This is a genomic window from Halalkalibacter hemicellulosilyticusJCM 9152, from assembly GCF_000513115.1.
GTDB classification, from domain to species: domain Bacteria; phylum Bacillota; class Bacilli; order Bacillales; family Bacillaceae_D; genus Halalkalibacter; species Halalkalibacter hemicellulosilyticus.
Window position 1 is genome coordinate 1 of sequence record NZ_BAUU01000022.1, and the last position, 56,696, is coordinate 56,696.

64 protein-coding genes and 3 pseudogenes (1 of these 67 running past the window's edge) are annotated in these 56,696 nt (G+C 37.0%); 41 read left to right on the forward strand and 26 right to left on the reverse strand.

Annotated elements, in window-relative coordinates:
- Positions 1-236 precede the first annotated feature (236 nt).
- The 4 genes from JCM9152_RS14065 to JCM9152_RS14080 all read left to right on the forward strand — a co-directional run bounded on the left by JCM9152_RS14065 (position 237) and on the right by JCM9152_RS14080 (position 2,537).
- Positions 237-656 (forward strand): hypothetical protein, encoded by a 420-nt coding sequence (locus JCM9152_RS14065; RefSeq protein ID WP_035345577.1) that lies wholly within the window; start codon positions 237-239, stop codon positions 654-656.
- Positions 657-810: 154 nt separating this feature from the next.
- Positions 811-1,029, forward strand: a complete 219-nt coding sequence (locus JCM9152_RS14070; RefSeq protein WP_035345579.1) for a hypothetical protein — start codon at positions 811-813, stop codon at positions 1,027-1,029.
- A 120-nt stretch (positions 1,030-1,149) separates the two neighbouring features.
- Positions 1,150-1,599: a GNAT family N-acetyltransferase gene (locus JCM9152_RS14075; RefSeq protein ID WP_035345581.1), complete on the forward strand. Its 450-nt coding sequence runs from the start codon at positions 1,150-1,152 to the stop codon at positions 1,597-1,599.
- Between the two features lie 440 nt (positions 1,600-2,039).
- Entirely contained in the window at positions 2,040-2,537 is a 498-nt protein-coding gene (locus tag JCM9152_RS14080) for a GNAT family N-acetyltransferase (protein WP_035345583.1), read from the forward strand.
- Positions 2,538-2,712: 175 nt separating this feature from the next.
- Here JCM9152_RS14080 and JCM9152_RS14085 read toward each other — a convergent pair whose 3' ends face one another.
- Positions 2,713-3,078: a DUF4180 domain-containing protein gene (locus tag JCM9152_RS14085; protein WP_035345585.1), complete on the reverse strand. Its 366-nt coding sequence runs from the start codon at positions 3,076-3,078 to the stop codon at positions 2,713-2,715.
- A 303-nt stretch (positions 3,079-3,381) separates the two neighbouring features.
- Here JCM9152_RS14085 and JCM9152_RS14090 point away from each other — a divergent pair, with 303 nt between their 5' ends.
- Positions 3,382-3,588: a hypothetical protein gene (locus tag JCM9152_RS14090; protein WP_035345587.1), complete on the forward strand. Its 207-nt coding sequence runs from the start codon at positions 3,382-3,384 to the stop codon at positions 3,586-3,588.
- Between the two features lie 179 nt (positions 3,589-3,767).
- On the opposite strand, the gene JCM9152_RS14095 is transcribed toward JCM9152_RS14090, so the two are convergent.
- Complete coding sequence (locus JCM9152_RS14095) at positions 3,768-4,406, reverse strand: nitroreductase family protein (RefSeq protein ID WP_035345589.1); 639 nt, start codon at positions 4,404-4,406, stop codon at positions 3,768-3,770.
- A gap of 115 nt (positions 4,407-4,521) precedes the next feature.
- On the opposite strand from JCM9152_RS14095, the gene JCM9152_RS14100 reads away from it, so the two are divergent.
- The 5 genes and pseudogenes from JCM9152_RS14100 to JCM9152_RS14120 all read left to right on the forward strand — a co-directional run bounded on the left by JCM9152_RS14100 (position 4,522) and on the right by JCM9152_RS14120 (position 8,014).
- Entirely contained in the window at positions 4,522-4,881 is a 360-nt protein-coding gene (locus tag JCM9152_RS14100) for a MerR family transcriptional regulator (RefSeq protein WP_035345591.1), read from the forward strand.
- 162 nt (positions 4,882-5,043) lie between these two features.
- Positions 5,044-5,366, forward strand: a pseudogene (locus JCM9152_RS14105) (ArsR/SmtB family transcription factor).
- A gap of 89 nt (positions 5,367-5,455) precedes the next feature.
- Positions 5,456-6,319: a permease gene (locus tag JCM9152_RS14110; RefSeq protein ID WP_035345593.1), complete on the forward strand. Its 864-nt coding sequence runs from the start codon at positions 5,456-5,458 to the stop codon at positions 6,317-6,319.
- A 609-nt stretch (positions 6,320-6,928) separates the two neighbouring features.
- Positions 6,929-7,393, forward strand: coding sequence for a MarR family winged helix-turn-helix transcriptional regulator (locus tag JCM9152_RS14115; protein WP_035345595.1), 465 nt, complete (start codon positions 6,929-6,931; stop codon positions 7,391-7,393).
- Between the two features lie 69 nt (positions 7,394-7,462).
- Complete coding sequence (locus JCM9152_RS14120) at positions 7,463-8,014, forward strand: DUF2703 domain-containing protein (protein ID WP_035345597.1); 552 nt, start codon at positions 7,463-7,465, stop codon at positions 8,012-8,014.
- A gap of 342 nt (positions 8,015-8,356) precedes the next feature.
- Here JCM9152_RS14120 and JCM9152_RS14125 read toward each other — a convergent pair whose 3' ends face one another.
- On the reverse strand, positions 8,357-9,154 hold the full coding sequence (locus JCM9152_RS14125) for an ABC transporter permease subunit (RefSeq protein WP_035345599.1): 798 nt from the start codon (positions 9,152-9,154) through the stop codon (positions 8,357-8,359).
- A gap of 1 nt (position 9,155) precedes the next feature.
- The gene (locus JCM9152_RS14130) at positions 9,156-10,037 is read right to left on the reverse strand and encodes an ABC transporter ATP-binding protein (RefSeq protein WP_035345601.1); all 882 of its coding nucleotides are present in this window, start codon (positions 10,035-10,037) and stop codon (positions 9,156-9,158) included.
- 152 nt (positions 10,038-10,189) lie between these two features.
- Here JCM9152_RS14130 and JCM9152_RS14135 point away from each other — a divergent pair, with 152 nt between their 5' ends.
- From JCM9152_RS14135 to JCM9152_RS14160, 6 genes are all read left to right on the forward strand, one after another.
- Entirely contained in the window at positions 10,190-10,777 is a 588-nt protein-coding gene (locus JCM9152_RS14135; protein ID WP_035345603.1) for a TetR/AcrR family transcriptional regulator, read from the forward strand.
- Between the two features lie 316 nt (positions 10,778-11,093).
- The gene (locus tag JCM9152_RS14140) at positions 11,094-11,672 is read left to right on the forward strand and encodes a TetR/AcrR family transcriptional regulator (protein ID WP_268870742.1); all 579 of its coding nucleotides are present in this window, start codon (positions 11,094-11,096) and stop codon (positions 11,670-11,672) included.
- A complete protein-coding gene (locus JCM9152_RS14145) occupies positions 11,669-12,592 on the forward strand; it encodes an ABC transporter ATP-binding protein (protein ID WP_235715721.1) in 924 nt (307 codons plus the stop codon). Before JCM9152_RS14140 ends, JCM9152_RS14145 begins: the two co-directional genes overlap by 4 nt.
- Positions 12,585-14,192: an ABC transporter permease gene (locus JCM9152_RS14150; protein ID WP_035345607.1), complete on the forward strand. Its 1,608-nt coding sequence runs from the start codon at positions 12,585-12,587 to the stop codon at positions 14,190-14,192. Before JCM9152_RS14145 ends, JCM9152_RS14150 begins: the two co-directional genes overlap by 8 nt.
- Positions 14,193-14,552: 360 nt before the next feature.
- Positions 14,553-15,545: a DUF3231 family protein gene (locus JCM9152_RS14155; protein ID WP_035345609.1), complete on the forward strand. Its 993-nt coding sequence runs from the start codon at positions 14,553-14,555 to the stop codon at positions 15,543-15,545.
- Positions 15,546-16,165: 620 nt separating this feature from the next.
- On the forward strand, positions 16,166-17,110 hold the full coding sequence (locus JCM9152_RS14160) for a sigma-70 family RNA polymerase sigma factor (protein ID WP_052015970.1): 945 nt from the start codon (positions 16,166-16,168) through the stop codon (positions 17,108-17,110).
- 145 nt (positions 17,111-17,255) lie between these two features.
- On the opposite strand, the gene JCM9152_RS14165 is transcribed toward JCM9152_RS14160, so the two are convergent.
- From JCM9152_RS14165 to pssA, 9 genes and pseudogenes are all read right to left on the reverse strand, one after another.
- On the reverse strand, positions 17,256-17,681 hold the full coding sequence (locus JCM9152_RS14165; RefSeq protein ID WP_052015971.1) for a DUF6944 family repetitive protein: 426 nt from the start codon (positions 17,679-17,681) through the stop codon (positions 17,256-17,258).
- 11 nt (positions 17,682-17,692) lie between these two features.
- The gene (locus tag JCM9152_RS23750; RefSeq protein WP_268870741.1) at positions 17,693-17,815 is read right to left on the reverse strand and encodes a hypothetical protein; all 123 of its coding nucleotides are present in this window, start codon (positions 17,813-17,815) and stop codon (positions 17,693-17,695) included.
- 199 nt (positions 17,816-18,014) lie between these two features.
- On the reverse strand, positions 18,015-18,380 hold the full coding sequence (locus JCM9152_RS14170; RefSeq protein ID WP_035345612.1) for a hypothetical protein: 366 nt from the start codon (positions 18,378-18,380) through the stop codon (positions 18,015-18,017).
- A 97-nt stretch (positions 18,381-18,477) separates the two neighbouring features.
- A complete protein-coding gene (locus JCM9152_RS23380; protein WP_235715722.1) occupies positions 18,478-19,284 on the reverse strand; it encodes a hypothetical protein in 807 nt (268 codons plus the stop codon).
- 77 nt (positions 19,285-19,361) lie between these two features.
- Positions 19,362-20,339, reverse strand: coding sequence for a glycosyltransferase family 4 protein (locus JCM9152_RS23385; protein ID WP_235715723.1), 978 nt, complete (start codon positions 20,337-20,339; stop codon positions 19,362-19,364).
- A complete protein-coding gene (locus JCM9152_RS14180; protein ID WP_035345614.1) occupies positions 20,336-21,436 on the reverse strand; it encodes a CotS family spore coat protein in 1,101 nt (366 codons plus the stop codon). Before JCM9152_RS14180 ends, JCM9152_RS23385 begins: the two co-directional genes overlap by 4 nt.
- 428 nt (positions 21,437-21,864) lie before the next feature.
- Positions 21,865-22,727: pseudogene (locus tag JCM9152_RS14185) on the reverse strand (SDR family oxidoreductase).
- 201 nt (positions 22,728-22,928) lie between these two features.
- Positions 22,929-23,204, reverse strand: a complete 276-nt coding sequence (hbs, locus tag JCM9152_RS14190) for a non-specific DNA-binding protein Hbs (RefSeq protein ID WP_035345616.1) — start codon at positions 23,202-23,204, stop codon at positions 22,929-22,931.
- 277 nt (positions 23,205-23,481) lie between these two features.
- Positions 23,482-24,021, reverse strand: a complete 540-nt coding sequence (gene pssA / locus JCM9152_RS14195) for a CDP-diacylglycerol--serine O-phosphatidyltransferase (protein WP_035345618.1) — start codon at positions 24,019-24,021, stop codon at positions 23,482-23,484.
- A gap of 107 nt (positions 24,022-24,128) precedes the next feature.
- Between pssA and JCM9152_RS14200 the strand changes: the two genes are divergently transcribed.
- Positions 24,129-24,920: a phosphatidylserine decarboxylase gene (locus tag JCM9152_RS14200; RefSeq protein ID WP_035345620.1), complete on the forward strand. Its 792-nt coding sequence runs from the start codon at positions 24,129-24,131 to the stop codon at positions 24,918-24,920.
- Position 24,921: 1 nt separating this feature from the next.
- Entirely contained in the window at positions 24,922-25,452 is a 531-nt protein-coding gene (locus JCM9152_RS21455) for a hypothetical protein (protein ID WP_052015974.1), read from the forward strand.
- A 185-nt stretch (positions 25,453-25,637) separates the two neighbouring features.
- Here the strand turns inward: JCM9152_RS21455 and mnhG are convergent, their stop codons facing one another.
- From mnhG to JCM9152_RS14240, 7 genes and pseudogenes are all read right to left on the reverse strand, one after another.
- Positions 25,638-25,985, reverse strand: coding sequence for a monovalent cation/H(+) antiporter subunit G (mnhG, locus tag JCM9152_RS14210; protein ID WP_035345622.1), 348 nt, complete (start codon positions 25,983-25,985; stop codon positions 25,638-25,640).
- Positions 25,972-26,247, reverse strand: a complete 276-nt coding sequence (locus JCM9152_RS14215; RefSeq protein ID WP_035345624.1) for a Na(+)/H(+) antiporter subunit F1 — start codon at positions 26,245-26,247, stop codon at positions 25,972-25,974. The genes mnhG and JCM9152_RS14215 overlap by 14 nt, the downstream gene beginning before the upstream one ends.
- Positions 26,247-26,723 carry a Na+/H+ antiporter subunit E gene (locus JCM9152_RS14220; RefSeq protein ID WP_035345626.1) on the reverse strand — a complete coding sequence of 159 codons (477 nt, stop codon included), beginning with the start codon at positions 26,721-26,723 and terminating at the stop codon, positions 26,247-26,249. The genes JCM9152_RS14215 and JCM9152_RS14220 overlap by 1 nt, the downstream gene beginning before the upstream one ends.
- Positions 26,724-26,728: 5 nt before the next feature.
- Positions 26,729-28,209: pseudogene (locus tag JCM9152_RS14225) on the reverse strand (Na+/H+ antiporter subunit D).
- Positions 28,202-28,540 carry a Na(+)/H(+) antiporter subunit C gene (locus tag JCM9152_RS14230; RefSeq protein WP_035345628.1) on the reverse strand — a complete coding sequence of 113 codons (339 nt, stop codon included), beginning with the start codon at positions 28,538-28,540 and terminating at the stop codon, positions 28,202-28,204. The pseudogene JCM9152_RS14225 and the gene JCM9152_RS14230 overlap by 8 nt, the downstream one beginning before the upstream one ends.
- Positions 28,540-28,980 (reverse strand): Na(+)/H(+) antiporter subunit B, encoded by a 441-nt coding sequence (locus JCM9152_RS14235; RefSeq protein WP_035345630.1) that lies wholly within the window; start codon positions 28,978-28,980, stop codon positions 28,540-28,542. Before JCM9152_RS14235 ends, JCM9152_RS14230 begins: the two co-directional genes overlap by 1 nt.
- Complete coding sequence (locus JCM9152_RS14240; RefSeq protein ID WP_035345632.1) at positions 28,977-31,391, reverse strand: Na+/H+ antiporter subunit A; 2,415 nt, start codon at positions 31,389-31,391, stop codon at positions 28,977-28,979. The genes JCM9152_RS14235 and JCM9152_RS14240 overlap by 4 nt, the downstream gene beginning before the upstream one ends.
- Before the next feature lie 340 nt (positions 31,392-31,731).
- On the opposite strand from JCM9152_RS14240, the gene JCM9152_RS14245 reads away from it, so the two are divergent.
- A complete protein-coding gene (locus JCM9152_RS14245; RefSeq protein ID WP_035345634.1) occupies positions 31,732-31,941 on the forward strand; it encodes a hypothetical protein in 210 nt (69 codons plus the stop codon).
- Positions 31,942-32,156: 215 nt separating this feature from the next.
- Here JCM9152_RS14245 and JCM9152_RS14250 read toward each other — a convergent pair whose 3' ends face one another.
- Complete coding sequence (locus JCM9152_RS14250; protein ID WP_035345636.1) at positions 32,157-32,297, reverse strand: sporulation histidine kinase inhibitor Sda; 141 nt, start codon at positions 32,295-32,297, stop codon at positions 32,157-32,159.
- Positions 32,298-32,735: 438 nt separating this feature from the next.
- Between JCM9152_RS14250 and JCM9152_RS14255 the strand changes: the two genes are divergently transcribed.
- The 10 genes from JCM9152_RS14255 to JCM9152_RS14300 all read left to right on the forward strand — a co-directional run bounded on the left by JCM9152_RS14255 (position 32,736) and on the right by JCM9152_RS14300 (position 39,557).
- Positions 32,736-33,272, forward strand: coding sequence for a YqeG family HAD IIIA-type phosphatase (locus JCM9152_RS14255; RefSeq protein WP_035345638.1), 537 nt, complete (start codon positions 32,736-32,738; stop codon positions 33,270-33,272).
- A 3-nt stretch (positions 33,273-33,275) separates the two neighbouring features.
- Positions 33,276-34,385, forward strand: coding sequence for a ribosome biogenesis GTPase YqeH (gene yqeH / locus JCM9152_RS14260; protein WP_035345640.1), 1,110 nt, complete (start codon positions 33,276-33,278; stop codon positions 34,383-34,385).
- A 13-nt stretch (positions 34,386-34,398) separates the two neighbouring features.
- Positions 34,399-35,241: a shikimate dehydrogenase gene (gene aroE, locus JCM9152_RS14265; RefSeq protein WP_035345642.1), complete on the forward strand. Its 843-nt coding sequence runs from the start codon at positions 34,399-34,401 to the stop codon at positions 35,239-35,241.
- A complete protein-coding gene (gene yhbY, locus JCM9152_RS14270) occupies positions 35,235-35,525 on the forward strand; it encodes a ribosome assembly RNA-binding protein YhbY (protein ID WP_035345644.1) in 291 nt (96 codons plus the stop codon). Before aroE ends, yhbY begins: the two co-directional genes overlap by 7 nt.
- Positions 35,526-35,572: 47 nt before the next feature.
- A complete protein-coding gene (locus JCM9152_RS14275) occupies positions 35,573-36,148 on the forward strand; it encodes a nicotinate-nucleotide adenylyltransferase (RefSeq protein WP_035345647.1) in 576 nt (191 codons plus the stop codon).
- Complete coding sequence (gene yqeK / locus JCM9152_RS14280) at positions 36,138-36,710, forward strand: bis(5'-nucleosyl)-tetraphosphatase (symmetrical) YqeK (RefSeq protein WP_035345649.1); 573 nt, start codon at positions 36,138-36,140, stop codon at positions 36,708-36,710. The genes JCM9152_RS14275 and yqeK overlap by 11 nt, the downstream gene beginning before the upstream one ends.
- Positions 36,711-36,717: 7 nt before the next feature.
- Complete coding sequence (gene rsfS, locus JCM9152_RS14285; protein WP_035345651.1) at positions 36,718-37,068, forward strand: ribosome silencing factor; 351 nt, start codon at positions 36,718-36,720, stop codon at positions 37,066-37,068.
- A complete protein-coding gene (locus tag JCM9152_RS14290; protein ID WP_035345653.1) occupies positions 37,068-37,925 on the forward strand; it encodes a CvfB family protein in 858 nt (285 codons plus the stop codon). Before rsfS ends, JCM9152_RS14290 begins: the two co-directional genes overlap by 1 nt.
- 14 nt (positions 37,926-37,939) lie before the next feature.
- Positions 37,940-38,686 (forward strand): class I SAM-dependent DNA methyltransferase, encoded by a 747-nt coding sequence (locus tag JCM9152_RS14295; protein WP_035345655.1) that lies wholly within the window; start codon positions 37,940-37,942, stop codon positions 38,684-38,686.
- 85 nt (positions 38,687-38,771) lie between these two features.
- Complete coding sequence (locus JCM9152_RS14300; RefSeq protein WP_035345657.1) at positions 38,772-39,557, forward strand: SDR family oxidoreductase; 786 nt, start codon at positions 38,772-38,774, stop codon at positions 39,555-39,557.
- 122 nt (positions 39,558-39,679) lie between these two features.
- On the opposite strand, the gene comER is transcribed toward JCM9152_RS14300, so the two are convergent.
- Positions 39,680-40,516, reverse strand: a complete 837-nt coding sequence (comER, locus tag JCM9152_RS14305; RefSeq protein ID WP_035345659.1) for a late competence protein ComER — start codon at positions 40,514-40,516, stop codon at positions 39,680-39,682.
- A 92-nt stretch (positions 40,517-40,608) separates the two neighbouring features.
- A complete protein-coding gene (locus JCM9152_RS14310) occupies positions 40,609-40,860 on the reverse strand; it encodes a DUF2533 family protein (protein ID WP_035345661.1) in 252 nt (83 codons plus the stop codon).
- A gap of 63 nt (positions 40,861-40,923) precedes the next feature.
- On the opposite strand from JCM9152_RS14310, the gene JCM9152_RS14315 reads away from it, so the two are divergent.
- The 3 genes from JCM9152_RS14315 to JCM9152_RS14325 all read left to right on the forward strand — a co-directional run bounded on the left by JCM9152_RS14315 (position 40,924) and on the right by JCM9152_RS14325 (position 44,638).
- Positions 40,924-41,538 (forward strand): helix-hairpin-helix domain-containing protein, encoded by a 615-nt coding sequence (locus JCM9152_RS14315; protein WP_052015976.1) that lies wholly within the window; start codon positions 40,924-40,926, stop codon positions 41,536-41,538.
- 213 nt (positions 41,539-41,751) lie between these two features.
- Positions 41,752-42,330: a ComE operon protein 2 gene (locus JCM9152_RS14320; protein ID WP_035345663.1), complete on the forward strand. Its 579-nt coding sequence runs from the start codon at positions 41,752-41,754 to the stop codon at positions 42,328-42,330.
- Between the two features lie 4 nt (positions 42,331-42,334).
- Entirely contained in the window at positions 42,335-44,638 is a 2,304-nt protein-coding gene (locus JCM9152_RS14325) for a DNA internalization-related competence protein ComEC/Rec2 (protein ID WP_052015978.1), read from the forward strand.
- 63 nt (positions 44,639-44,701) lie between these two features.
- Here JCM9152_RS14325 and JCM9152_RS21975 read toward each other — a convergent pair whose 3' ends face one another.
- Positions 44,702-44,839: a YqzM family protein gene (locus JCM9152_RS21975; protein WP_035345665.1), complete on the reverse strand. Its 138-nt coding sequence runs from the start codon at positions 44,837-44,839 to the stop codon at positions 44,702-44,704.
- Between the two features lie 443 nt (positions 44,840-45,282).
- Here JCM9152_RS21975 and holA point away from each other — a divergent pair, with 443 nt between their 5' ends.
- Positions 45,283-46,302 (forward strand): DNA polymerase III subunit delta, encoded by a 1,020-nt coding sequence (gene holA / locus JCM9152_RS14335; RefSeq protein ID WP_035345714.1) that lies wholly within the window; start codon positions 45,283-45,285, stop codon positions 46,300-46,302.
- A gap of 47 nt (positions 46,303-46,349) precedes the next feature.
- Here the strand turns inward: holA and rpsT are convergent, their stop codons facing one another.
- Entirely contained in the window at positions 46,350-46,616 is a 267-nt protein-coding gene (gene rpsT, locus JCM9152_RS14340; protein WP_035345668.1) for a 30S ribosomal protein S20, read from the reverse strand.
- 183 nt (positions 46,617-46,799) lie between these two features.
- On the opposite strand from rpsT, the gene gpr reads away from it, so the two are divergent.
- From gpr to lepA, 4 genes are all read left to right on the forward strand, one after another.
- Entirely contained in the window at positions 46,800-47,912 is a 1,113-nt protein-coding gene (gene gpr / locus JCM9152_RS14345; RefSeq protein ID WP_035345670.1) for a GPR endopeptidase, read from the forward strand.
- Positions 47,913-48,131: 219 nt separating this feature from the next.
- Complete coding sequence (spoIIP, locus tag JCM9152_RS14350) at positions 48,132-49,301, forward strand: stage II sporulation protein P (RefSeq protein ID WP_035345672.1); 1,170 nt, start codon at positions 48,132-48,134, stop codon at positions 49,299-49,301.
- 10 nt (positions 49,302-49,311) lie between these two features.
- Positions 49,312-49,635 (forward strand): DUF3679 domain-containing protein, encoded by a 324-nt coding sequence (locus JCM9152_RS14355; RefSeq protein WP_035345674.1) that lies wholly within the window; start codon positions 49,312-49,314, stop codon positions 49,633-49,635.
- A 337-nt stretch (positions 49,636-49,972) separates the two neighbouring features.
- The gene (gene lepA / locus JCM9152_RS14360) at positions 49,973-51,793 is read left to right on the forward strand and encodes a translation elongation factor 4 (RefSeq protein ID WP_439644209.1); all 1,821 of its coding nucleotides are present in this window, start codon (positions 49,973-49,975) and stop codon (positions 51,791-51,793) included.
- 217 nt (positions 51,794-52,010) lie between these two features.
- Here the strand turns inward: lepA and JCM9152_RS14365 are convergent, their stop codons facing one another.
- A complete protein-coding gene (locus JCM9152_RS14365; RefSeq protein WP_035345678.1) occupies positions 52,011-53,006 on the reverse strand; it encodes a DUF3231 family protein in 996 nt (331 codons plus the stop codon).
- Positions 53,007-53,365: 359 nt separating this feature from the next.
- Between JCM9152_RS14365 and hemW the strand changes: the two genes are divergently transcribed.
- From hemW to dnaK, 4 genes are all read left to right on the forward strand, one after another.
- The gene (gene hemW / locus JCM9152_RS14370; protein ID WP_304503403.1) at positions 53,366-54,517 is read left to right on the forward strand and encodes a radical SAM family heme chaperone HemW; all 1,152 of its coding nucleotides are present in this window, start codon (positions 53,366-53,368) and stop codon (positions 54,515-54,517) included.
- 91 nt (positions 54,518-54,608) lie between these two features.
- A complete protein-coding gene (gene hrcA, locus JCM9152_RS14375) occupies positions 54,609-55,634 on the forward strand; it encodes a heat-inducible transcriptional repressor HrcA (protein WP_035345680.1) in 1,026 nt (341 codons plus the stop codon).
- Between the two features lie 119 nt (positions 55,635-55,753).
- Positions 55,754-56,314, forward strand: coding sequence for a nucleotide exchange factor GrpE (gene grpE / locus JCM9152_RS14380; RefSeq protein WP_035345682.1), 561 nt, complete (start codon positions 55,754-55,756; stop codon positions 56,312-56,314).
- 41 nt (positions 56,315-56,355) lie between these two features.
- Positions 56,356-56,696, forward strand: partial view of a molecular chaperone DnaK gene (gene dnaK / locus JCM9152_RS14385; RefSeq protein WP_035345684.1) — the 5' end (the start) only. 1,492 nt of this gene lie beyond the right edge of the window; the window shows 341 of its 1,833 coding nt (coding positions 1-341); its start codon is at positions 56,356-56,358; its stop codon lies off the right edge, out of view.

Sequence of the window (56,696 nt, forward strand, 5' to 3'; positions counted from 1 at the left end):
TAACCATTGACGACAATGCATCAATTGTGGAAGACGCAGGATCTCCATTATAATCTTTAGATACACGAGTTGATAAGGATGATAAGAAAGAATAAATAAGAATTGGTAGAAGGCGCATTTCTTTACCTTATTGGGTATGCGCTTCTTTTCGTGTATCTGGAAGACGCAATTCTGGTTAAGGAAAAAAGTGAAACCTTTAAATAAAAGTTATCGTCCAATCTTAGGGGGGAGAATTAATGATGAAAAACAAGATGTTCTTTGCTATAACAATCCTAATTGGAATGATTGCTTTGTTTGGTTGTAGTGATAATCAACAGGAAGAAAAACAAGTCCAAGAAGCTTCATTAGTGGAAGCTAGGGAAATAACAGTTGAAGAGCGTACCGTTGACGGATATAAAACCACTAAAGTGATTGATAACAAGGATGAATTAAAATCGGTTGAAAAAATTCTGGTAGATGCAGATTGGGAGGGAAATATAGAAGTTTCTATGGATTTACCACCTGAGTACCGTTTTAGTTTGAACTCATCGAACTATGCAATATGGGTGACACCTAATGGCGATAGACTTGAGATAGTTATCGAAGGTGAAACAAAGTATATAAATCTACCCGAAAACGAGTCAGAAACTTTATTTGAATTAATTACTGGTAATTAGGTAAATTAAGATAGCTGTTATTGAGCTAGCGGAAGCGTTCTCGAAAAAGGAACGTATTTTTTATGTTAATAAAAAGGAAATTAATGTTAAAATAAAGAGACAGGATAGTAAAGAAGATTGAAAGAAGTAATCCACAAAAAAAGAAGTATAAAAGGTGGACTTATTGCTCTGGATAACTATTGGTTTCATAATAATCGGATTTTCTATGAAAAAAGGTATGGAAAGTAAGCTCGCTTTTATAAAAGCGAATACGGAAGACGAGGAAAGTTCAACAAAAGCTAAGTCCATAATTTGGTGGATAGTAAGTGTCACAGCTTGGGGAATAGTGAGTATGATTCTTATTGTTTGGTGGTTTCATTATCATTTTGGATAACTGTTGGTTTCAAATGTACTTAAACAAATGGATGCGATGCTTTAATAAAGCATCGCTTGCCTGATTGTGCTAACGAAGCAGGTTTGTGGAAGATGACAATAATTGAATGGGAGGGTTCCCTTGATAAAAATAATTGATATTAATAATAGCAAATACGCAGAAGATGTTTTAAATGTTCAAATACTATCATATAGAGTTGAGGCAGAAATAATTGGTTCATATGAAATACCACCATTAAAGGATACAGTTTATACATTACAACATTGCGATGAAACTTTCTTTGGTTATTATGAAAATAAAGAACTATGCGGAGCAATTTCTTTAAAAGTAGTTGACGATGAAATTGATATTCATAGGTTAATCGTACATCCGAACCATTTTAGGAAAGGGATTGCACAATTGCTATTAAATTTTATTGAAAGTAAGTACGAGGTTAAAAAGATAAAAGTAGCAACAGGTTCTAAAAATTCACCAGCAGTTAGATTTTATAAAAAGAATGGATTTCAAGATATTAAAGAAATCATGGTGAATGAGCAAATATCCTTAACCTTTTTTGAAAAGAAATTATAAATTTTTAATGAAGTAACGAGTGCGGAAACAGCGTACTTTCTTTATTGTTCTTTCAAATGCACCTACGGAAATACGCTACACAATCTTAGAAAAATTAGAATTTGATTTGGAAAAAGGACAGTGGAAAAAGAAGTATGGTCGGTATTAAGCAGAGTATTTCTATGAAGGTAGCTATCGCTTCTTGGTCACAGTAAAATTGAAACAATTTTTAAATTTTTAATGTTCCAATCATATCGATTGGGACATTTTCTTGTTCAACAAAACGAGGTACGTTTCTTGTAACAAGAAACGCATTTTTTATGTCAATAAAAAGGAAATTAATGTTAAACTAAAGGGGAGGTTAGTACTATAAATTAAAATGTTTTGTTTTATTCTGATGAGCAGTCTATCTATAGAAGATATATGATTTAATTATTTAGCCACATGGTAGGGGGAATACTATGACTATAAGAGAAATTAGAGTAACTGATGCAAAGAACTTTTTAGAATTACGCAAAAATTTGGATACAGAATCTAAGTTTATGATGTTGGAACCTAATGAAAGAAAAACAACAATAGAATTGGAGGCGAAGTATATTGAAGATGTCTTAAAAAATAAACTTTCCTTAATATTAGTTTCTGAAATAGGTAATGAATTAGTAGGGTATTTATCTGCTAATAGAGAAAACTTCATGCGAATGCGCCATAGTGCGTATATAGTGACTGGAATCGTGAAAAATTATATAGGTCATGGGATTGGAACAAAATTATTTGTTGAACTTGAAAACTGGTGCAAGTTAAACGATATTCATAGGCTCGAACTGACAGTGATGTGTCACAATTTTGTTGCTGTTGCACTCTATAAAAAAATGGGGTTTGAAATTGAAGGAATAAAAAAACATTCTTTGCTCATTGATGGACAATATGTTGACGAATATTATATGGCTAAACTTCTATGAGATTTTTTCATTAACCTATTTAATTTATGCTATTTTGAGAAGGGGAATTGTGTTGAAGAAATCATCTGAATTCATATTAGACATTTCCGAGAGGGAGACATGATGCTGCTGGAGGATCTATACTGAGGGGGCTCACTTTTGCTTTGCACCCTCCAGTAATCTACGTATATGTCATCTAGACTAAACTTAATTTATCAATTGCTTGCTTCTCATTAGGAAAGAAAAATATATCTTTCCCGCTATTGCTTTCATAGATAAAGTCTTTCAAACTCTTACTTGAATATACAGAAAAGTCCCCTATAATAGCTATTTTCACATGATAATTGATAAACTTTTGTAATATTTCCCCTGCGAGTTTTGTACTTAAATGAAAAAAGCCCTCACATAATGCTGATTTATTCAAAATGATACGGTTACAGCCTGTTTCATAAGCCACTGTCGCCATAAAATCCAATGCCGATTGAACATCTTTTATTAGTATCTCACTGCTAGTTACAACAGCAATTTCAATATTATTCTGATTAACGGTATTTATTTTCATAATAGTCCTCCGTTCGACAAATAAGATTGTAGTACATTCATTCATTTTAACACGTTATGGAACCTTTGAGGTGGAAAGTCCAGAGAAGAAGTAGCAACTATGTTAAAGATGAGGTTAAGTGCATTGCAACTGTAGAGGTGCAATCAAAATTAGAATTGTTAAAAATACGGTGTTTTTTTCAAGATATTTTTTATGATGAGCCGTACGACTAGTGTTGTTGAATTGTAGTAAACACTGTCCAAGGGTGGATTTAATATGGCAGTCCTAATGATATTAGAGCATATACTGTCTTGAGGTGATTCGATGACAGAACAAAATTATGATGCCACCTACAAGCTTGGGAAAACGGTTGTTCATGTGATTAGTCCTGGAGAATTGACCCCAGAAGAACTTCAAAAAAGAATAAAGGATTATCATCTTGCGGGATGGTCAGCATGGAACTCGCTAACACCTGAACAACAGAAAGCACTTAACAAAGAGGCGCAGGACGAAAGCGAAGACTCTTCATGAGTCTTGGCATATCGGACAACCTTTATAGCTTATATTAAGGTTTAATTTTTTCTAAGTTTGGCATATTACGTTATTCCTTCTGATAGCATGACATCGTTTCTAACAAAAGTGGCACTCACTAATCATCGTGAATACCACCTTTGTTCATTACTAGGTTGTTCCAATCTCTTAAATTTAATTTATCTCCAAAAAGTGATTTTATCTGAACTTAAACGAATCGATTCATAACCTTCTTCTTTCGCTTTACCTATTGATAAAATCATTACTGGTACATACCGGCTTTTATCTATTTCAAAAGTTTCAGCTAATTGGTCGTGTTCAAAACCGCCTATTGGGTTCGTATCATATCCATGTGCACGAGCTATTAGCATAAGTTGCATTGCAAAGAGACTGCTGTCAATTTTAGCAATTTCAATCCTCATTTCTCTTGGGAGACTTGGAAAAAAATCCATAATCTGTTTCAGCTGTTTATCTCGTACATCGGCAGGCATTTTTCCTTGTCTAACAGCTTCATTATAGATATCTTCAACATTTAAATAGCTTTCTGTATCACCAAAAATCAATAGCATTGCTGAGGATGTATCGTTCTGTAAAGTATTGAATTGAACAAGTGGTTTTAGCTTTTCTTTTCCTTCCGGAGTATCAACAACAACTATACGCCAAGGCTGCATGTTTGCGGAAGATGGAGCTGAGCTGGCTTCTGATATCATTTCCCTTAGTTCATCTCTTGAAATTTTAATGTTTTCATCGTAATTTCGTACAGAACGGCGTCCTCCTACAATATTGGCAAAATCATTATTTTGTAGCTTGGTTAACATGTAATCTCTCCTTTTTGATAACATTAGTTTTTTGACATTATTCATGCCCTTCGTTATCATATTCCTAATATGAACTATGAACTTAGGTTTATAGCAAGTGAAAAGAGGTCATATTATGAAAATAAATGATGTTTCCCAAAAAACAGGTTTGCCAATCTCTACAATAAGGTTTTATGAACGAAAAAATTTAATACCAGATACGTTATTAACAAGAGATGTGAATAATTATCGTATTTTTAATGAAAAGGTCGTCGATTATCTAGAAGATGTGAAAACACTTTTGTCAATTGGATTTACTCTTAATGATTTAAGTACTTTAAATAATCAAGATTGTCCCTTAGCATACGAGGAAAAGGTGAAATTTGTTGAGAACAAACTAAAAGAGATTGAAAACAAGCAAAAAAAATTAGAGGAGTCAAAAAAAATCTTATCTGAAATACTAGTAGGTAAAGCCCATTTCAAAACAAAGTGTTGATTATTTTCTATTTTTAACGTATCTACTTCGTTTTGATTTAATGTACGATTAGACAAGTATCATATATTAAATCAAAAAAAATCGATATAATACTTGCGGGTAGTGAAAATTGGATGTATTATAGAATTACATCAAAAAAAATTGATTAAGGAAGGGGCTAATATGATTAAGACAATTCCCTTAAATTCTACTCTAGAAGTGACAGACTTTGCGGCCTATGAAAAAAGGTTTAAGGCATTGGCAGATCAAAAACGCCTACATCTACTAGCCATATTGTGTAAGGAAGGGTCAGCGTGTGTTTGTGATTTAACTGATCTATTGGATATTCCCCAGTCTAAGCTTTCATATCATTTGAAAATTTTATTAGATGCAGATATTATTATGAAACAAAAAAGGGTACATGGAACTACTACAAGATAAATAACAAAGTGATCGACCATCTCTTATCTGAAGAACTTTGTTGTTTATTTCGCCCAGCTCACTGAAGCTGGGAATTATTTTAGATATTACATCAAAAAAAATTGATTTATTAAGTGGTTAAAATCAAAAAAAGTTGATATACGGAGGGGATTTTATGTTTGAGACATTTAAGAGCTTTTTGATCATTGCTGCACAGTTAACTATTTTGTTTGTAGGGGTTTCATTTCTTCTGAATTTAATTCAGGCGTATATACCTTACGATAAAGTTAAAAAACACCTAAAGAATTCAAATCCAGTAGTCGGAGGGGTCATTGCATTATTATTTGCCTTTATTACACCCTTTTGTTCTTGTTCAACCATTCCAGTTATCTTAAATCTGCTTAAAAACCATGTGAGGTTTGGGGTTGTAATGGTGTTTTTATTTGCCTCGCCTGTACTAGATCCTACGATTCTAACTATTATGACGGTCATTATGGGATGGAAAGTAACCATCTTATACATAATTATTACTGCTTCGCTTTCTTTAATAATTGGATTACTTTTGGAGAAATTCGGATTTGAAAAGTCATTAAAAAATGTAGTAATGAGTGGGTATGAACATACATCAAAGACGTTTTCTTGGAGAAATGCATGGAAAGAAACTTGGGATCTTATGAAGTCAGTTTACCCTTATTTACTGATAGGTGCAGCCATCGGTGCAATCATTCATGGACTTGTGCCAGCGGAATTTATTAGTACCTATTTCGGCAGTGATGTATGGTGGTTGATTCCACTGGCTGCAATAGTAGGGATACCGCTATACATTCGTTTATCAAGCATGATTCCGATATCTCAAATTCTAATTGTAAATGGAATGGCACTAGGGCCCGTAATGGCGATGATGATTAGTTCAGCGGGAGCAAGTTTACCAGAGTTAGTATTGTTAAAAGCAATTTTCAAAAAAGAGTTAATTGTTATGTTTGTGATATCTGTTTTAAGTATGTCAACAATATCTGGTTTCATCTTCTATTTTATTTAAGGGAGGAATTTAAATGTTTTTGAAGTTTGTCAATAGTTTGAAATTTAAAGACCCTAAGGTAAGAAAATGTTGCGATAGATGGAGTAAGCATACGAAACAACTCCTTATTGATAACAAAGTAGGTCAACGGAAACAGGAAATTGAAATGAAATATTACCTAAATGGTTAGATTGGGTAAACAATGATTTGAAAGGGGGTGGAAGTATGCTGAAAAACTTATTGAGTAAACTTAAAGAGAAAGAAAATAAGGAGTCGTCTTGCTGTAAGGTTGTGATTAAAGAAGTTCAACAACCATCTGGTAATTCAGATAAGTAGAGCTCTCGATATTGAGAGCTTTTTTTAAGATCTTTAAAAAAATGTTAGAAATAAAAGAGTTATAGTTGGTTTTTTACATTTGTCAAATGAATATCGGGTTGATGTATTGGTAAATCAAACTTAATAAAATTTCCACAAAATTAGGGCAAACTAGATGAAATCACAATAAGTTTTATGGAAATGTTTAGTGTACTAACAAAAGATCAATTTTGGTGAGTTATATATTGACATCCAATCGATAAAAGTATACTATTTGATTAAGTCAACTATATTATGAAATTTGGTGATCAGATAATGAATGTTCAAAATCAATCAAAAGAGCTTACTGAGCTTCTATACTCAATCAGTGATCGTTTCCATATGCGTGAGCAAGAACATCTATGTTGTTATGACCTGTCAGCCTCCGAGTGCCGCACTCTAAGTTATCTTAAACGCGACTCTGAACGTACAATAACGATGAACGAACTTGCAAAACAATTAAACATAACTCGTGGTGGAGCAACTCGTGTAATCGATAAACTGATTGATAAAGGATACGTGTTACGTAAAACACATCCCGAAGATGGTCGCGTTTGTTGTATTGTGTTATCTTCACAAGGGTCAGAACTGATTGATCGTATAGAAGTAGAGGTAGCGCTAAGGAATGAAAATATTCTAAAAAAACTTGATCCTGCAATGTGCCAGGTCGTTATGACTTCATTACAGGCATTAAATAGTGCAATGCAGCAGGTTCAACTCGGGGAAGAGGGGGATGAATGATTAGCATATCCTAAATTTTTTTGAGAATATAGTTGACTTAATCAATTAAATATTCAAGGAGGTTATGATGTGAACGAACAAAACAAGGTTGAATGTAAATGTGACCAATCCTCATCAAGAGCTTCTAATAATGATAAACGTAGAATTACTGTACACTTTTTAGAGCTAGATATGACCCGTGTTGGAGCATCGAGTTGCAGTACTTGCACAAGCGTAGAAGAGCAGGTGAGTCAGGTAATCGATGAGTTGAAACCGATATTGGAACAGGTAGATACGGTAATCGAGTTTAAGAAAACACTCATTCAAAGTTTAGAACAGACTAAGTCGTTACACTTTAAAGCATCGCCTACTATAAGGATAGCTGAAATGGAAATAATTCCAACAAAGGGAGACGTCCACGGCTTAGAAGATAGATATTGGGAGTGGAACGGAAATGATTATTCAACTCCTCCATCTGGTTTAATAATCGATGCTGTATTACGAGCCTATGTAGAAGATAAAAAAGTTTCAGATTTGGAAACTGAAGCTTTTCAAGTACCCGACTCCTTAAAAGTATATTTTGCTAAGCAATCTCCCGAAGAATTGGCTTCAGAAAAAGCTAATGATTGCGGTTGCCCATAATATCAAAATTTTTTTATGAAGGAGAGTATGGGGGAGATTCAGGTAGCAGGGAAAGCAGAAGGGCTTATTACAATGAAACAAAAAACATTATAAGTTATAAATATGGATACTGTACAGTAAGACAAAATGAAGAGGGTTGTTAAGTACAAAGACTTGACACTCAACTTTTAGGTGAAAAAATATTAAGAATTTGATCAATGGGTGCAAGGTGAAACAGCAAAAGTGTTTGTTTTGCACGTTACATGGTTTGCAGAAAGAATCTCACTTTCAGCCAACCTTATTTCATGTTGGGTCTGTTATAATTATGGTTAATCAGCACGCATGATAAGACTAAAACAGCTATTATAACGGCAAGTCACGCTTTTTAAATAGTATGATTGCACTAGCATAAAGGATACTGGCAAGTACACCTAAAACGACCATTGCAATATAGGCAAAAGCATCACCAGCAAATAATCGATCTGGGTTAAACAGAGCATATAGAGATAAGTTTCCAATCCAACTCATGTTCTCTGCTGAATTACCAAGCATATCTAACATAATAAATGCAATCGGAAGACCTGCGCCAAGGCCAAAACTAAATCTTGTTTCATTAGAAATAGCTGAAGCAAAAAAACATATCCCACTGATTGCGTAATAGAGAATTAATGCATAAACATTTAGCAACATAAATTTCCCAACTTCTAACTCGCCTGGGAACATAGAAGATGCAACACTCATTTGTACACCGGTAATCACTGCAAACAATAACGTAATTGAAAGCAGACTAAAAATTGCTTGTGTTACAGCAATTTTCCCACGGGAATTTGAGGTAGAAAGTAAATAGGCCATGCTACCTTTGTCTATGTGACTTGCTAAAAGACGATGGTTAACAATGATCGTTATAATTAATGGAAATAAATATAAGAGCATTGAATATAAAGAGCCTGATATGTGAGTTAACAATGTCGTCCCTACTTTAAACCCGATAGCATCAAGGAACTCTTTCGGCATCATTTCCATCATTTCTGCCATTGCCTCTGTATTTTCAGGATCAAACATGGAAGCAATCATGATAGCATAAAACGAATATATGATCGTGATGAGCAACCAAATAAAGCGGTTCGCTTTTAAGTCTGCTTTAAATAATGTGAATGACATATTATTTTCCCTCCTTGCTATAATAGCGCATAAAGATTTCCTCTAATGTTTGTGTTGAAGTATCAATACTTACTAAGCTACAATTTGCTAACGTTTTGACCATTTCGTTATAGTTCCCAGTAACAACGATCTCGACTTTGGTTTCGTCTTTGATTTCATAGTTCAAACCACTTGCCTTAATTTTTGCAATATCGGTGGTTGTAGCAAATGTAATATAAAACCTTTTTTCTAACGATGATTTTAATGTAGTAATATCTTCAACTGCGACCAGCCTTCCATCCCTGATGATTGCTACTCTTTCACAAGTACTATCTATTTCACCAAAAATATGGGAAGACATAAGAATGGTTTTACCACGACTTCTTTCTTCCTGGATAAGCTCGACAAACTTTTTCTGCATGAGTGGATCTAGCCCACTCGTTGGTTCATCAAGAATGACCACCTCTGGGTCGTGCATAAATGCCGCAATTAAACCAACCTTTTGTTTCATTCCTTTTGACATCCTGCGAATTTTTCTATCAGCTTCTAATTCGAAACGTTCTATGAGACTGTCTTGTCGTTTGTTATTGTGAGCACCTCGCATCCCTGCAATAAACTTGAGAAATTGTTTTCCTGTCATGTTATCAAAAAATGCAATTTCTCCAGGGACATATCCTAGTTTTTTTTGTATCTCAGAAGCCTGCGTCCGACAATCCAAACCTGCAATTGATGCGCTACCACTTGTTGGATTTACAAACCCCATTAAATGACGCATTGTTGTTGTTTTTCCAGCTCCATTTGGACCAAGAAACCCAAAAATCTCACCTTTTTTAACTTGAAAGCTTACATCGAAAATCCCTTTTCCATTGGAATATTTTTTAGTCAATGATTTTACTTGAATCATTTAAAGTTCCCTCCACCCCTAAAGTTATATAACAAAATGACACTTCCGTTACATAATATCATTTGGAATCTTTTCTGTCTATATTTTTTGTAACGAATAATTTGTCTTGTTATATAATTTTGTTTTAGAATACTATAGAGGTGGTTAGAAGAATGAATGGCTTTGAAAAAAGACGAAACGAGAAAAAAAAGCAAATTATAGATGCACTAACAGATCTTGTTGGAACTCGAAACCTAAGGGAAATTGGTGTGCGAGAAATTGCAGAACGAGCTGATGTCTCGCCAGCATCGATCTATAATTTTTTTGGAAGTAAAGAAGAACTTACGAAACAAGTTTTCTATCAAGTGACAGAAGAAGTTTTCGGGGAGTTTCAGAAGCTTGTTGATGATAGGGAAATGCCTTATAAAGAAAAAATTAAGACATTTCTATCGATATCAACTAAAAATCAAGAAATGCTAAATAACGAAGGTTTAAAGAATTTCATGTTTGAAGATCCTGATGTCAAAAAATATATAGAAGAGTTTTCGGTAAAAAGAGTTCTTCCTTTGTTTTTGAAGGTAATTGAGCAAGGAAAAGAAGAGGGATATATGACACACGAAATTTCTGCACGAGCGATTATGATGTACATGAATTCTTTATCTTCAATCATGAATAACCCTGAGGTAAGAGAAAACCTCGACGTCGAACTACGAAAAGAAATAACACATTTATTTTTGTACGGCTTATTTGGGAGTGAATGATGATAACCTATTGTCTTTTCATTTTGGTTTATACTCCGTAGCTAATATAACTTTGATGGTTTTTTATAAATGAGCACAAAATAGAAGAAACTATATATTCTGAATCCCCCTTATGGAAAAAGTTTTACTACTGCAATATTGTAAAAACATTTTGTTTGAGGGGGGTTAATTTTTTGTGTGAAAATTTATATTGACCATTATGGTCAATGGTGGTAAATTAATTATGACCAAAGTGGTCACTTATCTACATGCATAGGAGGGATAGACCATTTATTCAAAATTTTTAAGTCTTCCATTAGAAAAACAGAATCGAATTATCAATGCGGCGATGCAAGAATTTGTCAAAAGTGGGTTTGACAAAGCTTCTACCAATGAAATTGTCAAAGAGGCCGGTATATCAAAAGGCTCCCTGTTTAATTACTTTAATAATAAAAAAGAGCTCTATTTGTTTTTAATCGGTTATGGAAATAAGGTAATCGAACAAATTTATAAAGAAATAGATATGTCTCAAACCGACTTGTTTAAACGAATAGGGCAAATTGGGTTAATTAAGTTTAGAATTCAAAAAAAATCACCTAAAGTGTTTGATTTCCTGACATCGATAAATAACGAAGAGTCTGTTGAAGTCAAAACAGAAATTATAAAAAATAAAGAGCTTGCTCTTAAAAAAGGGTATGGGAAAATTTATGAAAATATTGATTTTTCAAAATTTCAAAAGGATATTGATATTAAAAAAGCAATGAACATCCTTAATTGGACGATGCTCGGATTCGCTGAAGAAGCGCAGAAAAAAATAAAGTCGTATGATGAAATCGATATGGAGATGCTTAAACAATGGGAGAGTTATTCAGACATATTGAAACGATCATTTTATAAAGAAGGGGATGAAGAATGATGACGAGCTTATTAGAGGCAACAAATCTGATGAAGAGGTTTGGTAAATTTACCGCTTTGGATGGGGTCAACCTTAAAGTGAACAGTGGGGAAGTCATTGGGTTTATTGGACCGAACGGAGCGGGTAAATCAACAACAATACGAATACTACTCGGTATCTTAAAGGCTACAAAAGGGGAAGTGAAAATATTCGGAAAGGATGCATGGGATGAGGCAGTGGAAATACACAAACGCATAGCCTACGTACCTGGGGATGTAAACTTATGGCCTAATTTAACTGGTGGAGAAGTCATCGATCTTTTTGTAAAACTTAAGGGCACAAATCATCAAAGCAAAAGAGAAGAATTGATCCAAAGGTTTGATTTAGATCCATCGAAAAAATGTCGTACGTATTCAAAAGGGAACAGACAAAAGGTTGCTTTAATTGCGGCTTTTTCCTCTGATGCTGATTTATATATTCTCGATGAACCAACCTCAGGCCTTGACCCGTTGATGGAAAAGGTATTCCAGGATTGTGTAGAGGAGGTAAAAAAGCAAGGGAAAAGCGTACTCCTTTCAAGCCATATCCTATCTGAAGTGGAAAGACTATGTGATAAGGTAGCTATTATTCGACAAGGAAAAATGATTGAAACTGGTACTCTGAAAGAATTGCGTCATTTAACGAGAACACAAATTCTTGCCGAAACAAAACATCCGATGAAGGGGATAAAAGAACTGAAAGGTGTTCATGAATGGGAGGAAACCGAACATGGTGTAACCTTCCAAGCTGACACAGAGGAACTTGATAACGTGATGAAGCATCTTAGTCAATTTGGAATTCTCAAACTGGAGAGTGCACCACCAACGTTAGAGGATTTATTTATGAGTCATTACGAAGGTCATGATAAGTCTATCGTGACACGAGGAGGTACGAATGGCTAAAAACTTATTTGCCAAAACCGTTCCGTTAGCGCTGTTTATTCTTCGCTTAGATCGTATTCGGATTCCATTATGGCTTGTTGGATTATCTTTTTTTACAATAATAATGCCTGTAGCATTTCAAAACTTGTACGGGGATGCCAAGGAAGACATTGCCGGAATGACAGAAACTATGAAAAACCCTGCTATGACAGCTATGCTGGGACCTGGAAATTTAGAAAACTATACAATAGGGGCGATGACGGCCCATCAGATGCTATTAATGACAGCGGTCATTGTCGGACTCATGGGGATCTTACTTGTTGCCAAGCATACTCGGGCAGATGAAGAAGATGGTCGTCTCGAAATGATTCGTTCCTTGCCGTCTGGAAAGCTTTCCTACCTTAGTGCTACCTTACTCGTGACTATTGGAACAAGTGTCGTTTTAGCATTAGTCAATGGAATCGGTTTATATGCTCTAGGGATAGAAACGATGAATCTGGAGGGATCTTTACTTTATGGAGCAGCATTAGGAGCAACCCTCTTATTTTTTGGAGGTATGACGGCCGTATTTGCCCAACTCTCAGAAAGTTCAAGAGGAACAATGGGTCTATCCATTGCTGTGTTACTGATCAGTTACCTTGTACGCGGAATGACAGATGTAAGCAATGAAGCGTTATCATGGATTTCCCCTCTTGGTTTGGTGACAAAAGCGGAAGTTTATTGGAACAACAACTGGGGTCCAATTCTCCTTATGGTAGGTGCTTCGTTCCTCTTATTCATCTTAGCAAATGTTTTGAATGCAGTTAGAGACTTGGAAAGTGGGTTTATACCTGCAAAACCAGGCAGAAAATATGCCTCTGCCTTTTTACAGAATCCCATTGGTCTTTCACTGCGGCTACAACGTACTGGAATCATTTCCTGGGCGGTGGGGATGTATGTGCTAGGGGCTTCCTACGGTTCTGTTTTAGGAGATATTGAAGCGTTTATCGGTGACAATGAACTGTATTCCCAAATATTGGTTTCGGTAGATGGGTTTTCTCTTATGGAGCAGTTTTTACCAATGCTTGTTATTGTCATCACTTTAATTGGAGTGATTCCTCCTATTATGGCGATCAATAAAGTTCGGGCGGAAGAGAAAAAAGGTCGATTGGAACATTTATTAAGTAGGGCGGTTTCCAGGATGCGGTTACTTGGAGGATATATCACTATCTCTGTGATGACTGGCTTTGTTATGAGCTCACTCGGAGCCATTGGTCTTTGGTCTGCTGGAACAGCCGTACTTGAGGAAGGACTAAGCTTTAGAATGATTTACGGAGCATTTATGAGTTATTTTCCAGCTATGCTCGTTATGATAGGAGTTTCATCACTACTCATCGCCTATTTGCCAAAACTGACTAGTCTCATATGGGTTTATGTATTTTATGGATTTATCGTCATCTATTTCGGTAGCATTTTTCAAATTCCTAATTGGGCAGCGAAATTATCACCTTTTGGACATGTTCCCCAAGCACCAATTGAAGATGTGACATTCCTTCCGATTTTCCTATTAAGCGTGTTTGCAGTATTACTTCTTACGATTGGATTACTAGGGTATAAAAAACGTGATATGGAATATCAATAAACTTAATGGTTCCAAGTTAACTCGTGATGTCATTATCCCCTTTAGCGTATTATAAAGTGATATTTGTTTGTTAACATTGATGTGTATTAACGGAGGCCTCTCTTGAGTTCAGTTACATTTGAGAGGCTTCTTTTTTGGTTGAAGCTCTTTTAAAAAACAGTATTACAACGGTACTATTGAAAAATGACTGAGTCAATTATGTTAATCAAGTGATTGGCTCTTCTTCGCCTTCGTATAATAACCGGCTATATTATAGGAGGAGAATACCAAAACAATTAATATTCTACTCACTTATTATATATTTTTTTATTTTATGTGCAAACTAATAAAAAATAAAATCCCAGTAAAAGGAGATTTTTTATGACTAAAAAACATAATGTAGGTTTATCATCTACTGAAATTGCAGGATTATGGGCTACTTATATAAATGATAGCTTATCAATCTGTATCACTAAGCATTTCTTGCAACATTCGAGCAATGAAGATGTTAAATCCTTAATTAAACTAACATTCGATTTATCAAGTAAACATATTGAGGAAATAAAGAACATTTTTGAAAAAGAAAATATTCCTATTCCTAAGGGATTTACCAATGAAGATATTGACCTTTCAGCTCCACCACTGTTTTTCGATTTATTTCCTGTAAGCTACGTTTACGGTATGAGCCGTATCGGTTTGATGACCTATGGTATCCAAATTTCTAACGTGGCCCGCGAAGATATTCGTACATTCTTCTCTAAGTGTTTAACTTCTACAACGGAACTCTATAATAAAACAGTTAATTTTATGTTATCTAAAGGGATATACGATCGTCCACCGATGATCCCATATCCTGATAAAGTTGAATTTATTACAGATAAAGAAACTTTTTTGTCCAAATGGTTAGAAAAGAAGCGCCCTTTAAATGTTCTTGAGCTATCTGAAATGTTTTTTAATATTGAGAGGAACTATTTTGGTTTAATCTTACTAATAAGTTTTATTCAAGTTGTAAAAGATGATAAAATAAAAAAATTTTTAATAAAAGGTAAAAAATTAGCTAAGAAACAAATTAATTTCTTAAACCATACTTTAATCAATGAAGATTTGCTTGGTACGATAATGGTTAATTCAGAAGTGACAACTTCCACTCAGTCTCCATTTTCTGAAAAGCTCATTATGAATCTTATAACTACGCTCAATACCCAAGGAATGACCTATATAGGTCATGCATTAAGTATTTCATCACGAACAGATCTTGCTTCTGAATATTTTCAACTAATTCCTGAAATCTTGCAGTATGGGAAGGAGGGTATAGACATCCTAATAGAAAGGGGATGGATGGAAGAACCACCCCACGCTCCGGATAGGGGATAAATGGAAGAGGATTAGGTTTGAACAATGTTGCTTCAAGAATATATAACGTAAAGATCGTTTGAAATATTGTTCAAAGACATACCTGATGTTACGAACTAGTAGGTGAATGCATATACACTAGAATTAAACGCAACTCCAGCTAGTTTGCCTTCTAGGACCATTTAAGGTTCTAGAAGGATAGATTATTCCAATTCATTTGTAAAGGATTGAAAATACTGGTTTTGGAGGGATAACATTGATGGAGACAGCTGTTTCCTAATAGAGGGAAATCACTTGATAAACATTTTGTCCTGGTGGTTTAGAGCCATGTTAATGATAAACAGGATCATTGTCGTTGATCAGTATCTTTTGGCATTCTAATCCACGCTCTCGACTATAATGGAAGTAAGCAGATTATCAAAGGAGATCATGCTCATTCATTTTGTAGACATGATATTGAACTACAGACAATGATTATCTAATAGAGTAAGCTATGAAACTATTCTAGCATTAGAAGGAATGAGAATGATAGGGGCGATTTTTTCTAATTATTAATCCACTTTGAAAAAATTGTTGAACATGCGTATAATGTTTCCCTTCTAAATCGTTATACATAATGAATAAAAAAGAAGGAGGCTATTATGACTATTTCACGTGATCAAAAGCTTTCAATTTATGATAAATCTCGAGAGCTTAAAGCAGAGTTTAACGAGTTAGTTGATGAATTTACAGAAGGTTTGTGGAGGTATTGTCGTTATTTAACGGGCTCACCTTGGGATGGAGAAGATTTGTATCAAGAAACGATGGTAAAGGCGTTTGGTAGTATACATCAACGATGGCATGCAACAAACCCAAAATCGTATCTATACAGAATAGCGACTAATACATGGATTGATCACTGTCGTAAAGAAAAAAGAATAATTGGTAGTATAGAGGAAGAAGTGCTAGCAGAAGAAACTGTTGATGGTTTAGAGATCGAAGAAGCTCTTAATCATCTAATAAGCCTTTTTACACCTAGACAATCTGCTGTCTTTCTACTTATGGAAGTATTCTCCTTTACAGCTAAAGAAGTGGCAGGGATTGTTCGGACTACTCCAGGTGCTGTTTATGCAACTGTACAACGCATGAGGAAAAAATTGAATAACCAACCACCAAAAATAAATTCAGAGTCTAATTCTACATCAAAATCAATAAAAAGTGAGCATTCTATTATTGAGAAATACTTAAATGCATTGAATAATGGAGATCTTGAAGGGGTACTGTCTATTTTTAGTGACGAAGCTTATAATGAAGCTTCATTAGGTTTCCAAGAGTTTTCTAAGGATGAGATGCGTTCAGGATCTATGCAGTTCGGTTTACCCGGTTTACGAGCTGAAAAATACAAACTTTGGGGAAGAAATGTCATTGTTGTATTTTTTGACGGAGAGCAAGGTGCAGAAATTCATGATATTCAGTATCAAGAAATTGAAAATGGAAAAATTGTTTATCATCGTAGTTATTATTTTAGGAAGGAATTTATGTTTGCTGCCTCTGAAGAGTTAGGTTACCCAGTGCAAATGGATAAACCTGTTGTTGATTGGAATTAGTATAAAAGAGATAGAAGAAAATAAATACTTAAACGTACCTCATATAGTGTTTCTGTTTGTTCCTTTTGATTTGGCATTGGAGAAGGGTTCAATATTTTTCGAAGTAATAGTTGCGGTTGTTATCACCGAAATAGTTAAATTCAAACTATTTCGGTGCACTTGTGGTTTGACTGCTTTTTGTTGCGACGAGTACTTGTAAGACAGAGCCGATGGCTTGAATCCAGCTTCCGACAAAATCAAGGTTGTCCTCATCACCTGTATTAAGTTCGATTCCACCAGCAATGGCTTGAAGTGCGTTACCAATTGTTTGTAAAAGTGTACCGTTAATACTTACAAGTGTTGAATAAGATTTTGTCTCATGGAACAATTCGGGTAGAGCGAGCGTGCTTCCGAGAGCTTGCAATAGATTTCCTTGAATGTTTAGAACTTTATTTGTCGTATCATGGTCGAAATGAATAATCAGACCGACTATGACTGTTGAATTGCCAATTGCTTGTATTTGATTTCCGATTTTATTTAACGTTTGTTCATCTATACTATCGGCAATGAGAGCATTTCCTGTCCCTTGCATCAAGTTACCGATTAAGGAAAGGTTAGTTGAAGACGCTTCTGTTTGTTTGGGGGAGGGGTACTTCCTAACGCAGAGACAATGGTGCCAACTGCTTGCAACCAAGAACCGAGTAACGCTTTTCCACTTTGGTTCATAATGAACCACTACCTCGTTTTTTACAGTATATTCAATGATCGTAAGAAAGGAACGGAAACAAACGAATCATAAAAGTACAGGGTACTTAAGGTGAGACCCTGAAAAAGTATAAATCAACTTTTTCAGGGCTCTTCTTAAGATGGTGCTCGTTATAGACTTAATGGACTTTTGGGACTGCCGCCCGTTGTAAATTTTTATTTATATTTCATCCTCATCGTCTTCTTCCTCATCCTCATCCATTTCGATTTGATCACTGACAACATCATATTTAAATTCAATCTCTGTACCGTCTAAAAAGCTAACCTGTACTTCTAAGTCTGAGAATTCAGTTGAATCAATCTGATTAAGAAGGGCATTGAGCACTTTTTTTTCAGTCATGTCAGTTGAAAGGACTAAGTTTTCAATGAAGTTTTCGCGAATAAAGCTTTGTGTGGATACTTCTTCTTTGCCTTCCTCTGTTTTGTTTACTACCGTAATTTCTTGATCATCACTCTTATATTCGACTATAACCGTTGTATCGTCGTCTCTTACAAATTCTAAAGTTAGCTCTTCAATGTGATCCATTGGGGAAACCTCCTAGTTATTTTTAAATACAATTATACGTATGTTGAAAGGATCAAACCTGATAGGGCGAATGGAGCGATTTTGTGTAAAAGAATGGTTATTTTTGTGTGAATATTTTTAAATTAGATACATTGTTTGCATCGTACGTATAGGATACTTTTTTCTCGGTTGCTTGTTTTAATTTCATCTCTAAAAGGGAGAGGACGTTTTTGGTTAGCTTCTCTACGAATACTTTTACTTCTTGCATTTTGTCTTCAGATCTACTTTCCTGGTAAAGTGTAACAAGATATTCGTTTAACTCGTTTTTTTGAAAAAGGTGTTGTTTAACAAAGGATTCTAATTCCTCGTTTTTTTCCAATTTTAGTTTATTTAATAGTTTTTGCACTTGTTGTTCAGTCTTTTGTTTGTCTTCACGAATAGTAACGTAATCCTCGTTATTAGGAGGTGAGACAAGATTACCCTCAATGATCGATTGGTTTGTTTGTTTCTCGTCTTCGTGGATAGTAGCGTTATCTTCCTTATGATTAGAAGATAGAGCAAGGTTATCTTGAAGGTTCGGCTGCTTGGTCTGTTTCTCGTCTTCGTGGATAGTAGCGTTATCATCCTCATGATTAGAAGATAGAGTAAGAATTTCTTGAAGGTTCGGCTGCTCGGTCTGTTGATCGTCATCGTGAATAGCTTCGATTGCCGCTTCGTTAGAAGACATGTTTAAGTCGTCTTGATTTACTTGCTCTGTTGGCTCGTTTGCTTCGAGAGTCTCATTTTCTAAGTCGTTCTCTATTTCTAATGATTGGGTAGATGGTGAAGGTAGCTGTTGAACCGTGTCCCAAACTGCTTTAATATCTTGTGCTACACGTTCCCACGTATAATGGTTGGTTGCGAGTTCACGACCTTTTTTACTCATTTTATCCCGTAGCCCATTATCAGATAGGATTTTTGCTAACGGTTCGACAAAGGATTCTGGCTGCTCAGGTTGTTCAATTACGATCCCATTTTCATTAGGATAATGACTTCAGGGTTGCCACCTCGTGCAGTTGTCACAATAGGTAATCCAGAGGCCATTGCTTCATAGTGTACTCGTGCGAGAGGCTCTTGCCATTGAGAAGGACAAACGAAAACATCGGCTGCTGCAAACCAGCGGTGGATTTCTGAGTGAGAGATAAAGCCAGTGTTAATGACAGGGATCGGCAATCGTGCTGCTAATGCTCTTACATATGCGATATAATCACTAATATCGTTTTGACTAAACCATTTACTCCCGACAATCACTAAAGCAATATCAGAATGTTTCTTCGCTAATTCAGGCATCGCTCGGACAAGAATATCTGCTCCTTTATTGGCAGAAAGACGACCAGCGAACAAAATCACTTTTTTTCCTTGAAGGTCGTATTGTTCACGAATTTCACGTCGCATTTGTTTTGCTAAAGGTGACTCAGGTGGAACAAACCGATCTAAATCAACACCGGAATAAATAGTTGTTCTTTTTGATTCAACCTCAGGAAATGATGCAGCAATCGTGTCACCGACATAGTTACTAATCGTAATAATTTGTGATAATTCTTGAATGGCTTTTTTGGCTTCATCAGGATTTATTTTTTCTGGCAGAAACATATCATTGTGCATGCTTAATACTAGCTTTGCATTTGGGCATACTTCCCTCACAGGTAAAACCAGTCTTGGTCGATTGAAGATATGAATGATGTCAAATTCATTTGAATGATTAATTAAAAAATCAGTAACTCCTTTCATATATGTTTCAAGTAAACCACCTTGTTTTCTAACATAACGGACTGAATCGACGATTTCATCTTCTGCTAAACTTGGATCTGTTGTTCCTAAAACGGTAAGATCATTTCCTTGTTTGATAAGATTAATAACTCCTGATATATACGTTTGAATTGCCCCACCTCTTATCGGAGGGACAGGTAGTTTTTCAGTGCAAATTAATAAAATTTTCATGAAGAGGATGCTCCTTTCCAAGCGGATTGAAGTTCGTCTATTGCTGGCCACTTACTCTCATCAGTTTGAACGATACGTGTACAAAGACTATCAAGTTCACTATCCATAAATAACTCTGGCTCATAAACGAGTTCTTTGACATTTTTATAGTATTCATTTGGTAACGACATATCAATTAGAAGAAGTTCAAAAAGGTCATTTTCAATCGGGTTCGCTTCGTGGTAGGCGTTAATCATTTCCAGCATCCACGTTACATCCCATGTGCCTAAATCGTCCATTGTTCCAGTTATTAGCTTTCTTAAATCCCGAATTGGTAAGTCATAAGCAACTCCATCTAGGTCAATCACCCACATGCCACCAGGTCCCATTTGTCCATTGGACCACCCGTAATCTTGATGAACAAGTCCCCACTCTTGGTTGCCGCGTGTGATCAATTCATAATAATTAGATTGAGTTAAACGTTCATAGGCTTTCTTTGCTTGCTCCTCAAACAGATCAGTGACGGAAAGAATGGTTGCGCTGGCTGGCATTTCTGGATAGGCGTGAGCAATATTTTTAAACCAATCCATTTTACGAATCACTTTTTGATAAGACTTAGGCCAACGGTTTAAACGAGATGGATTTTCTGCTCCAGCGGGAGGGATATACCCTTTGGATAAAGAATGAAATTCACCTAAGGCATGGCAAAGGAGTTTTGCACCTTCGATGTCTTTTGTCACCTGGTATAACGGTTCAATCCATTCTGCGACAAACCATAACTTTCCTCCTTTTTCAACGAAATTTTCACCTGAAGTTGTTTTAATAATAGGTGGAACACGGGCTTCTTTTTCTTTGACAAGGTATTCTTGAGCACCTAAACTAAATAAGCTTCGAGCCGGTCTTCTGTGCAAAATTTTTAAACTGCGAGGCCCATGGTTTGTATCTATTTTCCAGATGAGCCCACCTTTATCTGCTTTTGTCGTAATGACGACCATATTTGAGACAGTCATATCGTAATGAGTGATGACTTCCTGTGCCATCTCTTCTATATAAGCAGGAACGAAGAAATCACCTAGTGTTTCATCTTCATCCCATGGTGTAATGAGTTCTTCTTGCATACTTTTCCCTCCAATTATTGTGCTAACGTCTATAAAGTAACCTATTCTTTAATGTTCATTTGGGTATAGTTAAATGCCTAATTTGTCTATAATTTGAAAATAGGTTATTTTTAAAGTTTGATTGTGTACATAACTTTTTTAAAATGTATAAATTGTAATAGAGGAGCTAAGAGGCATTGGCCATTTAGGTGTACAGAAGGTTTAAACATTTAAGGGAAGGGGATAGAAGTCAACGATGTTTCGTGTCCGTTGGGAGTCAGTGGTGTTTATATATATGGATTAAAGTAGTGTCATTCTTAGTTGTGGGAAAAATAGAAAGCGAGCTTGTTTTGTTGACGAGAAAGAAGCTATAAATGGATAAAGATGAAGAGTGGAATTAAGAGAGCCAAGCTGTTTGTTCGTTAGCCTGGCCCGTTTTAATTTGAATGTTAAATTACTTCTCCACCATTAACATGGAGCACTTGCCCGGTGACGTAAGTGGAATCGTCGGACGCTAAGTATACATAAGTTGGAGCAAGCTCTACAGGCTGTCCTGGACGTTTTAATGGGGTGTTTGTTCCGAAATTTGCTACTTGTTCGGCCGGAAAGGAAGCGGGTATGAGAGGCGTCCAGATTGGTCCAGGAGCGACAGCATTGACACGTATACCTTTAGATGCGAGGTTTTGTGATAATCCTCTTGTTAAAGAAACCATGGCTCCTTTAGTAGCGGTATAATCCATTAAGACGGGATTTCCTTTAAAAGCTACAATAGAAGCTGTATTAATTATGGAACTACCTTTTTTCAGGTGAGGCATTGCTGCTTTAATAAGGTGAAAGCAAGAAAAGATATTCGTTTTAAATGTGCGTTCTAACTGAACGGTAGAAATGTTTTCAATCTTTTCTTGATAATGCTGTTCTGCTGCATTGTTAATGAGAACATCTAGCTGTCCGAATGTGTTAATAGTTTGATCAATGATTTCTTGGCAGAAGGATTCATCACCAATATCACCTGCAATAAGTAGACAAGAAGAGCCGTGTTTTTCAATTTCTTGTTTTGTTATTTCAGCATCTTCATGCTCATTTAAATAAGTAATGACTAGCTTAGCGCCTTCTTTTGCTAACGCGATGGATGCAGCTCTTCCAATCCCGCTATCTCCACCGGTTATGATGATCACTTTTCCATTCAGTTTACCACTGCCCGTATAATTTGGATCATCATAGATTGGTAAAGGTTCATTTCATATTCAAAGCCGGGTTGTTGAAATTGAACTTGCTTCGGTTGACCGTTAGTTTGGATGGAATCAAGTTTCATCGAGTGACCTCCTCAGTAAAAATATAACCAATCGTTTTATGTATAGTTCCACATTTTAAAAAATGTAAACATAAAAATTGGAATTGAAAATTTTAAAAATGAGGATACACGTTGATAGTACAAACTTGATATAGCCCGAATTGTTTATGTTAAAACTAAACAACCGACAAATGGTTGACCATTTGTCGGTTGTTTTCATTTTTATTCGTTTACAGCATCTTTAAGTTGTTTACCAGGCTTGAATGCTGGATTTTTTGTAGCTGGAATTTCAATTTCTTCTCCAGTCTGAGGATTACGACCTTTACGAGCAGAACGCTCACGTACTTCAAAGCTACCGAAGCCAACAAGTTGAACTTTTCCACCTTCAACTAGTGCATTTGTAATACTTTCAAAAACAGCGTCAACTGCTTTTGAAGCATCCTTCTTTGATAATTCTCCTTGCTCTGAAACGGCATTGATTAAATCTGTTTTGTTCATTAAAATAACTCCCTTTCTTTCCTTTGATTGAAAACTATTTGTCATCATATTTTTTTAGACAAGCAGTTCAAAAAATGCTGCAACTAAAATTTCTCACGAAAGCCTAGTCGTGTCAAGAGTTTCATCGGAAAATCCATGATTTTTACCCAAAAATACCTAAAAAAAATGTCCTTTTTTGACATTTTCGCTAAAAAAGGACATTTTTAATAGGATGCATATTAATAGGTTTTTGTCAAATTATTCACACGCACATATCTTTAAATCTAGCCTACCGATTCTAAATTTTGCGAACCTTAAAAGTAGAAATCATGAGAATAGATAAAATCAATGTAAGAAACATGAAGAAATATGAAGGTAAATAAGGTACAATTAATATTTGTAAGGTCAAAATACAACCCGCTGCAGTAATGGGTAAACCAACAAAATGAAATTTCGGGGTTGTAACGTTAAATCGAGCTAATCGGATAGCACCACATAAAATGAAAAAAATGGTTAGAAACATCCCTGGAAGACCGAAGGAGTTTAGGCTTGCTTGGAAGATTAGAAACGCAGGAGCGACCCCAAAGGAAACAAGATCACTAAGAGAGTCTAGTTGCTTTCCAAAATCAGAAACCGCATTAAACCGTCTAGCTGCTGCACCATCAAGCCTGTCACATAACGCAGCGATTGTAATAAACAATAAGGCAATATGAAGTTGATTTTGAATAACATAAATAATAGCAAAAGCACCTAAACATAAATTGACAAGCGTTAACGCATTAGCTATTTGACTTTTTATCTTTTTAGCTGTGTTGTCTAATTGTTGTAACAAAAACATATATCATCAACTCCTTTGTTGTATGATACGATTTTAAAAACTCATTTCTACAATCATAACATAGTGCTTTCTCATGCACTAGAACATGACTCTAGGAGATTTGGAAAATGAAGAAAAATTTTTTTAGAATATGTGTAGAGTTAACCAACCATCGGATTTCGTCATACTTATTAAAAACGTTTGCCACGTCTACATTAAGTAAACCGCTAGTTGTTCCTTTCGCTCGTACATTCAATCTTAATCAGGAAGAGATGGATCGACCATTACTATCCTATAAAAATTTGCATGAATTATTCACACGAAATTTAAAGGAGGGGAGTAGAGAGATCGACCATCGAGATTATACTGTTGTTAGTCCAGTTGACGGTGTTGTTGCTCAAGTTGGACAATTAAATGCTGGAGAGTCGTTTTTAATAAAAGGACAAGTGTACAAATTAGAAGAAATGTTTGAATCTCAAAAAAAAGCAAAAGAATATGCGAATGGTCAATATGCTGTTATATATTTAAGTCCGAGTCATTACCATCGCATACATGCTCCACTGACAGCTACTGTTAGAGAGAGATGGTCACTTGGAAAACGGTCATATCCAGTTAATGAGTATGGTCTGACGTATGGGAAACGCCCTTTATCAAGGAATTATCGTATTATTACAGAAGTTGAGGTCAACGATAAATCGTTAGCACTTGTTAAAGTTGGAGCAATGAACATTAATACAATTGAGCTCACTCATCATAAACGAAATGTTGAGAAGGGGGAGGAGTTAGGATATTTCTCATTTGGATCGACCGTTGTTCTTTTGGCTGAGGAAGGTCTACTTCAATTTAATGAATTAAATGCAGGACAATCACTTCTAATGGGAGAAAGTATAGGAGAACTTATTTTAAGAGAGGGGAGATAAGATGGGCACATATGTAAGGGTTGCGACACAGTTGGCCAACCGTTCTCCACTTCCATTACTTTGCCCAAAGGAGCGGTGGAACGAGAAGCTTACAAAAGAAATTATGGATTTGTCAGACGAAGAGCTGACTGATCATGATTCCTCAACATTATCAAGTCAAGCTGTCCGTTCAGGTTTACTTCTTTGGAATGATGAACTAGAGCTGTCGCATTCAATCTCACAAGGAATTCCTGAAGAGATTGGCAGCCTTTGGCATGGTATGATGCACCGGAGAGAAGGAGATTTTAGTAACGCAAAGTATTGGTTTCGTCTTGCAGGAGAACAGTCTGTGTTTACATCTTTATACGAAAAAGCAAGTATAGTATCATCTGAAGTAAAGTCATGGGGACGGTGGGATCCTTTTCGGTTCATTGATGAAGTGGAAAAGGTGATTCAATTAAATGGGGAGGATTCATCCGATGCGATGATTCTTCGAGAAATCCAAGTGTTGGAATTGATGTTATTTATTGACCATAGTCGAAGTGCCCTTTAAGGTACTGAAAAAGCCTCGAAAGCGAGTTTCTGGAGCGCAATGGAACGAACTTGTGGCTACATATTTCGTAAAAATATGCGGAAGAGCCCCAAAATAATGAAAGCCGGTGAAATTTTACTTGTCGTAAAATTTTACCGGCTTTTCATTTTCAGAGGAGGGGTTTTGTCCCAAACTCTTTAGATAAATTATTGTGATTCCTTTTGAGCTTTCTTTAAGTCGTCCTGGACGCTTTTTTCCCATAGAGGTACTTCTGTTCGATAGGCTGCACGTCCAACCATCTGAGCGGCTACAGGAGCTGTTAAGAAGACAAAGATGATCGCAAGCAACAATTTCATAATAAATTCACCTTGGATGAGCAAGAAGAATAGAAAGGTGGCAATGATAATGGAGATGACTCCGAGAGTGGCGCTTTTCGTTGCTGCATGTGTACGTCCATATACATCAGGAAAACGAATAAGACCAATTGAACCGAGTAAGCTTAAAAAGCCACCAATTATAACAAAAATACTAATAATAATCTCAGTCGCGGTCAAAGACAACACCCCTCTCAATAAATTTCGATAATGCAATTGTACCGATAAAGGCCAGAATACTTATGACAAGTATAACTTCAGAATAGGCGACGGTCTCTTGTAAGATCATAAGAATGCCGATGAAGCCTATTAAATTAATGCCAAAAGCATCAAGTGCGATGATTCGATCTGGCATAGTAGGGCCTATCACGGTACGAATGAAGCAGACGAATAGCGAGATCGACATGATGACGAGTACAATCGTGAGAATCATATGAAACATTACTTCGTCACCTCCATAATAGCTCGTTCAAATGTATTATGAATTTGTTCGATCATAGCATTTTTATCTGGAACGTGAATCGAATGAATGTATATCGTTTGATTATCAGACGAGAAATCCATTGATAATGTTCCTGGAGTTAGAGAAATTAATGATGCGAGTAAAGTAATCTCAAACTCTGATTTTAATTTCGTTGGAACAGCTACAATTCCTGGTTTTATGTTCATTTTTGGGCTCAGTACAATTTTAATGACGTCGATGTTAGCTAACACTAATTCTTTGATGAATAAAAGTACTAGTTTAATGATCGCCCATACTCTTCGAAAGTAAAAATCGAATCTTAGAAAGCGCCGTAAAACGAACAGGATCAGGATCCCGATGACATATCCAACTAGAAAATCGACACCTGTGTAACTGTTTTGTAATAACACCCATACGAGAGCGATGACAATATTAGTTAAAATTTGAAAAGCCATAGCAACTACTCCTTAAGCACAGATTCGATGTAAATTGATGGATCTAAAATTTGCTCAGCTACTTGTAAAGAATACTGAAAGACGGGCTCTGCTGCAAATCCAAGTACGATCGTTAAAGCAACGAGAGGTACGATTGGTAAAAGTAGTTTACCTACACGGAATTGTGCCTGTTCTTCAGTGTGCTTCTGTTCTCCCCAGAAGGCATACATAAAGATTTTGATCATCGAGAAGAGAGTTAATAAACCTACGGCTAATGCAACCCCAGCGATGACATATCCCCCTTCTTGGAAGCCAGCGAGGATAATCGGAAATTTACTAAAGAAACCACTTAATGGTGGAATTCCAGCAAGTGAAATCGCACATATAAAGAACATCCACGCTAGGTAAGGGTGGGTTTTTAGTAGTCCTCCCATTTTTTTCAAATCAGTTGTTCCAGTAACTTTTTGTGCAGCGCCTGCAAATAGAAACAAGGCAGATTTAACGATAATGTGGTGAGCAATATAATAGATCGCACCGGCAATTGCTAATTGCGTATAAATTCCAAGTCCCATCACCATATAGCCGACCTGACTAATGATGTGATAAGAGAGAATTCGCTTGAAGTCAAATTGTGATACGCTCCAAGTACGCCGAAAATCATCGTAAGTCCAGCTAATGTCACGATTATATAATGTGTAAAGCTAGGATCGTGAGTGAAAATGAGTGTAAACATGCGGATGATCGCATAAATACCAACCTTTGTTAAAAGTCCACCGAATAATGCTGCGATAGCTGCAGGTGGTCCGTAGTATGATCGCGGGAGCCAGAAATATAAAGGGAAAAGAGCCCCTTTCATACCGAACACGAGTAAAAACAAAATCGCAATGACATTTAAAACACCTGTCTGATCGAGCAATGCTACTCGTTCTGCAATTTGAGCCATATTTAATGTTCCTGTTACCGCATAGAGATAGGCGATCCCAACGATAAACAAGATAGATGCAAAAACGTTAATAATGACATATTTCAATGATTCACGAAGCTGATATTTCGTCCCTCCATGAACAATAAGAATATAGGAGGCAATTAACATGACTTCAAAGAATACAAATAAGTTAAACAAATCTCCTGTTAAAAAAGAACCGTTAACACCTGCTAATAAGAAAAAGTAAAACGGGTAGAAGTAAAACTTCTCACGTTCAGGTGAAATCGTTTGAAAGGCGAAAAATAGACAAACAAAGCCGACGATACTTGCTAATACAACCATCATCGTTGCAAACATGTCTGCAACGAGTACAATACCAAACGGCGCTTGCCAGTTTCCTAACTCAAGAGTTGTAATACCATTTTGGAAGACGAATATAGCAATATAAATCGCTAAAGCTAGCATCGCGGTCATTGTAATGGCACTAATAACACGTTGGATTGTATGTTTCTTTGAAAATAATATCAAAACTGTTCCAATAATAAACGGTATTAATACAGGTAGTAAAATTAAATTATTCATCAGCAGATCCCCTCAATTGGTCTAAATCATCCGTCTTATGCTCCTTATACGTACGATAGGCTAGCACAAGTAAAAAGGATGTGACCCCAAAACTAATGACAATGGCTGTCAAGATAAGTGCCTGTGGCAACGGATCGGCATACGCTTCTGATCCAAGGCTTAACAGTGGGGGTGTCCCACGCTGCAATCCAGCCATCGTTAATAAGAGTAAGTGGGCTCCGTGTGATAGAAGGATTAACCCAATTATGACACGTAACATGCTTTTCGTTAGTATCATATACGTTCCCACTGTAAAGAGGACACCTACAGTGATGGACATTAAGATTTCCATTACTCATCATCCTCCGCAATTGTTAATATGATTGTCAAGGCTACACCAACTACGACTAGATAGATACCTAAGTCAAACGGAAGAGCAGTTGTCAGCTCTGTTTCTCCTAAGATGGGAAGTTGGTAGTATTCAAAGAATTGCGTGAGAAACGGGTAGCCAAAGAGCATACTAGCAACCCCGGTTCCAATTGCAATTAATAATCCGATCGCGATCATTGAAGCAAAATTGATCGGAAGTGCTTTTTTGATTGTTTTCATATCGAATCCAAGATACATCAGTAGAAAAGCACTTGCTGTCATTAATCCTCCGATAAATCCTCCGCCAGGATCATTATGACCTGCAAAGAATAGATAGACGGAGAAGGAGAGGATGATAAACGTGACAAAGCGCGTAACCGTATTTAGCATTAGGTCATTTGTCTTTATTTGGTTTGGCTTCATACATCTTCCCTCCCTGTCATACGAAGTTTCACAAGTGCGATAACACCTAATGCGGCGATACCGAGAACGAGAACCTCAAGTAACGTATCTAATCCACGGAAGTCAACGAGAATGACATTAACCATGTTGTAGCCGCCAGCGAGCTCTTTAGAGTTTTCAATAAAGAATTCCGCAATGGTTGGTAGGTTTGCTTCTGAACCGAGAGCAAATGAACTAAATGCAATAGCAGTGACGAGTCCACCTACACCTAGAGCAATTAATAGGTTAACGATATTAAATCGTGGTGTGAACTTCTCTTTTCTGAGATCTGGCAAGTGATAGAACGCCAGCATAAAGAGAACGACCGTAACCGTCTCAACAAGTAACTGTGTTAACGCTAAATCTGGTGCACGGAATACAACAAATAGTAAGGCTAATAGGAAGCCAAGCACTCCAACAACAATGACGATCGTCATCCGATGATGAATGAATGGAATCGAGACGGTGGCTGCAATAAAGACAAGTGTAAGCACCCACATAAATGGATCAATACCTGATAAGTTAGTCGTTTCGATCGCAAAAGCATCATATTTAATCATCGTGTATCCGCACAATAGAATGATAAATACCGTCATATAGGCGAAATAATCACGAAGTAAACCAGTCATTTGGATACGAGTAATGGCCTGTGAGCCGCTAATCGTTCCACTAACTCCATTGTCATAAAACCAGTTAAGCGGGTCGCGTTCACGCATATAAATGCTTAGCTTTGTCCACTTCTTCATCAGTAAGTAAATGACCGTTCCGAATATAATGACTCCAAATGTCATGAATAGCTCAGCGTTAAATCCGTGCCAATGGTAAATGTCGACATGGAACACTTCTCCATCGGGTAAGAGCGAAGGCAAAATGGCTGCCATTGCTGGTTGGATTAATGTGTACGCCAATATATTAGGGAAGAAACCGAAGACCACAACAAGTGAGCCTAATACAATTGGACTAATTAACATACCGATTGGCGCTTCATGAACATGGTCAACCTCTAATTTCTCAGGTTGGAATTTACCAGTAAACGTCTTGAAGAACATGATCATACAGTAAACAAATGTGAAAATACTCGCTATCCATGCAAGGATTGGGAATAAAAGTCCCCACGTTTCCATGCTGAAAATGGATAACTCTGATGCACGTAGTACACCTGTAAAGAACATTTCCTTACTTAAGAACCCATTAAATGGAGGTAGCCCAGCCATTGATGCGATTCCGATCAATGATACGGTAAATGTTACAGGCATAATCGTCATTAAACCACCAAGCCTACGAATATCTCGTGTGCCCGTTTCATGGTCAATAATACCAGCAGTCATAAACAAGCTACCTTTAAAGGTTGCATGGTTAATCAGATGAAACACAGCAGCTAATATAGCTAGCGTAAAGTAATCTTCGCCCATACCAAAATACATCGATGCTGAACCAAGACCAAGTAAGCACATAATTAAGCCGAGCTGACTGATCGTCGAGAAAGCTAGGATAGCTTTAAGGTCTTTTTGTCTGACAGCTGATAAGGAACCCCAAAATAATGTGATGATCCCAAAACCAGATAGAATCCAAAACCATTCGGGGACCCCACCAAAAACAGGTGTTAATCGAGCGACTAAGTAAATACCCGCTTTAACCATTGTTGCTGAATGTAAATAAGCACTAACAGGTGTCGGTGCTTCCATTGCATCTGGTAACCAGATGTGAAACGGAAATTGAGCTGATTTTGTAAATGCTCCTAATAAAATAAGAAGCATTGCAGGAATAAATAGCGTACTTCCGGTTAGTAGGTCGACATTGGCAATGAGCTCACGAATACTAAATGTACCTGCCATAACATAAACAAGGCAGAAACCACCAAGCATTGACAATCCACCCATTACGGTAATAAGCATTGATTTTTGTGCGCCGTATGTTGATTTCTCGCGGTGGAACCAATAACTAATTAATAGGGATGAAGCTAAACTTGTGACTTCCCAAAAAACATAGAGAACAATTAAGTTATCAGATAGGACAACCCCAAGCATCGCACCCATAAACATTAATAAGTACACGTAAAAATTGTTTAGTTTTTCTGTCTTCTTTGAAAGGTAATAGATGGAATAGAGCACAACTAAAGCACCTATCCCTGTTATGAGTAATAGGAACAATAAACTTAAACCATCTACATAAACAGTAAAGTTGATTCCGAGTGATGGAACCCACGGAACGACTTCTTTCACGACGTCACCATTAGAAGTGATTGGTAAGAAGTTAATGAAATAAATAAATAGAACCACTGGCAAGATTAAAACAAACCAGCCTGTATGTATAGACCTTAAGTATTTATACAAAAACGGAATTAAGATGGCTAACAAAAAAGGGGAGATTGTAGCCCAATGTAAAAGCGTCAACAGACATACCTCCTTATGAAATAATAGTGATGATTAAGCTACGATTATGTTTACTCCTCTCTCTTTACCTTTAAAGACAGTATTACTTTTAGGCTAATTGAAATTATAACCTATAACGAAAACTCATGCATCTAATGTACTTATTAGGATATGCCATTTTATCGAAACTTATAAATATGAAGAAAATCAGTAAAAATCCTTTTAAAAAATTTTTTTGAGCAAATATTTAAAGCGATTACATCGCTTGTGTAAGTAGCTATTTTGGAAAAACATGTATAGATTTCTAGTGAGTGAGCCATTCTAAATAACAAAAGAAGCAAATTCAACTGGAGTGTATCATATGAGTAAGAGACAGAAATGCTTAGCAGCTGTTAGTTTGTTTTTAGTTTTATTTTCAAGTGGGTGGTATGCTCATGAATATAATGAAAGGCAAATTCATTTGAAGGGGTTGGATACGTATCAAATTCAACAATTAGATGACGGAATTGATCGTACAGGTCCTTTTAAACCAAGGGAATATATACGGATTGGACCAAGAAATCGCCGATAAACTTAAAAAAGGTTGGCTACGTATTATCGTAGTCAACCTTTTTGTATGAAGTAGTAAAGATGTCCAATCTGTACAGGCTAGTTATTGGAATAAACAGACCACTTACAAGAAAAGCTCAACCTTTTGTAGCGGCTATACTCAAAGCTTTTAAAGTAAAGACAACTAAGCGGTTTGATATAAGGTTAACGCTAGGGCATAATCAATCATACACATATTTATGAAGAAAGTTTTATTTTATCTGTTAGAGAGCGTCTAGTCAATTCAAGGCGGATTAATTCAATAAAATCATGACTTAAATTCAACTCGATAGCCTTATAGTAAGTTTCAATTAATAATTCATCAGAAAGGTTTTTCATTATTATCCTGTCTAGTTCAAGATAGACAGGTTCACCTCCTTTTTCCCATTCTATGTGTGCTTACCATATTGAAAAAAAAGTAGAATACATGATGTGACCTATGCATATAAATGTACGTTTATTAATTAATTTAATCCTACCATGATAAGGAAATTAGAACAACTGTTCTAGTTATCCACACTTACCGGTGTATAACCTGTTAATACCCTGTTTACTTTTGGGTCAAACCCTTACCCTGGATGGATTGATATGTGTATAAGTTTATCCACAGTGTTGGATGGTGATTGGATTTGTCGAAAACTTTTTTGAAATTAGTGATAAAAAGAGAAAAATGTAAAAAGATGTTGTGCTCATTTGCTTACATTATTGTGTATGACACTTATTGAAAAATAAATAAAAAAACGGTATAGTTAAAGTTTGGTAAAGGAATATTGGAAAATGATAAAGAGGTGTGGCCTTGTGTTAAAACAGCTGTTGCCAAATCAATATGAGAAGAGCATTTATGACATTCGTTTTGATGAATTGAAGAAAAAAGGAATAAAAGGGATCATTACAGATCTTGATAATACGCTAGTTGAGTGGGATCGACCTCAGGCAACTCCTGAAGTTCAGCAATGGTTTAAAGAGCTCAAAGAAATGGGCATGAAGATTACGATCGTTTCGAATAATAATCTTAAACGTGTAAAAGCATTTGCTGAACCGGAAGAAGCTGTTTTCATTCATAGTGCACAGAAACCAAGAAGACGTGCTTTTAAACAAGCGTGTCAAGAAATGAATTTGAAGGATGAAGAAGTTGTTGTCATTGGAGATCAAATGTTTACGGACGTATTAGGTGGGAACCGTGCAAATTTGCATACAATTCTTGTTGTACCTGTAACGAATACCGATGGACTAGCTACAAAATTTAATCGTACGATGGAACGGTTTGTATTGAAATGGATGAGAAAACGTGGACTAATTAAATGGGAGGATTAACAAATGGAAGAGAGAACAATCACATGTGTTGGCTGTGGTATTGAAATCCAAACAACCGAAAAGAACCAACTTGGTTATACACCTCCTTCGGCTTTAGAAAAAGATGTCGTTACATGTCAACGTTGTTTTAGGTTGAAGCATTATAATGAAGTTCAAGATATTTCCCTAACAGATGACGATTTCTTAAAAATACTTCACGGGCTTGGCGAGCGTAAAGCATTAATTGTGAAAATTGTTGATATTTTCGATTTTACAGGAAGCTGGTTACCAGGTTTACATCGATTCGTTGGAAATAATGAAGTCTTGCTCGTTGGAAATAAGGTTGATCTACTACCTAAATCATTGAATCACAATCGTCTAGTTAATTGGATGAAAAAATCAGCTAAGGATTTAGGGTTGCGTCCAGTGGATGTTTGTCTAATGAGTGCTGAGAAGGGGAAGGGAATTGAGGAAGTAGCGGAAGCTATTGATCATTATCGGAATGGTCGAGATGTTTTTATTGTTGGATGTACGAATGTTGGGAAATCAACCTTTATTAACCAATTAATTAAAGCATATGGTGGAGATACCGAACAGCTCATAACAACCTCTCATTTTCCGGGTACGACACTTGATATGATTGATTTACCATTAGACGATGGTAAGACTCTTTATGATACACCAGGTATCATTAATCACCACCAAATGGCTCATTATGTCGATAGTGAAGAATTAAAAGTGATTACGCCTAAAAAGGAAATAAAGCCGAAAGTATTTCAATTGAATCCAGAGCAAACTTTGTTTTTCGGTGGTCTTTGTCGATTTGATTTCGCTGAAGGGGAACGCTCTTCATTTACATGCTACTTATCTAATGAATTAATGATTCACCGTACGAAAAAAGATAAAGCAAATTCATTATATGAACAGCACGTTGGAGAATTGTTAGTGCCTCCTGGACCGACCTCTAAAGAAACGTTACCTCCTTTAGTAAAATCAACTTTTCTCGTGCGTGAAGAAAAAATGGATATTGTTTTTTCAGGACTTGGTTGGGTAACGGTACATGGCCAACATTTGCGGATTGAAGCATATGCTCCTAAAGGTGTGAACGTCTCAATTCGTGAATCGATTATATAAGAGGTGAGTGCAAGTGAAATCAATTTTTGGATTGTTGGGACACCCAGTTGGACATTCAATGTCACCACTCATTCATAATGATGCATTTATTTCATTAGGAATGGAAGCAGAATATCATGCTTTTGATGTTACACCTGAGTTGTTGAAGGAAGCTGTGGCAGGGATACGTGCTCTAGGTATTATTGGTTGTAATGTAACGGTCCCTCATAAAGTCGCTGTCATGAAATATTTAGATGAAATAGATGAACAAGCACAACTAATCGGAGCTGTTAATACGATTGTTAATGATAACGGTCGATTGATTGGATATAATACGGATGGAAAAGGTTATGTTGAATCATTGCTTGAGCTAGAACCCGTGCTTAGTGAAAAACGCGTTTTAATCATTGGTGCAGGCGGGGCAGCGCGTGGCATTGTGACGGCACTATTGGGTAGAGGGATAGCAAGTTTGACTATAACAAATCGCACAATTGAGAAGGCGAAACCTTTTAAGAAATTAGCTGAAACGTTTGATACGAGAACGGTTCTGATGACAAGGGAAGAGGCTGAAAGTAAGGCAAAAGAATTTGATGTTATCATTAACACAACTTCTGTTGGGATGAGCCCTCACATAGAGCAATCACCTTTTTCTTTAGAGAACATTAGTGACCATGTAGTCGTTAGTGATTTAATCTATAATCCAATTGAAACTGCCTTATTAAAGGATGCAAGAAAACGAGGTGCCAAAACATTAAATGGCGTAGGAATGTTCGTTAACCAAGCGGCTTTATCATTTGAACAATGGACAGGCCAGAAGCCTAATCGTGAGAAAATGAAACAGCTTGTTTTGAAACAGCTAGGAGGGAAAACATGTTAACAGGTAAACAAAAGCGTTATTTACGCTCTAAAGCCCATCACCTACAACCGATATTTCAAGTAGGTAAAGGTGGCGTTAATGAAAATATGAGTAAGCAGATTTCCGATGCTTTAGAAGCACGTGAGTTGTTAAAGGTTAGTATATTACAAAACTGTGATGAGGATAAAAAAGATGTCGCACAAGCTTTAACATCGTCTACTGGTGCAGAGCTTGTACAAATCATTGGCCATACAATTGTTTTGTACAAAGAATCTAATGAAAACAAAGAGATCGTCTTACCGTAAAAGTTAAAAGTCAAACTATTTTAGTGCCCTCTAAAAGGAGTGGAAGTATGAAGCGAATTGCTCTATTTGGGGGAACTTTCAATCCTCCTCATCTTGGTCATATGCTAATGGCGCAAGAGGCGCTCTATACATTTGAACTTGATGAAGTGTGGTTTCTACCTGTTGGACGCCCTCCTCATAAATCTGATCATGATTTGGCGTCTAACCAGGATCGGTTAGATATGTTATTGGCAAGCATTGATGGTCAAAAATCATTTCATATTTCAACGGTTGAACTTGAAAGAGAAGGGCGTTCTTATACAATTGATACCGTTCGTTTATTAAAAGAAATGTATCCGACGCATCATTTTTTCTTTTTGATTGGCGGTGATATGATTGATTATTTGCCAAAATGGGAAAAGATAAATGAACTCTTGAAACTAATATCTTTCATTGGCGTTTCACGACCTGGAGCCAAGTCTCAATCAAGCTATGCTCAATATGTTAAGCAATTCGACATGGTTCAAGTCGACCTTTCCTCTTCCTCTATTCGTAAACGTGTGAAGGAAGGGAAACCTATTACGTATATGGTTCGAGATAGGGTAGCGTCGATTATTAAGGAGAGGGGATTATATGAATCGTGAGCAAGCTTTAGCGATTGTTAAGCAGCATTTAACAGATCATCGGTATGTTCACACGCTTGGAGTAGTAGAGTCTGCTGTTGAACTTGCGAGACGATTTGGAGCAGATGAAGGTAAGGCGGAATTAGCAGCTATCTTACATGATTATGCGAAGTTTCGAAATAAGGATGAAATGCGTACTCTAATAAGAGACCATCTTCAAGATCACACCTTATTGGAATATAGTAGTGAACTTTTACATGCACCATGTGGAGCATACTATGTCAAGGAAGAACAAGGAATAACAGATGAAGATGTTTTGAACGCTATACGCTATCATACAACGGGCCGTGTAGGCATGAACTTGTTAGAAAAAGTGGTTTTTCTAGCGGATTATATTGAACCTAATCGTCAATTTCCAGGCGTTGATGTTGTCCGTGAGATCGCAAAGGTTGATCTAGACGAAGCGATTATTCAAGCATTAGAAAATACAATTACGTTTCTTATGAAGCGCCGTCAATTAATTTACCCTGAAACAATGGCAACCTTTAATGATTTAATAACAAAACAAAAAAAGGAGAAGTGATGCATACATGACATCCTCAATTTTACATCTAGTCGTTCAAGCAATGGATGATAAGCGTGGCGAGAACATCGTTGCATTAAATATGAAAGGTGTGTCGGTGATCGCTGACTATTTTGTCATTTGTCATGCTAATTCAGATAAGCAAGTACAAGCGATTGCAGAAGAAGTGAAGAAGTCTGCTCAAAAAGAAGGAATTGAAATTAAGCGCTTGGAAGGCTTTGATCAAGCTAGATGGGTTTTAATTGATTTAGGAGATGTCGTCACTCATGTTTTCCACAAAGATGAGCGTCCATATTATAATTTAGAGAAGCTATGGGGCGATGCACCTGAAGTGGCTCTTGAAGGAGTTATAGACTGATGACACTGAAGCCGGGGTTATCTGTGACAGTAGAAGTTGTACGTAAGACGGATTTTGGATTTTTCGTTAGTGATGGTAAAACGGATCTACTCCTTCATCAACGTGAGATAAAGGGAGAAATTGAAATAGGTGATAAAATAGATGTCTTTTTATACCATGACCATCAGCAGCGCTTGGCAGCAACGATGGAGGAGCCGTTATTGAAGAATGGCGAGATAGCGTGGCTTGAAGCGGTTACGGTTAAAACAGGTCATGGGGTGTTCTTTTATAATGGGATTTCACGTGATTTGTTTTTGTCGATGGATGAATTGCCATACGATCGAAGCCTTTGGCCACAGCCAGGAGATAAGCTTCCCCTTTCTTATACTTGGGATAAGAAAGGACGATTAATGGCTAAAATGATGAGAGGTCAGGCAGTAGAAAAAGACGCTATTGCTGCAGAACAATCATTGAAAAATAAAGAAATTACTGGGTACGCCTATCACTTTTTAGATGATGGTACGTTGCTTTTCTCTGAGGAAGGTTACTTGGCTTTTTTACATGATGATGAAGTGACTGATCCTATTCGTTATGGTCAGCGCCTTACTGTGCGAGTGGTATTTGTTCGTAACGATGGACGTGTAAATGTGACGACAATGCCGATACGATCAGAGCAACAATCTGAGGATGCGGATAAAATTATGGAGTATTTAGAGCGACGAAATGGTGCAATGCCGTATTGGGACAAAACACCACCAGAAGATATTGAAGCGCGCTTTCGAATAAGTAAGGCTAAGTTCAAGCGTGCTCTTGGTAAGTTAATGAAAGAAAAGAAAATTGAACAACGTGATGGCTGGACTTATTTACGAAAGAGTTAAAGGGAGTTAATAATATGAGTTATCAATCGTTTGCATCCGTATATGATTACTTAATGTCAGAGGCTCCATATGATAAATGGCTATCTTTTACGAGGAGAAAGCTTGAGGAGAAACAGAAGTCTTTTTCGAACTCGTCCATTCTAGATATTGGTTGTGGGACAGGAGAAATGCTTATTCGTTTTCATAACAATGGTGCAAAGCAATTAACAGGGATCGATCTTTCTATTGATATGCTTTCTGTAGCCCATAAGAAATGTGAGCAAGTATCTTGTTCACCGTTTCTAATACAGCAATCGATGTCAGAATTTCAAACTGAAAATCAGTATGAGTTAATTACGATTTATTGTGATTCAATCAATTATTTAGAAACAGAAGAAGAAATGAAGGAAACGTTTCGACGCTGTTATGAGCACCTTAAAGAGGATGGGTTACTCCTATTTGACTGCCATTCAATTTCGAAAATAGCTCAATTTATTGGAGAAACTTATACAGATGATGATGAGGATGTTTCATACATTTGGAACTCCTTTTCCGGAGCGGTTAATAACAGTGTTGAACATGAGCTGATTTTTTTTCAACGAGGTGAAGATGGACGGTATGATCGTTATGAAGAATTACATAAACAACGTACATATCCCCTTCAATCATATGTAAATTGGTTAGAAAGAGTTGGTTTTACTGTTGAATCAGTAGAGGAAAACTTTACAGAAAATCAAGCGACTGATGAAAGTGAACGTTTGTTTTTTTCTTGTTCGAAGTAGTACAGAGTCTAGGACATAACAAAAGTGTTTAAACGTTAAAAAGTGTAGCAAAGGGACAAATTGGTATAGAGGGGAGAGAAGAATCATGGAATTAAGCTTCATTGGGAAAGTGGCAATTGTAGCAGCTTCAAGTCAAGGTTTAGGCAAAGCTATTGCGGAACAACTCGTACAAAAAGGGGCAAATGTCATGATTTGTGGACGAGTCCTGAAAAAACTGCAAAAAGTAAAAGAAGAGATCGACTTTAAGGTTAATGGAAAGCTTGATTATATACAGTGTGATTTAACGAATCCAAATGACATTAAAAAGTTAGTCGACACAACCCGTCAGACGTTCGGATCAATCGATATTATAGTTAATAATTCAGGTGGTCCGAAAGCTGGAACATTTGATCAGATCACGGATGAAGATTGGGAGCACTCATTTCAATTAAATCTTATGAGTTATGTTAGATTAATTCGAGCTGCTCTACCAGACCTGAAGCAATCAGGTGGCAGAATTGTTAATATTGCATCTGCTTCGGTTAAACAACCGATTCCAGGGTTATTGTTGTCTAATACATTTCGAACGGGAATTGTCGGTTTAGCGAAAACATTAGCTGAAGAGCTTGGTCCATATAACATTTTAATTAATACGGTGGCTCCAGGCAAAATTGCTACGGATAGAGTAGCTGAATTAGATCAGTATACTGCTGAAACAAAACAGAAGACGAAAGAGGAAGTAGAGCAAGCCTCTATCGATGCGATACCGCTTAATCGCTATGGTACGCCAGAGGAATTTGCTAAGGTAGTAGCCTTTTTAGTATCTGAAGAGAATACATATATGACGGGTAGTACCTTTTTGATTGATGGTGGTATGGTGAAGTCGATTTAAAGGTATATATAATTATGAAAAAAATTTTAACAAGCAGGATTTTTAGTAAATGTGTCGTAATTAATTCAAGTAGTAGAGGGGTTCAATTGATATGCCCACAATCGTATGAACCCCTCATTGATTTATCTTTTTCTTGTATGTTCATTCATCAAGTTGGAAATGAGTTCTTGATCTTCATAATATTTTGCATGTGTTTGTTGAAAGAGATGATCAAACATATAGTCAACCTCTTGTTCTAAAACTTTAATTCCCTCACCTGTAATGCCTCCAGGTACACAGACACGCTCTTGTAGAGTTGGTAAAGTGTAAAATCCCTTTTCAAGTAATTTTCCTAATCCAATTATCATATTGGTTGTCAGAGTTGTTGCATCTTCCTTTGAAATCTGAGTCTGCCTTGTTGCGCCATCAATAAATTGTTGAAGCAAATAGCTCATAAATGCAGGTCCACAACTAACAATATCTGATGAAACACGAGTGATGGATTCGTCAATAACGAGTGGTTTTGATATAGTGGACATAAGTTCATAAATAAAGGCTCTGTCAGCTTCCTTGCACCGTTCACCAAAGCTTAATAAAGACGGACCTGTCATTGCTCGGTTTAAGATACTTGGAATTGCTCGAGCAACTTTGCTCGGAATCATTTCCTCTAATTGTGAAACCGTAATAGGACTTGTAATTGAAATAAGTATTTGATCTGAGTTTAAATGATCCTTTAGGTCACGTAAGAGATTAGGAAATTGAAGCGGCTTTACACAAACAAAGATAAGGTCGCAATGCTGCACTAAGTTTGTGCTCGATTCTACGACCTCAATCATTGGAAGCTTTTCTGACAACTCATAGGCTTTTTCAATTGAACGGTTTGTCATCATAAAGTCATGATCCCTATATACATGAGCATCGATAAAGGATTCTAATAAGATTGTGCCCATACTCCCTGTTCCGATAACTCCGATTTTCATCGTACATTCCTCCCGCCATTCAAAATTCACATACTTATTATAATGAACTATATGAATGCACGTTTGAAACTATGCGGAAAGAATATCAATCCTTACCGTAAAATGTATTCTTTCACCATTTGCTCTGTTACTTGTTTTCGCATTGGAAATTGGAAGGCTGAAGCAATGGAATTCATTTCTGTCGTAATTCGGTTTATTTCATTTGTCTCAAAATGTTGTCCTGCTTTTGCAAGCGAAAGTGCTTCTTCAATGGCGTGTTCTCTTTCTGCGTCTAGTTTTAAAAACTCTTTCTGTGCTTGGCGATGCTTTTTCACTTGTTCTGCAATTTGTAAATGTACGGCCATAGTATAATCTCCTCGTTTCAAAAAAAGAAATGTCTGTATAACAGAATAAAGGAAGTGAGCTAAATGATCAAGAAGATTCAACGTTATAGGAGACATGTTGGTGTAGGAATTGTTGTTTTATTGTCAGTTGTGTTGATTTACTTATATACGAATCCTCTGGAAAATGAAACAGTTGACATTGATTGGGGACAAGCTTCATTGGATTATGCGGGAGAAATAGAAGATGAGGCTATAACAGAGCCGTTAAATGAGTTGATTATGGTTGATATTAAAGGTGAAGTTCAACGTCCCAATGTTTATTCATTGCCACTTGGAAGTCGGGTATACGAAGTGATTGAGCTAGCGGGTGGGCTAACAAAGGAAGCTGATGAACGACAGTTGAATTTCGCTCAAGTAGTAGAAGATGAAATGGTCATTTATGTCCCAGCTTTTGATGAATTGTGGGATCCGGTTAATATTCAACAGGCAAATGGTCTAGAAACAGGGAAAGTTTTTATTAATACAGCAGATGAAAAGGAGTTAGAAACGTTACCAGGAATTGGCCCACAAAAAGCAGCAGCTATTATTGCTTATCGAGAAGAGAATGGACCATTTCGTTCAGTAGAAGAATTACAAAGCGTTTCTGGTATTGGCGAGAAATCTGTTGAGCGTTTAGAAGGAGAGATTGATTTTCGATAATACACTAACGCGCTTTTCTTAATAGGTAAAAATTTATAAAATCCGACGAAGAAATAAGAGAAGAATTGAAGATGCTAGCGGGATATTCAATGAAGAGCATTTTCTTCGCACGTTACAACGCTAATAAGAAAAGTCGCTGTCGCGTTTGTCTTAGTTGACGTTTTTTAATAATTTTTCTACACTAACGTAAGTAAAGAGAAGAGGTGTGCTTATATGGAGAGAATTTCATGGGATCAATATTTTATGGCTCAAAGTCATTTATTAGCTTTGAGAAGTACATGTACGCGTCTAATGGTTGGGGCAACTATTGTTCGGGATAAACGAATCATCGCAGGTGGCTATAATGGCTCGGTATCAGGTGGAGCTCATTGCATAGATGATGGCTGTTACGTTGTAGAAAATCATTGTATACGGACCATTCATGCAGAGGTCAACGCACTGCTACAATGTGCAAAGTTTGGTGTTGGAACAGAGGGTGCTGAAATCTATGTTACTCATTTCCCGTGTGTTCATTGTTCGAAGGCTATTATTCAAGCAGGTATTAAAAAAATATACTATGCAACCGATTATAAAAACCACCCTTATGCAGAAGAGATGTTTAAAGAGGCTGGTGTTGAAGTGAAGCAAGTTGAACTAGAAATGCTCAGTGTGGATCAGTATCATTTGGACAAGCTTAAGTTTACTGCTGAGCTATTGGAAAAGCTTGAAGGTGCGGGTATTGAACAAGAAGAATTACTTCGATTACGCGATGAGGCAAACACGCTATATACACAAGCTCCTATTAAGGGGTAGTCAAATGCTTCGATACTTACCTCTTATTCCTTATATGGCAACGCTTGGACTTATTATTTCGTTACGAGGTCCAAGCATACTGCTGTATCTTCTTTTCCTTCCTATTCTCGTATTACTCCTTTCCAAAAAACACTCGTTTCGACCATTATTATTTATACTATTTTTACCTTTTTTGTTATTTGTATGTATTGGTTTTTATGTCAAAGACGATACGTCTGTATTTAATGGGGAAGAACAAGAGTTAGAAGGAACGATCATTCAAATTCCCCAAATAGACGGTGATCGAATGGCATTTCGCCTTCGAACGCTTGAAGGTGAACTGGTTGAGGTTCGGCTCTTTTTTTTAACGGAAGAAGAGAAGGAATACGCATTAACGTATGGGCCTGGTGATATCTGTCAAATCAGTGGGGCGTTAACAACACCTAATCCCCCTACCAATTTTGCTCAGTTTAACTATCCGAGATATTTGAAAGAACATAATATGTATTGGGTATTACAAGCTGTTCATCTTCATTGTATACAGCCTTCAACTTATTCTATATCCGAGAGGCTACAACGCTGGCGTTGGCATCACATGGAGAAATTGGAGCAGAATCTAAGCCCTGAAGTAGCGAGTGTCGTACATGCCCTCGTATTTGGAGATCGCACATTAATGGATGAATCTGTGTTAGAGGCATATCAACGACTAGGCGTCATTCATTTATTGGCTGTTTCGGGTATGCATGTAGGGTTAGTCGTTGCTGCTAGCTTTTACCTTATGATCCGATTTGGAATAACACGTGAACGAGCACTTGAATGCTTAATTGTTTTTTTACCTGTTTATATCGTGATTGCTGGTGCAGCTCCTTCAGTAATACGTGCAAGTTTTATGACGATTGTCGTGCTGCTTTGTCTACGTCTAAAGCAAAAAATTCCCCCACTTATCGGCGTTACAGCTATATATCTCCTTTATTTATTTCTCTCACCTTATTCCTTATTTCAGCTTGGTTTTCAGCTTTCTTTTCTTGTTTCCTATGGTTTGCTTTTATCAGCTAAAACGATTCGTAGCTATACCTCTTATTGGAGTCAACTCATAGCTGTAACAATGATTTCACAACTACTTTCTCTTCCTATTTTGTTATGTCATGTGTATGAAATTGCGTGGCTTAGCTTACCTATGAATTTGTTTTTTATTCCACTCATTACATTCGTCTTTTTGCCTTTATCGTTTATTGGATTTATTATTTCGCTCTTTCTCCCCATTACTTTTAATGCTGCATTTTATGTATTAGAATGGATGGTTCCGCTTAGTCATCATATTTTAACGATGCTATCTAACAAGACATTTGCAACTATCGTTGTTGGTGAGCCTTCAGAGTGGATGGTTGTGTTTATGTATGTGGTCATTTTCTTTTCGCTGCTTTGCTTTGAAAGGCGAAGTAAACATTGGTGGAAATGGCCAAGTATTTTACTACTAGTTGTGCTAGTGATTCAAATAGGAAAGCCGTATGTGGACTATCGTGCACATGTAACGATGATTGATGTTGGGCAAGGAGACAGTTTTTTAATTGAGCTGCCCTTTCGTCGAGGCGTGTATTTAATTGATACGGGAGGTCAGCTTACCTTTGTTAATGAACAATGGCGTGAACGTCGAGCCCCATTTGATGTAGGGAAAGATATTGTTGTACCTGAATTGAAGCAAAGAGGGATTGGTCGATTAGACGGTTTAATTCTGACTCATGGTCATGCTGATCATATTGGTGGAGTAGAAGCAGTAGTTAATATGATTCAAATAGATAAAGTGTTATACAGCTTTGGTGAAGTAGAAGGAGAGCTTGAGAAGAAAGTCTTAACGACATTAGCTCAGCACGGTACCGTTATTCATTTTGTTAAGGATGGTATGAGCTTTGAGAAGGATGGCGTGACATTTTATATATTAGCGCCAGTTGGACAGGAACAGGAGCTAAATGATCGTTCAATAGTATTGTATGTTGAATTGGAAGGAATGACGTTTCTATTTACAGGTGATCTAGAAGAAAGTGGAGAGCGTATGCTATTGCAACGCTATCCTGATTTGCAGGTTGATGTACTTAAAGTAGGTCATCATGGTAGTCGTACTTCGACGACTGCTCCGTTTTTAGAGCAATTGGATCCATATGCAGCATTTATTCCAGTAGGGCGCTCAAATCGCTATGATCATCCTCATGAAGAGGTCATTGAACGATTGGCGAATCATGGTGCGTTCATTTGGCGTAGTGATCAAGATGGAGCTGTTCGATTGACTATTCATAATGGGAAGGTATCTATTACTAGGGCAATGATGCAATAGGAAAAGCCCACCTATGCATAAAAGCGATAGATGAGCCTCTCTTTACATTGCCTACTTTTGATTTTAGAAACCAGAGAAAATATCAACAATTGATGCGATGATAAAAAGTGTGGCAAAAAAACCAAAAGATACAACAAAGGCAACACCAGAGTCAATTGCATCATTTCGTTTACTTTGAACTTCTTTTTCAAATTGATTCATCTGGCACCCCTCCTTTTCCCTCATAAGTATAAGTGATGCGTAAAAAAAAAGCTAGACCGATTCAATTAAAAGGAGTTGATTCAATGAATTGTTCAAGAAATCGTTCACATTTTTAAGTGAGATGAAGGGAAATTTCTTTGCTTCTTTCGTATCGTCGGCGAATTGAAACAACTGTAAAGAGTTGTCACCTATAGTTTTAAATCGCATAGGATACTATAACTAGTGCAGGGGCGATTTATCGTTGTGAGTGTGATTACCCGGGGTCACAGTTCATGGCGTTTATTATAAATGGGGGCTTGGCTAATACGAGCTTAAGCCTCCTTTGCAAAACTTATACTTGTCATTTTTTCATGAATTGTCTAAGCTAAAGACACAAGTAGATGATTCCATGCGTAGCTTTTCCAATAGATGAAAAACTATGCATGCAAAATGGGGAATGAATGGTGTCTTATTTAACAATAAAAAAAGAAGTGGAAAAGGGAAAGATTGCTCCCGTATATTTCATGTATGGCCTGCAATCATTTCTAATGGAAGATATTATACAAGCTATCATTCGACAACAGGTTGGCTCATCGGACGATCCTAATGTGATTACATATAATGTTCAGGAGACGTTAATTGACCTTGTGATTGAGGAGGCAGAAACAGTGCCTTTTTTCGGTGGGAATAAGGTGGTCATCGCAAAAGATTGTCTTTTTGTAACAAGTGCTAAACAAGATACAAAGCTTGATCATAATTTAAAGGTGCTTGAGCAATACTTGGAAAATCCTGTACCTGAAACAGTTCTTATTATTTGTGCACCTTATGAAAAACTAGATGAACGCAAAAAACTAACAAAGCGTTTGAAAAAGCAAACCGTCGTCGATTGTTCTCCATTTGATTTGAAAATGACAGAACAATGGCTAGAGGAACAAGTTAAAGCAAAAGGAGTTTCATTTGTTGGACAAGCGAAGGAAAGGTTAGTCGAGCGAGTAGGTATTCAGCTACTCCAGCTTTCGTCAGAAATAGAAAAGCTCACCTTATATGTTGGTGAACAAGGGGAGATAACGGAGGGGGTTGTAGACTTATTAGTTGCACGCTCACTTGAGCAGGATGTCTTTGCTCTAATTGAGTATGCAGTGACAAGGAGAGTGGATCGTGCATTAATCATTTATCATGATTTATTAAAATTGAAAGAGGAACCACTCAAGATTCTTGCCTTGATCGCGCGGCAAATTCGTATTTATTATCAAGTGAAAGAAATGTTAAAAAAATCTTTTTCACAAGGTGAGATTGCATCGCAACTAAAGCTTCATCCGTATGTTGTTAAGTTAGCAAGTAAGCAAATAAGACGTTTTACAGAGGGTTTTTTACTACAAATGCTTGAAGCGATAGCAGATGTTGATTATGCGATTAAAACAGGAAAAATGGATAAGGTACTCGCTGTTGAATTATTATTAATGAAATTTTCTGAAGATGGATAGAGAACATAAAAAAACCGGCAGAAAGCCGGCTTTTTTATTGCTTCTAGTTAGGCAGAAAGTCCGTTTAGACGCTTAGATAAGCGAGACTTTTGGCGAGAAGCGGCATTTTTATGGATAAGTCCTTTACTAGCTGCTTTATCAAGGCGCTTTACAGCATCTTTGAAAGCTACTGTAGCTGCTTCCTTTTCGCCAGCTTCTACTTTTGCTTCAAATGTTTTGATTGAAGTACGAAGAGCTGATTTAACAGCGATGTTTTGAGCACGACGCTTGTCGTTTGTTTTTACACGCTTAATGGCTGATTTAATATTTGGCATTTATTTCACCTCCTGAGTCATCACCTATCATGAACGGTTCGAAACCTTGTATTCAGGCGATTCTACAACAAGAAGGATTTTACCAAAAACGGCGCTTAAATGCAATAGGAGAATGAAAACTGTCTGCTTAGCACACGCTATGATCATAGAAAAATTTTTGCTTGCTATTAAGGAGTGATCATTGTGACGGAAGAGTTAGATTTAAGCCGTTTCCAAATTCGTACAGATTTAGCTGTTGAGGCTCACCAAATTGCTGTTGAGGAACAAGAAAACAATGAACAAAGTGTCGATGTCACAGGTGTACAGATTGAAGAAGAAACTATTGATGATGTCACTATTACTCGAGTTACGATTGATGAAAAGGGTGCAGATCGATTAGGGAAGAAACCAGGACATTATTTAACATTTGAATCTCTAGGGATTCGTAAAAAAGATACCGATATTCAAGAGAAGATGGAGCGAGTGTTTGCAAATCAGTTTAGTGCATTCATGAAAGAGATCGGAATCGGGCCAAATGATACTTGTCTCATTGTCGGACTTGGTAATTGGAATGTAACACCAGATGCACTTGGTCCTATCGCTGTGGAGAACTTGCTTGTTACAAGACATTTATTTGAATTAGCTCCTGAGCAAGTAGAGGATGGTTTCCGTCCTGTTAGTGCAATATCTCCTGGGGTCATGGGGTTAACTGGAATAGAAACGAGCGATGTTATCTTTGGAGTAATTGAAAAAACGAAGCCTGATTTTGTCATTGCCATTGACGCCTTAGCCTCTCGTTCTATTACGAGAGTCAACTCAACGATTCAAATAAGTGATACCGGCATTCACCCAGGCAGTGGGGTAGGAAATAAACGTAAAGAAATTAGTAAAGATATACTTGGAATCCCTGTCATTGCTATTGGAATTCCAACGGTTGTCGATGCGGTTTCAATTACGAGTGATACGATTGATTATGTTCTGAAGCATTTCGGACGAGAAATTCGAGAAGGCAATCAGCCGTCAAGGTCACTTGCTCCAGCTGGTATGACATTTGGAGAGCGCCGTACATTGACAGAGGAAGACTTACCAGATGAGAAGAAGCGTGAAACGATCTTGGGAATGATCGGTACATTGCCAGAGCAGGAGAAGCGGCAGCTTATTCAAGAGGTCTTATCCCCGCTTGGTCATAATTTGATGGTGACGCCAAAGGAAGTGGATGTGTTTATTGATGATATGGCTAATGTGATTGCTCAAGGGTTAAACGCTGCTCTACATGAACATATTAATCAGCAAAATGTCGGTAGCTTTACTCATTAATGTTACTTAGTTAAATATGGTGAATGATAGGCTACGAAGAAGGTTGCTCCTACCTTCTTCGTAGCTTTTTTTGATGAACTACAAAATCAACTTAAATATAACTTTGCTATTTTCTTAGTTCTTTTTTTCACTCACATTCATATGGTGGAATGAGGTCGTTTCTTTTACTTAACGTATTGATGTTGTTTTCAATGTAGCTAACTGATAGGAGATGAGACGATGAGAAAGAAAAGACAGTTAAGGTTTGGTGTCGGTGTAAACCGGACAAGCATAAAGAAGCTATTTTCATTATTTATTATTGGGATAATGGGATTATTTATTTTCACTGGTATTCTTACTTCGTTTGAACCAGGACATGGACTAGCCTCGAATCAAATTCATGAATGGTCATCAACGATTAAAGGGGAGCATTTTCTGTACTTATTAGGAATGGAAAATCATCATTTTCATTCCGTTTTGCCAGATGATAGCGAGCCCCCTAGTATTAGCTCTGTGTTGTTTGAAATCGCTACAAGCATTACTCCAAATGATCCTAGAAGTTTACTCGGAAGGGAGCTACCTGGGTTTGCTTTATTTGATGGTAGTATCTTAATAGCTGGGGAAGGAACGGATTATACGAATATACCTGTGGAATCAGCCCCGCCGATGGATGTCATCTTAGCAGAGCGTGAGGCGACACAGGAAAGCTTAGAACGTCTTGAACAATTAGAGCGAGAGCGTGAAGAGATAGAAGAATCAACGGATGGACGCAAGGTTGTTCACATTATTCATTCTCATAATACGGAATCGTTCTTACCTGAATTAGAAACAAATGAACCAAATGAAGCATTTCACAATAAAGTGAATATTACACTAGTGGGAGAGAAGTTATCTCAGGAATTAGAAAAGCGTGGGATAGGAACAGAGGTAGAGGAACGGGATATCCAGGAGAATTTGCGAGAGAAAGGTTGGAATTATCCACAATCGTATGATGCTTCAAGAAATTTTGTTGAAGAAGCTATGCAGGAAAATAGTGATCTGCAATATTTCTTTGATATCCATCGTGACTCTCTTCCAAGGGATCGCACGACCGTAACGATTAATAACGAAGAATTTGCACGAACAGTATTCGTTATTGGTGGAAATCATGAAAACTATGAAGAGAATTATCAGCTTGCAAAATCACTCCATAATGAATTGGAAGAGCATTACCCAGGATTAAGCCGTGGTGTTATATTAAAAGATGGTCCTTATACGAATGGACGATTTAACCAGGATTTATCAAGTAATTCGGTATTAATCGAATTCGGAGGAGTAGAAAACACATTAGAAGAAACATATCGTGCTGCAGAGGCTGTAGCGGAAGTATTTGCTGAATTTTATTGGGATCATCATGCCGTAGATGGATAGGAGGATCAAAATGAAACGAGCTCTATTATCAATCGCTGTTGTCAGTTTGTTCCTTTTATTTGGAATATTGCTTGGTGTTCAGCTTGTAAGTGAAGAACTTGGAATAGATAAGCCTATCCCGCTTGAGATGAATCAAATCGAAACGAAGCTTCAAAATGAAAGCTATGAAGAGATAGTGGATAAAGGAGAAAAGGTGGAAGAGATAGGGCGGTTTAATTTTTTCTCAGATCTAGGAGAAGGGATAGCAACTGGTTTAAATAAATTGAGTCGAGCTTGTCTTTCAAGAATGGTTTCTACGATTTATTATTTGAACGGTAATGAGGCTTCAAATTAAAAGGATGAGAAAGTATAATGATTGCGAATGTAAATAGTTTCCACCTTGTTTGATATTGATGCTATTGAAAAGGTACAAATCCATGTTTAATACCTTTAATTGGATTAGTAGTGGCTTTACTCATTGCTCGCCTGATACGAGAAACCGACTCGTATCAGGTTTTTCAAAATAGGTAACGGTTTGGCACATTGATTAAAGAACACCGAAAAAGGAAAAAAGTTTTCAACCTCCTTCAACCTACTTTCTTAAGTAGCTTTTATTCTTAGTTGATAGATAAGTGGGTGAAAGGTATAATACAGTGTAGTGTTCTGTACGATTTTGTAGGAGTGATCATGTGATGAATAATGAACAGCGGTTAGCGCGACAATCAAGGATAAGGAACTTTTCCATTATCGCGCACATTGACCACGGGAAATCAACACTTGCAGACCGAATTTTGGAGCAGACGGGTGCATTGACTGACCGTGAAATGAAAGATCAAACGCTAGATGCAATGGATTTAGAACGTGAACGAGGGATTACAATTAAGTTAAATGCTGTTCAGTTAACGTATAAGGCTCAAGATGGGGAAGAATACATCTTTCATTTAATTGATACGCCTGGACATGTCGATTTTACATATGAAGTGTCACGTAGTTTAGCGGCCTGTGAGGGGGCGTTGCTTATCGTTGATGCGGCTCAAGGAATTGAAGCGCAAACGTTAGCGAATGTCTATTTGGCGCTTGACAATGATTTGGAAATCCTGCCGGTCATAAATAAAATTGACTTGCCGAGTGCTGAGCCTGATCGAGTGAAACAAGAGGTTGAAGATGTGATTGGATTAGATGCATCAGGAGCTGTATTGGCATCAGCGAAAAATGGAATAGGAATTGAGGAAATATTAGAGCAAGTTGTGGAGCTAGTTCCAGCACCTCAAGGTAATCCACAAGCACCATTGCAAGCGTTGATTTTCGATTCATTGTATGACTCGTATCGGGGTGTAATTGCTTATATACGAATTGTTGAGGGAACGGTTAAGCCGGGTCAGAAGATTAAAATGATGGCAACTGGTAAGGAGTTTGAAGTTCAAGAAATTGGAGTCTTCACTCCAAAGGCTGAGAAACGTGACGAATTAACGGTTGGAGATGTTGGGTTTTTAACGGCGTCCATTAAAAATGTGAGTGATACACGTGTAGGGGATACGATTACTGACGCAATGAGACCTGCAGATGGGCCATTACCAGGATATCGACGTATGAACCCGATGGTTTATTGTGGGCTGTATCCAGTTGATACAAATGATTACAATGATTTACGAGAAGCGTTGGAGCGTTTAGAATTAAATGATGCTTCGTTACAATATGAGCCTGAGACATCACAAGCATTAGGTTTTGGTTTCCGTTGTGGCTTTTTAGGGCTTCTCCATATGGAAATTATACAAGAGCGTATTGAACGTGAATTTGGGATTACGTTAATTACAACCGCACCAAGTGTTGTTTATAAAGTATTGACGACAAGTGGGGAAGAGGTAACGATCGATAACCCTTCCAATATGCCCGACACACAAAAGATTGATCAAGTGGAGGAGCCGTATGTGAAAGCAAAAATTATGGTGCCAAATGAATTTGTTGGTGCGATTATGGAGCTTTGTCAAGGAAAGCGCGGTATCTTCATTGATATGCAGTATTTAGATGATATACGCGTGCAAATTGTGTATGAGATTCCATTATCGGAAATCGTCTATGATTTCTTTGATCAATTGAAATCAAGTACGAAAGGGTATGCGTCTTTTGACTATGAATTAATTGGATATAAACCTTCGAAGCTCGTTAAGATGGATATTTTACTTAATGGTGAGAAGGTTGATGCTCTTTCTGTTATTGTTCACCGGGATTTTGCATTTGAACGTGGAAAGGCGATCGTTGAAAAACTAAAGGAATTAATCCCTCGTCAACAATTTGAAGTTCCGGTGCAAGCAAGTATTGGAACGAAAATTATTGCCAGGTCAACAATTAAAGCGATTCGTAAGAACGTGTTGGCAAAATGTTACGGTGGCGATATTTCTCGTAAACGTAAGCTACTTGAAAAGCAAAAAGAAGGTAAGAAGCGGATGAAATCAGTAGGAAATGTCGAAGTACCGCAGGAAGCCTTTATGGCTGTTTTGCGTATGGATGATTAAAGGATTAGAAGAAACTAATAGAGTGATTCGTATTTCTATCGAATGAATAGTGTGTCAATCTCCAAACGAAACGCATAGATTTCAAATTTAACTGCACTCCAATATGTAGGACTAACCTAACATTGGAGTGCAGTTTTTATGGTTTTGTGATCAGATAACTTAAGGTGATACTCTGAGAAGTCGAGTATACTTTTTGAATGCTATTATGTTCAACATTTTATTTGATTAAATTCTTTCGATTAGCAGAGATAGGTGGAAGCTCTAACCAACCATTATGAATCATTAGCTCTGCACCATCTTCGGCATAAAGGCCGACATTGGCTAGTTGCTTTGAATATTTTGCAGCAATATCCCTACGGAAACTTAAAGCGATAGACCCGCCTATATTAGCTAAGGAGATAGCTGTTATCGTATTTGTTTGAAACATCATAAGTTTATCCGAAAAAACAGGAACTGTAACATCTGTCACTTCAGCATCCCATGTCATAGGTGCAGGTAAATTACTTTCTTCTAAAAGAGTTTGTAGCGCACTTAAAATGCTTTTCGATAATTCTACTCCCCTTAAGAAGTGCTTTCTCACTTTTTCTATTTGAGATGTTTGCGCGAATCCAAGTAATAAAGATTTACCATGTATGTTATTCGTGTAATTCATATATATGTGTGTAATTTCTTCTGCTGTTAACGGTCTTCTTTCTCCAAGCCATCCCTTTAGGAAGTTCTCGTTTTTAATTAATTCAGGTTCCTTCGGAGTAGGCAAATGTGGGGGACGAACAAATATACCTTTATTTAGTAATAATTGTTTTGTGGCATCTTCTATTGCTACAGCATCGGTTAAATATTTGTTATATAGCTTTCTGATATCTTCTCGTGCAGCCGCGGAGATGGCAGCTCCATTTGATGCAATTCCAGCTTTGCTTAAGCTCCTAATGAAATAGAGAAAGTATGTATCAGAAAATAATCGAGGTGCATTCAAATTTACATCTTCTAACGAGAAGCCAATTGGAATTGGAAAGTCTTCACGCTTAAAAATAGTTTCTAATTCCATTAAATGATTCTGTGAGGTAGTTAATGTTAATTTAATGATTGATTTAATTTCTGAATCTTCTACTTTAGCTAAAAAGTACTTTAACATGGGAATACTTGCGCTTTCGGTCATATAACTAGACCAAAGAGAACCAATTTCTGTCGCAGTTAACCTTATGTGCTCACTCACTTTATTACCCTCCTGATTTTTTACGAATAAATATATTTTTGCCTATAATTTACATATTATGTATCGATTTGAAAAGGATTGAACTTATATGGAAAAAAGTGCTGAGTAGAATATTTTACAATTCATACAAGAGAAGTATTTTAACCTTATAAAATAACAGATCATTTAGTTGCTAGATTCGATTAGATACTTTAGAATACAAATGGAGATACAATTTTGTTAGTGAAAGCATTTATGGCTATTCTATCAATGGGTGATTAAATCAAATGGGGGTGTTCCACTGGGACACCCCCATCATCTTGAAAAGGTTTGCTTTTAATTTTTCAATGTTCTTCAACATGAATGAAAGGAGGGGTCTGGTGGTAAAAGCAGCATATATTCATATCCCTTTTTGTGAGCATATTTGTTATTATTGTGACTTTAACAAAGTCTATTTGAAAAACCAGCCAGTGGATGAATATATTGAAGCTCTATTAACTGAAGTAAGGCGCTCTGACGTATATTCTTATTCGCTGGAAACAATCTTTATTGGCGGGGGAACACCAACGGCTTTGTCTGCAGAGCAATTAGAACGACTTTTAAAAGGTATACAGCAAGTGATGCACTTGGATCGTTTACGAGAATTTACAATTGAAGTGAATCCTGACAGTATTGATGATGAAAAGCTATTGGTCTTAAAGGATTTCGGCGTAAACCGTCTAAGTATGGGTGTTCAAACCTTCGATGAAAAGTTATTGAAGGAAATTGGGCGAACTCATAATCGGAGTAGTGTGCACGATGCAGTTGAGCGTGCAAGAGCTTTAGGGTTTCAGAATATTTCTCTAGATCTAATGTTCGGTTTACCGAAACAAGAACCAGAGCATTTTCGTCAGACATTAAAAGAAGCTTTAGCGCTAGAGATTGAACATATTTCAGCCTATTCGTTAAAGGTAGAGGAGAAGACGATTTTTTTTAATAGGAAGCGTCAAGGCAAACTAACACTTCCTCCAGAAGAGGATGAGGTGGAAATGTACAAAGATTTACGTGCATTGACGGCGAAAGCGCAGCTAGCACAATACGAAATCAGTAATTTTGCTAAGAAAGGCTTTGAAAGTCAGCATAATCTCGTTTATTGGAACAATGAAGAATACTTTGGTTTTGGTGCAGGTGCTCACGGTTATTTAAATGGAGTACGTTACCAAAATCACGGTCCAATACCGAAATATTTACGAGCAATTGAGCAAGGAAAAATACCGATCGTATCGAACCATCACGTGAGTAAAGTGGAGCAAATTGAAGAACAAATGTTTTTAGGCTTACGAAAGCTAGAAGGTGTAAGCAAAGACGAATTTCGGGATAAATTTGGTATGTCTATACACGATTGTTTTTCGAAACAACTTCATACACTACAATCGCGAGGGCTTTTAATCGAATCTGTAGATCGTATTCAACTGACAGCCGAAGGATTACTATTAGGTAATGAAGTATTCGAACAATTTATTGCGATTCTTGAGGAACAATCAATTAATTAAGTGTTTTTATTGACAAATGACAGTCCATTTGGTAATTTATCATTAGATTTAGCACTCGAACAGATTGAGTGCTAACAGAGGTGGTGAGGGGATGTTAACAGAGAGACAATTGCTCATTCTACATGCAATCGTTGACGATTATATCCGTTCTGCTGAACCTGTTGGATCAAGAAGCATTTCTAAGCGTGAAGATATTACGTTTAGCCCGGCTACGATTCGTAATGATATGGCAGACTTAGAAGAATTAGGTTTCTTAGAGAAACCACACAGCTCCGCAGGTCGTATACCTTCTCAGAAAGGTTATCGGTTTTATGTGGATCATTTGTTGTTACCTCATCACTTAACAAACTCAGAGCGATTAGATATTCGTTCTGGTTTTGATGAACGAATACGGGAATTAGAGGAAGTCATTCAACATTCTGCTCGCGTATTATCGAGTATGACAAGTTATATTTCTGTTGTACTAGGGCCTGAAATGTTTGAGACTTCATTGACTAGTATTCAGATCATTCCGTTAAGTAAAGGGTCAGCAACCGTTATTGTTGTGACCGACACAGGCCATGTTGAAAGTCAAACCATCGCTATTCCTGATGGAATTGAAGCTGCTGAGTTAGAAAGAACGGTTAATATCTTAAATGAACGATTAAAGGGAGTTCCGTTGTACAAACTCAGAAAGAAACTTCAATATGAAGTCGCAGATGTGTTACGATTACATGTCCGAAATTATGAGCATGTCATGAATTTACTTATGGCTTCATTTGAAATGGAGAAACACGAAAAGCTATTCTATAGTGGTAAGACGAATTTACTAACACAACCAGAATTCAAGGATGTTGAAAAAATCCGTATGCTTCTTAATATGCTTGAAGAAGATGCCACTATGTTGCAAATTTTAAAAACACCACATACCGGTGTACAAGTTAAAATAGGTGAAGAAAACCAACTTGAGGCGTTTGATCATTGTAGTTTGATTACAGCAACGTATTCAATTGGTGGTAAGCAAATGGGCACAATTGGAATATTAGGTCCAACTAGAATGGAATATCGACGAGTGATTGGTGTTGTAGATACACTATCGAAAGATTTAACAAAACTATTAACAAACTTGTATCGTTAATTGGAGAAATGATAACATAGTAAGGATGTCAAAAGGCAATAAAGACGTCTTTTGACATTTCACTATGTCATCTTTCAATATACATAAGATTCATGTATTTTATTTAGGAGGTGAACGAGATGGCAGAAAAAGAAACACAAACGGTTGAGGAGACAAAAGCTGAGCAAGAACCAATTGCTGATGCAGAGCATGATAGCGATGAAGCAGTGGAGGCAGAAGCTGAAGTCGTAGAGTCGAAAGAAGAACAATTTGAAGCACAAATCAATGAATTAAATAATCGACTATTACGTACTCAAGCAGATTATGATAATTTCAGACGCCGTTCTCGTGAAGAGAAAGAAGCAGCGGCTAAATATAGATCACAAGTCGTTATCGAATCATTATTACCTGTATTAGATAACTTCGAACGTGCTTTATTAGTAAATCCTGAATCAGATGAAACAAAGTCTCTATTACAAGGGATGGAAATGGTCTATCGTCAATTACAAGACACATTAAAAAATGAAGGTGTGGCGGTAATTGAAACAGAAGGCCAAACGTTTGACCCACATCTTCACCAAGCGGTGATGCAAGTGGAAGAAGACGGGTTTGAATCTGGTCAAATTGTGGAAGAATTGCAAAAGGGTTACAAGTTAAAAGACCGAGTCCTACGACCAGCGATGGTTAAGGTTAATGCTTAAAAATGAAATAAATCTAGTATACGAATGGAGGAACAATAACAATGAGTAAAATTATTGGTATCGATTTAGGTACAACGAACTCTTGTGTGGCAGTAATGGAAGGTGGAGAAGCGACTGTAATCCCAAATCCAGAGGGTAACCGTACGACACCATCTGTTGTAGCATTTAAGGATGGGGAGCGCCAAGTAGGGGAAGTGGCAAAGCGCCAAGCGATCACAAACCCAAATACGATTATTTCGATTAAGCGTCATATGGGTACAGATCATAAGGAGAGCATTGAAGGAAAAGAGTATTCTCCGCAAGAAATTTCTGCAATTATTTTACAGAAGCTTAAATCCGATGCAGAAGAATACTTAGGTGAAAAAGTAACGAAGGCCGTTAT

What these genes read in the sequence shown, in the direction of transcription:
- JCM9152_RS14065 (WP_035345577.1), top strand. Translation starts at nt 237, where the DNA reads ATGATGAAAAACAAGATGTTCTTTGCTATAACAATCCTAATTGGAATG.
- JCM9152_RS14080 (WP_035345583.1), top strand. Translation starts at nt 2,040, where the DNA reads ATGACTATAAGAGAAATTAGAGTAACTGATGCAAAGAACTTTTTAGAA.
- JCM9152_RS14085 (WP_035345585.1), bottom strand. Translation starts at nt 3,078, where the DNA reads ATGAAAATAAATACCGTTAATCAGAATAATATTGAAATTGCTGTTGTA.
- JCM9152_RS14090 (WP_035345587.1), top strand. Translation starts at nt 3,382, where the DNA reads ATGACAGAACAAAATTATGATGCCACCTACAAGCTTGGGAAAACGGTT.
- JCM9152_RS14095 (WP_035345589.1), bottom strand. Translation starts at nt 4,406, where the DNA reads ATGTTAACCAAGCTACAAAATAATGATTTTGCCAATATTGTAGGAGGA.
- JCM9152_RS14100 (WP_035345591.1), top strand. Translation starts at nt 4,522, where the DNA reads ATGAAAATAAATGATGTTTCCCAAAAAACAGGTTTGCCAATCTCTACA.
- JCM9152_RS14110 (WP_035345593.1), top strand. Translation starts at nt 5,456, where the DNA reads ATGTTTGAGACATTTAAGAGCTTTTTGATCATTGCTGCACAGTTAACT.
- JCM9152_RS14115 (WP_035345595.1), top strand. Translation starts at nt 6,929, where the DNA reads ATGAATGTTCAAAATCAATCAAAAGAGCTTACTGAGCTTCTATACTCA.
- JCM9152_RS14125 (WP_035345599.1), bottom strand. Translation starts at nt 9,154, where the DNA reads ATGTCATTCACATTATTTAAAGCAGACTTAAAAGCGAACCGCTTTATT.
- JCM9152_RS14130 (WP_035345601.1), bottom strand. Translation starts at nt 10,037, where the DNA reads ATGATTCAAGTAAAATCATTGACTAAAAAATATTCCAATGGAAAAGGG.
- JCM9152_RS14135 (WP_035345603.1), top strand. Translation starts at nt 10,190, where the DNA reads ATGAATGGCTTTGAAAAAAGACGAAACGAGAAAAAAAAGCAAATTATA.
- JCM9152_RS14145 (WP_235715721.1), top strand. Translation starts at nt 11,669, where the DNA reads ATGATGACGAGCTTATTAGAGGCAACAAATCTGATGAAGAGGTTTGGT.
- JCM9152_RS14150 (WP_035345607.1), top strand. Translation starts at nt 12,585, where the DNA reads ATGGCTAAAAACTTATTTGCCAAAACCGTTCCGTTAGCGCTGTTTATT.
- JCM9152_RS14155 (WP_035345609.1), top strand. Translation starts at nt 14,553, where the DNA reads ATGACTAAAAAACATAATGTAGGTTTATCATCTACTGAAATTGCAGGA.
- JCM9152_RS14160 (WP_052015970.1), top strand. Translation starts at nt 16,166, where the DNA reads ATGACTATTTCACGTGATCAAAAGCTTTCAATTTATGATAAATCTCGA.
- JCM9152_RS14165 (WP_052015971.1), bottom strand. Translation starts at nt 17,681, where the DNA reads ATGCAAGGGACAGGAAATGCTCTCATTGCCGATAGTATAGATGAACAA.
- JCM9152_RS23750 (WP_268870741.1), bottom strand. Translation starts at nt 17,815, where the DNA reads ATGAACCAAAGTGGAAAAGCGTTACTCGGTTCTTGGTTGCAAGCAGTT.
- JCM9152_RS14170 (WP_035345612.1), bottom strand. Translation starts at nt 18,380, where the DNA reads ATGGATCACATTGAAGAGCTAACTTTAGAATTTGTAAGAGACGACGAT.
- JCM9152_RS23380 (WP_235715722.1), bottom strand. Translation starts at nt 19,284, where the DNA reads ATGAGTAAAAAAGGTCGTGAACTCGCAACCAACCATTATACGTGGGAA.
- JCM9152_RS23385 (WP_235715723.1), bottom strand. Translation starts at nt 20,339, where the DNA reads ATGAAAATTTTATTAATTTGCACTGAAAAACTACCTGTCCCTCCGATA.
- JCM9152_RS14180 (WP_035345614.1), bottom strand. Translation starts at nt 21,436, where the DNA reads ATGCAAGAAGAACTCATTACACCATGGGATGAAGATGAAACACTAGGT.
- hbs (WP_035345616.1), bottom strand. Translation starts at nt 23,204, where the DNA reads ATGAACAAAACAGATTTAATCAATGCCGTTTCAGAGCAAGGAGAATTA.
- pssA (WP_035345618.1), bottom strand. Translation starts at nt 24,021, where the DNA reads ATGTTTTTGTTACAACAATTAGACAACACAGCTAAAAAGATAAAAAGT.
- JCM9152_RS14200 (WP_035345620.1), top strand. Translation starts at nt 24,129, where the DNA reads ATGAAGAAAAATTTTTTTAGAATATGTGTAGAGTTAACCAACCATCGG.
- JCM9152_RS21455 (WP_052015974.1), top strand. Translation starts at nt 24,922, where the DNA reads ATGGGCACATATGTAAGGGTTGCGACACAGTTGGCCAACCGTTCTCCA.
- JCM9152_RS14215 (WP_035345624.1), bottom strand. Translation starts at nt 26,247, where the DNA reads ATGTTTCATATGATTCTCACGATTGTACTCGTCATCATGTCGATCTCG.
- JCM9152_RS14220 (WP_035345626.1), bottom strand. Translation starts at nt 26,723, where the DNA reads ATGGCTTTTCAAATTTTAACTAATATTGTCATCGCTCTCGTATGGGTG.
- JCM9152_RS14230 (WP_035345628.1), bottom strand. Translation starts at nt 28,540, where the DNA reads ATGGAAATCTTAATGTCCATCACTGTAGGTGTCCTCTTTACAGTGGGA.
- JCM9152_RS14235 (WP_035345630.1), bottom strand. Translation starts at nt 28,980, where the DNA reads ATGAAGCCAAACCAAATAAAGACAAATGACCTAATGCTAAATACGGTT.
- JCM9152_RS14245 (WP_035345634.1), top strand. Translation starts at nt 31,732, where the DNA reads ATGAGTAAGAGACAGAAATGCTTAGCAGCTGTTAGTTTGTTTTTAGTT.
- JCM9152_RS14250 (WP_035345636.1), bottom strand. Translation starts at nt 32,297, where the DNA reads ATGAAAAACCTTTCTGATGAATTATTAATTGAAACTTACTATAAGGCT.
- JCM9152_RS14255 (WP_035345638.1), top strand. Translation starts at nt 32,736, where the DNA reads ATGATAAAGAGGTGTGGCCTTGTGTTAAAACAGCTGTTGCCAAATCAA.
- yqeH (WP_035345640.1), top strand. Translation starts at nt 33,276, where the DNA reads ATGGAAGAGAGAACAATCACATGTGTTGGCTGTGGTATTGAAATCCAA.
- yhbY (WP_035345644.1), top strand. Translation starts at nt 35,235, where the DNA reads ATGTTAACAGGTAAACAAAAGCGTTATTTACGCTCTAAAGCCCATCAC.
- JCM9152_RS14275 (WP_035345647.1), top strand. Translation starts at nt 35,573, where the DNA reads ATGAAGCGAATTGCTCTATTTGGGGGAACTTTCAATCCTCCTCATCTT.
- yqeK (WP_035345649.1), top strand. Translation starts at nt 36,138, where the DNA reads ATGAATCGTGAGCAAGCTTTAGCGATTGTTAAGCAGCATTTAACAGAT.
- rsfS (WP_035345651.1), top strand. Translation starts at nt 36,718, where the DNA reads ATGACATCCTCAATTTTACATCTAGTCGTTCAAGCAATGGATGATAAG.
- JCM9152_RS14290 (WP_035345653.1), top strand. Translation starts at nt 37,068, where the DNA reads ATGACACTGAAGCCGGGGTTATCTGTGACAGTAGAAGTTGTACGTAAG.
- JCM9152_RS14295 (WP_035345655.1), top strand. Translation starts at nt 37,940, where the DNA reads ATGAGTTATCAATCGTTTGCATCCGTATATGATTACTTAATGTCAGAG.
- JCM9152_RS14300 (WP_035345657.1), top strand. Translation starts at nt 38,772, where the DNA reads ATGGAATTAAGCTTCATTGGGAAAGTGGCAATTGTAGCAGCTTCAAGT.
- comER (WP_035345659.1), bottom strand. Translation starts at nt 40,516, where the DNA reads ATGAAAATCGGAGTTATCGGAACAGGGAGTATGGGCACAATCTTATTA.
- JCM9152_RS14310 (WP_035345661.1), bottom strand. Translation starts at nt 40,860, where the DNA reads ATGGCCGTACATTTACAAATTGCAGAACAAGTGAAAAAGCATCGCCAA.
- JCM9152_RS14315 (WP_052015976.1), top strand. Translation starts at nt 40,924, where the DNA reads ATGATCAAGAAGATTCAACGTTATAGGAGACATGTTGGTGTAGGAATT.
- JCM9152_RS14320 (WP_035345663.1), top strand. Translation starts at nt 41,752, where the DNA reads ATGGAGAGAATTTCATGGGATCAATATTTTATGGCTCAAAGTCATTTA.
- JCM9152_RS14325 (WP_052015978.1), top strand. Translation starts at nt 42,335, where the DNA reads ATGCTTCGATACTTACCTCTTATTCCTTATATGGCAACGCTTGGACTT.
- JCM9152_RS21975 (WP_035345665.1), bottom strand. Translation starts at nt 44,839, where the DNA reads ATGAATCAATTTGAAAAAGAAGTTCAAAGTAAACGAAATGATGCAATT.
- rpsT (WP_035345668.1), bottom strand. Translation starts at nt 46,616, where the DNA reads ATGCCAAATATTAAATCAGCCATTAAGCGTGTAAAAACAAACGACAAG.
- spoIIP (WP_035345672.1), top strand. Translation starts at nt 48,132, where the DNA reads ATGAGAAAGAAAAGACAGTTAAGGTTTGGTGTCGGTGTAAACCGGACA.
- JCM9152_RS14355 (WP_035345674.1), top strand. Translation starts at nt 49,312, where the DNA reads ATGAAACGAGCTCTATTATCAATCGCTGTTGTCAGTTTGTTCCTTTTA.
- lepA (WP_439644209.1), top strand. Translation starts at nt 49,973, where the DNA reads ATGAATAATGAACAGCGGTTAGCGCGACAATCAAGGATAAGGAACTTT.
- hrcA (WP_035345680.1), top strand. Translation starts at nt 54,609, where the DNA reads ATGTTAACAGAGAGACAATTGCTCATTCTACATGCAATCGTTGACGAT.
- grpE (WP_035345682.1), top strand. Translation starts at nt 55,754, where the DNA reads ATGGCAGAAAAAGAAACACAAACGGTTGAGGAGACAAAAGCTGAGCAA.